We start from the raw sequence: 57,671 nt of genomic DNA on the forward strand, positions 1-57,671 counted from the left end.
GTGAAAATGAACTTGAAGAAGTTGGCCTTGAACGTGCTGCTCGCGGTGAACCATCAGATTATATAAAACTACGCCGCCTAGATTTTGGTGGTTGCCGCCTTTCTATCGCAATTGATAAAGATGCTAAGTACAACGGTCCTCAAGATTTAAACGGCAAACGTATTGCAACGACTTATCCGCAATTAGTTAAACGCTATATGGATGAACTGGGCGTTAAATTTAGCACTTGTATGCTAAACGGCTCTGTTGAAGTTGCTCCACGAGCTGGGCTTGCTGACGCCATCTGTGATTTAGTTTCGACTGGTGCCACACTTGAAGCGAATGGTCTTAAAGAAGCAGAAGTGATCCTGCGTTCAAAAGCGGTACTGATCCAATCAACGCAGACACTCGATGCAGAAAAACAAGCATTAATTGAACGCTTACTGACCCGTATGCAAGGTGTGATCCAAGCGAAAGAATCAAAATACATCATGCTACATGCGCCAACTGATCGTCTAGAGCAAATTAAACTGCTACTACCTGGCGCTGAAGATCCAACGGTACTTCCTCTTGCTGAAGACAAATCTCGTGTTGCTATCCATTTAGTGAGTTCTGAAAACCTATTCTGGGAAACAATGGAACAACTAAAAGAATTAGGCGCAAGCTCTATTCTAGTATTGCCAATCGAGAAAATGATGGAGTAATCGATGAAGACAGTTGTATGGCAATCCTTAAGTGAAAGTCAACGAGAAAATCTTCTTGCTCGACCAGCCGTTAATAATGGCGCTAATATTAGCGCTATTGTTTCTGGCATTATTAGCGATGTCCGTGAACGTGGTGATGAAGCTTTACTTGAACTGACAGAAAAATTTGATGGTATTCGTCCAGCATCCATCAAAGTCAGTGACACAGAAATCGACGATGCATGTGCTCGATTAAGTACAGAGATGAAAGAAGCGCTACAGCAAGCTTTTAACAATATCAGTACCTTCCATAAAGCACAGAAGCAACCGACACTGCGTGTAGAAACACAGCCAGGTATCATCTGTGAGCAAATGACACGCCCTGTTAATTCAGTCGGTTTGTATATTCCAGGAGGCAGTGCACCACTACCATCAACCGTATTAATGCTCGGCGTGCCCGCTAAAATAGCAGGTTGCCAAAAAGTGGTGCTGTGCTCTCCACCGCCTATTGCTGATGAAATCTTATACGTTGCCAAATTATGTGGCATCGATGATGTTTACAACGTCGGTGGTTCACAAGCGGTTGCAGCGATGGCCTACGGCAGCGAAACCGTCACTAAAGTCGATAAGATTTTTGGCCCAGGCAATGCCTTTGTAACAGAAGCTAAACGCCAAGTAAGTAATGATTTTCGCGGTGCTGCTATTGATATGCCAGCAGGCCCTTCTGAAGTATTAGTGATTGCTGATAGCAGTGCAGATCCTGACTTTATCGCAGCAGACCTACTTAGCCAAGCTGAGCATGGTCCTGACTCTCAGGTCATTTTGGTTACGCCTGATCCAGTGATTGCTGATAAAACAGCAGATGCTATTCAACGTCAACTAGCTCAATTATCACGTGCAGATATTGCTAAAGAAGCATTAGGTTCAAGCCTATTAATTGTCGCTGAAACATTACCGCAGTGTATTGCGATTTCTAACAACTATGGGCCTGAGCACTTAATTGTTCAAACCCGTACGCCACGTGATTTAGTGCCATTACTAGACAATGCTGGCTCTATTTTCTTAGGTAACTGGTCACCTGAATCTGTTGGTGATTATGCATCTGGTACTAACCACGTATTACCAACCTATGGTTATACACGGACTTATTCAAGTTTAGGCTTGGCTGACTTTTCTAAGCGTATGACAGTACAAGAGCTGTCTGCGGATGGCCTACTGGGGTTAGCAAAAACAGTAACCACGATTGCCGATGCTGAAGGTCTTGATGCCCACAAACGTGCAGTAACAATCCGTGTTGAAAAATTAACGGCTAAGCGTGAGGGATAAATCATGACGATGGCAAGACTAGCACGTAAAACAGTACGTGAATTAACCCCTTACCAATCAGCCCGTCGATTAGGCGGCAACGGAGATATTTGGTTAAACGCCAACGAATCGCCGTTTGATAACGAGTACAGCATTAGTCTTGCTCGATTAAACCGTTACAGCGAATGTCAGCCACCAGCATTAATCAATGCCTACGCAGACTATGCCAATGTAAAACCCGAGCAAGTGTTAACCTCACGTGGTGCCGATGAAGGTATCGAACTTCTGATCCGCGCTTTTTGTGAGCCAAACCAAGACAGTATTTTATATTGTCCACCGACGTATGGCATGTATGCCATCAGTGCTGAAACTTACGATGTAAATGCGAAAGTTATTCCGCTCACAAGCAAGTGGCAATTAGATTTAGAGGCCATTTCACAAAACCTTGATGGCGTAAAAATAGTTTTCGTTTGTAGCCCGAATAACCCGACAGGTAACTTGTTAGCACGTAAAGACATTGAAGCCCTGCTCGATATGACAGCAAACTCAGCCCTAGTCGTTGTTGATGAAGCCTATATCGATTTCTGCTTAGAAGAAAGCGCCAGCGATTTACTGTCAAGCTACCCTAATTTAGTCATTCTTCGTACGTTATCAAAAGCGTTTGCACTAGCGGGTTTGCGCTGTGGCTTTACCATTGCTAACAGCGATATTATCGATGTTTTGCTTAAAGTGATTGCCCCCTACCCCGTACCTGTACCTGTCACTGAAATTGCAGTCCAAGCCCTATCGGAAGCAGGTCGAGCACGAACAAAATTCCAAGTGCTTGATATCAGTGCTAACCGCGCTTACTTACAAGCGGGTTTAAGCATGTTAGATGGCGTAACCGTATTTGATGGCTACGGTAATTACCTACTGGTTGAATTCCCTAATGCAGATCAACTCTTTAAAGCATTATGGGATAACGGCATTATTTTACGCCGCTCTCCGATTGAAAACTGTATTCGAATCAGTGTAGGTAACCGCGATGAGTGTGAGAAAACTCTCGCCTTTATTCGTAGCCAATTAGAACAACAATAAGGACATTGATTGTGAGCAAGGAAAAGATTTTATTTATTGACCGTGACGGCACCTTAATTGTTGAGCCGCCAGTAGACTTTCAAGTAGACCGTTTAGACAAACTTAAATTTGAACCGAATGTGATTCCTGCCCTACTTGCTTTGCAAAACGCAGGCTACAAACTAGTGATGGTGACAAACCAAGATGGTTTAGGTACAGATAGCTACCCACAGGCGGATTTTGATGCGCCACATAACATGATGATGGAAATCTTCGAATCACAAGGTGTAGTATTTAGCGATGTGCTGATCTGTCCTCACTTTGATAACGAAGGTTGTAGCTGCCGTAAGCCTAAACTTGGACTGGTCAAAGAGTACCTTCAACAAGGTCGCGTCGACTTTGAAACCTCTGCAGTCATTGGTGATCGGATTACCGATCTACAGCTTGCTGAAAATATGGCAATTCGTGGTATACAGTACAACCCTGAAACCATGAATTGGATGCAGATATTAACGGATTTAACCACCCAACCTCGCATTGCTGAAGTAGTACGAACCACCAAAGAAACTGACATTCGCGTTAAAGTGAATTTAGATCAAACGGGCGGTAATACGATTTCAACTGGCCTTGGCTTTTTTGATCACATGTTAGATCAAATCGCCACGCACGGCGGTTTTCAAATGACCTTAACCGTTGATGGTGATTTACACATCGATGATCACCACAGTGTTGAAGATGCTGCACTTGCGTTAGGCGAAGCGTTGAAAAAAGCCTTAGGTGATAAACGTGGAATTGGCCGCTTTGGCTTTAGCCTACCGATGGATGAGTGTTTAGCACAATGCGCGTTAGATCTCTCTGGTCGCCCGTATTTAAAATTTGAAGCACAATTTAGTCGTGATCAAGTAGGTGATTTATCAACGGAAATGGTGCCGCACTTCTTCCGATCTTTAACTGATACACTCGCTTGTACTCTGCACTTATCATCATCAGGTAATAACGACCACCACATTGTTGAAAGCCTATTTAAAGCTTTCGGGCGCACATTACGCCAAGCGATTAAAGTAGAAGGTAACGAGCTACCAAGCAGTAAAGGAGTATTGTAATGACAACAACCAATACTCAGCAGCGCGTCGTCATTATTGATACCGGCTGTGCCAATGTCTCTTCTGTTCGCTTTGCTATTGAACGTCTTGGCTATCAAGTAGAAGTCAGCAAAGATCCAGCAGTTGTACTTGCTGCCGATAAACTTTTTCTTCCGGGTGTCGGTACCGCCAGTGAAGCAATGCAGAACCTACAACAGCGTGATTTAGTTGGCTTAGTCAAGCAAGTGACTAAGCCATTATTAGGTATCTGTTTAGGTATGCAATTACTGGGTAAAGCGTCGCAAGAGCACGGGCAAAATGGCAGTGAAATTATTCCCTGCTTAGATTTGTGTAATGCTTCTGTAGAGAAAATCCAAGCAGAGGGGTTACCGCTGCCACATATGGGCTGGAACACCATTACACCGGAAGATAATCACCCATTATTTAAAGGTATTCCTGCGGGAAGCTATTTTTATTTCGTTCATAGTTACGCCATGCCTGTATTTGATCATACCGCGCAGCAAGGTGGCAAAACCATCGCCAGCGCGCAATATGGTCAAAGCTTTACCGCAGCAGTGCAAAATGGCAATTACTACGGGGTGCAATTTCACCCAGAGCGTTCAAGTAAAGCTGGCGCGAAACTCATTCAAAACTTCCTCGAACTATAACGATAACAAAAGGACTTGTTATGATTATTCCTGCATTAGATCTGATTGAAGGCCAAGTCGTTCGTCTATTCCAAGGCGACTATGGTCAAGTGACAGAATACAAAGTCGATCCCGCAGAGCAATTTAATCTTTACCACCAAGCTGGCGCTAACTGGCTACATTTGGTTGATTTAACGGGCGCAAAAGATACGCAAGCGCGTCAGTTATCTTTAATTGAAAAACTACTCAAAAGCACACCAGCCAATGTACAAATTGGTGGTGGCGTACGCACCGAGCAAGACGTCGCAGATCTGTTAAACGCTGGTGCTAAACGTGTGGTAATTGGTTCTACCGCCGTTAAACAACCAGAAATGGTAAAAGGTTGGATGGAAAAATACGGTGCTGAACACATCGTATTAGCTCTGGATATCAACATTGATGACAACGGTAACCGCATTGTCGCTGTCTCTGGTTGGCAAGAAGATTCAGGCGTTACTATTGAGGCGCTATTAGAAGATTTCTTAAAAGTGGGTTTAAAGCACGTGCTGTGTACTGACATTTCTCGCGATGGCACATTGGCTGGTTCAAATGTCGAACTGTATGTCGATCTTTGTCGCCAATACCCACAAGTACAATTTCAATCATCTGGCGGCATTGGCTCGCTTGATGATATTGCAGCATTAAAAGGCTCAGGTGTGGCTGGCGTTATTGTAGGTCGCGCCCTACTTGATGGTAAGTTTACTGCCGAGCAAGCCTTTACATGCTGGAACAATTAAGGAGACCACAATGTTAGCTAAACGTATTATTCCTTGTTTAGACGTACGTGATGGTCAGGTTGTAAAAGGTGTCCAATTTCGTAACCACGAAATCATTGGCGACATTGTACCACTGGCAAAACGTTACGCTGAAGAAGGCGCAGATGAATTGGTTTTCTACGATATTACCGCATCAAGTGACGGTCGTGTTGTTGATAAAAGCTGGGTATCTCGCGTTGCAGAAGTGATTGATATTCCATTCTGTGTCGCAGGTGGGATTAAATCTGCTGACGATGCGAGCCGTATTCTTCAATTTGGTGCAGATAAAGTCTCTATCAATTCACCAGCGCTGGCAGATCCAACATTAATCACCACATTGGCGGATAAGTTCGGTGTGCAATGTATCGTTGTCGGTATTGATTCCTATTTTGACGCTGAAACAGGTCAATATCAGGTATACCAATTTACTGGTGATGAAAAGCGTACCAAAGCTACCCAATGGCAAACACGTGATTGGGTTGAAGAAGTTCAACGTCGTGGCGCGGGTGAAATCGTACTGAACATGATGAACCAAGATGGCGTACGTAATGGTTACGACTTAGAGCAACTCAACATGGTACGCAGTGTATGTGACGTGCCTTTAATTGCTTCTGGTGGTGCGGGTGAAATGCAGCACTTTAGCGATGCCTTTAAGCTTGCGAATGTAGACGGCGCCTTAGCTGCCTCTGTTTTCCATAAACAAATCATCAACATTGGTGAGTTAAAGCAATTTCTGAAAACGCAAAATGTGGAGATCCGACTATGAGTTTATTAACCAAAATCAATTGGGAAAAAGTAGCCGGACTGATCCCTGCTATTGTTCAAGATAATGCCAGTGGTCAAGTGCTAATGCTTGGCTACATGAACGAAGATGCGCTTCAAAAGACACTTGATACTAAACAAGTCACTTTCTGGTCTCGCACCAAAGAGCGGCTGTGGACGAAAGGTGAAACATCAGGCAATGTACTGCAACTTAAAAGTATTCAGCTTGATTGTGACCAAGACACCTTATTAGTACACGTCGATCCAATTGGTCCAACGTGCCACTTAAACACGACCACCTGTTTTGATTCTGATAAAAGTGATGCTCAGCCACCGTCACTGGTTTTTCTTCATCAACTTGAGCAGCTCTTGGCGAGTCGTAAAGGTGCAGATCCTGAGTCTTCCTACACAGCTAGCCTCTACGCCCGTGGCACCAAGCGTATATCGCAAAAAGTGGGCGAAGAAGGTGTTGAAGTCGCGCTTGCGGCAACGTCGGGTGACAAAGCGGAATTAGTATGTGAATCAGCGGATTTGATCTATCACCTGCTTGTCCTACTTCAAGATCAAGGTTTATCACTGTCAGATGTGACGAATAAACTGCAAGAGCGTCATAATAAGAAATAATTCAATCGTCAGTTACGATGAAAAAGCCAGCTAAATAAGCTGGCTTTTTGTTTCGCAATAATTACCTGGATAAGATAAAGAGGACTATCCCTATTATCATTAAATAATTAACGACCTAATGCCTCTTTATAATGTAATCGACATACTGATACGTAACGTGCGTTGCCACCAATTTCAACTTGTTCACCATCAGCAATAGCACGACCGGTTTCATCTTGACGGATCACCATGTTTGCTTTGCGACCACAGTGACAAATTGTTTTTAATTCAACTAACTTATCCGCCCACGATAATAAGTAACGACTCCCTTCAAAAAGTTCACCTAAGAAGTCTGTACGTAAGCCGTAACATAAAACCGGAATATCGAGTTTATCGACCACTTCCGTTAATTGATACACCTGCGCTTTAGATAAGAACTGGCATTCATCAATTAATACGCAATCAATTTTACCTTTATCTGATAACGCTTTTAATCGTTCGAATAAATCATCTTCTGCATTAAATAACTCAGCCTCTTCTTCTAAACCAATACGAGAGCTGACTTTACCCACACCAAAGCGATCATCAATCGCAGCAGTAAAAATAACGGGGGTCATTCCTCTTTCGCGATAATTAAACGAGGATTGCAATAATGTGGTCGATTTCCCTGCATTCATTGCAGAGTAATAGAAATACATTTGGGCCATGAGGATTCCCTAGTAATACGATTGGTTTAAAAAAACTGCGCCGATGCTACAGAAATTCACTCACAATGAAAAGTGATAGACTTAACAAGTACACATTAGTTACAAAAAAGCCCATACTCTTTTTCATGAAAAGTGTATGGGCTTAAAAGAACAGAGATAAAATCAGCTTTTTACTGTTGGGACATAAGTACGTCGTGATAACCAAGCAAACAACACACAAACCATAATAAAAGTAATTATAGCCGCGATGAAGGCTACGGGTAATGAATCAGTCATACCTAGCACAAGGAAGCCAATAGTAGAAACAAAGGCGACAGAAACTGCGTAAGGAAGTTGCGTTGCGACATGATCAATATGATGGCAACGTGCCCCCGTTGAAGACAATATTGTAGTATCTGAAATCGGTGAACAGTGATCACCAAATACAGAGCCTGCTAATACTCCCGCTAGCATTGGTAACATCAAGGTAATATCGGTTGCCCCAGCTAAATCACCAGCTATAGGTAACATAATGCCAAACGTGCCCCACGACGTACCTGTAGAAAATGCCATCACGCCTGATAATAAAAATAAGATCATCGGTAATAACATAGGGTTAATATTCCCTTGTACAAGGGTTGATAAATATTGACCCGTTTTCATATCACCAATAACGCTACCAATACTCCACGCGAATAATAAAATTAAAATCGCACCAAACATGGATTTAGCACCAATCCATAATGTGCGAATAACTTCATTAAATGCAATACGCTGGCGAATGACTGGAATAATCGCAGCAACTAAGCCAAATAAACCACCAAGACAAAGTGACTTACCGACATCAGTATTTTCAAACGCACCTAGCAGAGCAAAAGATTTACCATCTGCTGCTAATGCTTGATAGCCTGTAAAAACCATAAAAAAGAACGTGGCAAATATTAAAATAACAATCGGCCAAATTAAATCGCCAACTTTACCTTTCGTACTTTCAACAATTTCTAATTCGTCAGTTAAATCTTTTGCTTGTTCATCAACATCACCGCCTTCATCAAAACCACGGCCATGCATTGCTGCCATCTCATGTTTTTTCATTGGTCCAATATCCCATTGGAACCAAGACACAACAAAAACCATAGCTAAAGCAAAAATAGCATAGAAGTTCATTGGCGCTAGCGTTAAAAAGGCACTTAAAGGTGTATATTCTGTTACTCCATGCGTAACTAAAATACCGCCAATTAACGTAATTATATACGCACCCCAACTCGATGCCGGCATTAGAACGCACATTGGAGCGGCTGTTGAATCCAATATATAAGCCAATTTAGAACGAGATACATAATAGCGATCCGTTACAGGACGAGCGATAGAACCCACCGCTAAACTATTAAAGTAATCATCAACAAAAATAAACACGCCTAAAAAGGCAGCAAGCAGTTTCGCGCCCCTTTTCGTTTTAATTTTTGTTTGTGCCCATGCAGCAAATGCACGAGTACCACCAGACAATGTTAACAATGCTGTCGTCATGCCTAATATAATGAGGAATAAAACAATACTCATATTCCAGGTATTAATACCACCATCAGATATGAATAAGTTTTGTATAGTGCCTCCTAAATAAGAAGCTGAATGGTTAAATGAAAAGTCATTTAAGTAAAGTGCTCCTAATACGATACCCGCACCAAGAGAAACTAACACACGCCGAGAAAGTATCGCTAACCCTAACGCAACAATAGGAGGAATAATGGATACTAATGAATGGGAGTAATCTACTAAATTCATGATCTCAAAGACAACCGAATTAGGTTGGAGATCTACTGGATAACATGGCGGTTAACCATATTTGAAGAACGTCTTGGCTCTTCTCTTTTCACAGTAGCGCTCCATAGTGAATATGATTATATACTATGGCAGTGTTGCACTTATTCAATACAACCCCAGAAAAAGGATTTGACGTCACTCTTACTTCGGCATTAGCTCCTTTCATTAACCGTCATTGGTTTCACCCTCTTGTTAATTACTATTAGATAACGCGCCTCTACCTTACATCAAGGTTGCGATTATTCTACGTAATGTTTCATTATTTGCAACAACATCACATGAAACATTTAACAACAGAAAAAATAACATTGCTTTATAAATATAATCTTATCTAAGTATAGCTTCACTCATTAAATATTATGAACCTACGAGCAGATATGTTTCATTTTGTAACCATTTAAACATCTATTAAGCATAAATCCGATATTCGTATTTTTATAAAAATACGAATATCGCTATTATTAACAATTAACAATAAAGAATGTTTAAAGTGTTTTGACATAATGAATAAAAGCATTACTATTGTAATAAATGATTCGACACTGCTATTATTATTTACAGTTAGTTAAAAATAACAGGAAATATAAAAATGTCTGATGCAATGAAAGCACTTTTAAACCTTCGTAGTCTTCGTGCACTTTCTCGTGAATATACTTTAGAGCAACTAGAAGAAGCTTTAGAGAAATTAACTACCGTTGTTCAAGAACGTGCTGAAGCTGAAGAAGAAGAACAAGCAAAAGAAAATGAGCGTAATGAAAAACTAGCTCAATACCGTGAAATGCTATTAGCTGATGGTATCGACCCTGAAGAATTGTTAGCAAGCCTTTCAAAAGCACCAAAAGCAAAACGTGCTGCACGTCCAGCTAAATATAAATTCATCGATGAAAACGGTGAAGAAAAAACGTGGACAGGCCAAGGCCGTACACCAAGCGCGCTTAAGCAAGCACTTGAAAATGGTAAATCTTTAGAAGAATTTGAAATCTAATTTCATTTCCTACCATATATTTAGAAAGCTCAACTTAGTTGGGCTTTTTTTATACTGTCATGAACCAAGAATTATAGACATCAATCTAAACAACGCTGTTTTCGAATTGCTTAAAGATATGTCTAGGCAAATATTTATTCGCTTTTAAATATAGAAAACACATATCAAAATAAAAAGTCAGGCAGTAGTGCCTGACTTTCAATACAGATAACCTTTTATTATTGGTTATAGCTATTAGATACGATCAGCAAGATGGCTGACAGCTAAAGCAAAATAATGAGAACGATTCCATTTCATTAATGTTTGGTAATTACCATAAACAAGGTAAGCACGCCCATGTTCGTCATCAGGTTGAATTAACCATGCATCAATGTCTTCTTTGGGTAAATTCCCACCACTCATAGTACGAACACCGAGTGTTTGCCATTGTGCTAGTGTTTTGGTTTTTTCTACACCCGTACCTTTTAAATCGGGCGATAATGATGATGGGATCTTAACTTGACGTCCCCAAGTATATTTATCATTCCAACCTGATTTTTTTAGGTAATTCGCTGCAGATGCAAAAACATCCGCTTTAGTATTCCAAATATCAGCTTTACCATCATTATTACCATCAACCGCAAAGGTTAAATAAGATGTTGGCATAAATTGGCATTGACCCATCGCCCCTGCCCATGATCCTTTCATCTCATCAATCGTAATATGTCCTTCTTGAAGGATTTGTAATGCCGCCATCACTTGTTTACGAAATAATGCTTCACGACGACCTTCATAAGCCAACGTGGTTAATGCTTCAACAACATGGTAATTACCTTGTAATTTACCAAAGTTACTTTCAACCCCCCACAACGCAACAATAAAACGTGGTTGTACGCCGTATTCTTTACCTATCCGATCTAATGTTGTTTTATTCTCTTGATATAAACGACGTGCTTGTTTTACTTTCCAGTCAGGTACAGCGCGTGGAATATATTGATCTAATGTTAACTTTTTCTCAGGTTGGTTTTTATCTGCTTTTACTGCACGATGAGTAAATGTAATGCCTTTAAAAGCTGAATCGAGAATAGGCTCAGAAATACCATTACTACGCGCTTCTGCTTTTAATTTATTTATATATGCGTTAAACCCTTCATCAGCAGCAAAAGCTGTTGAGGAAATCCCTAGTCCTAAGGCCACAACGGCCGATATAAAACGCTTATGCATAATAACCTTAATTAGCTCTGCCGGCTTTCTCGGCTTTATATTGATCCAATAAATTTGTTACTGGCGGTGGAACTTGAAGATAGAAACCAACGGTCTTTAATGCTTCTTTTACTTTTTCAACATCGGCCAAGGCTAACTTTCTTCCTTCTAACTTTATCACCATAACAAATTGCGGTTTACCAAATGTATTCATTAATACTTCAGGCACATCGGAGAAATCATCTTTCTTATTTACATATAAATATGTGTTATCTTTTTTTAAGCTTTTATAGATTGCACACAACATTTCAATTCACCTATTTGTTAAAGCTTATTCTTTCAGACAGCTATTTTAACGTATCATTCCCCGTTGGTTTATTTTTCCCCCTACAGGATGAGACTTTTGTCTGAATTTCCCATGTCAAAGCAAGGATAACTTGCCCCTAACTGCTCGGGAATATACCATGCTAGTACCTTTGTGATAATCAACAAGAATGGTTAATTTAAACATTAACCATAATAAATACCATGACCAAGACGACTGAACTTAAAGGGAGCTCATTTACGCTCTCTGCGCTTCATTTAATTGATGGTGATATCAAAAAAGCGACCGATCACCTAAAAGAAAAAATTGAACTCGCACCTAATTTCTTTGCATCAGCTCCCGTTGTTATCGATATCTCTAATGCAGGCAAAGATATTAATTTTGAGCAATTAAAACGAGCAATTGTCGACGCGGGCATGATCCCTGTAGGTATCAGCGGTTGTAAAGAACAAGCGTTACAAAATCAAGCAAAATCTGCTGGATTTGCTATTATGAATGCCGCACGCACGGTGAAAGAAAAAACAACAGTAGAATCTACTGAGGCTGAGCCATCTTCTCAGCCAGTTCAAGGCCGAGAGTCCGCACTTATCATTCGCACTCCTGTTCGTTCTGGTCAACAGATTTATGCTAAAAATCGTGACCTTGTCATTCTCAACCATGTGAGTGCGGGCGCTGAAATTATTGCTGATGGTTGCATTCATATTTACGGTACGTTACGTGGTCGAGCATTAGCTGGAGCCAACGGAGACCTAGAAGCGACAATTTTCTGTCAGAACTTGCAATCTGAACTAATTTCAGTTGCAGGAAACTACTGGCTAAGTGATAACATTCAGGATGAGTTCTGGGGCAAGGGTGTTGTAATTTCAATTACTGATAATACGCTTAGCATCGAGCACCTTGCTTTATAAAAGTTTTAATAAGGAATTTAGTAAATGGCACGAATTATCGTTGTTACTTCAGGTAAAGGCGGCGTTGGTAAAACAACCTCAAGCGCAGCCATTGCATCTGGTCTAGCATTATGCGGTAAAAAAACGGCGGTTATCGATTTTGATATTGGTCTACGTAACCTTGATCTCATTATGGGTTGTGAGCGACGTGTCGTTTATGACTTTGTGAACGTTATCAACGGCGAAGCAAATCTGAACCAAGCATTAATTAAAGATAAGCGTGTTGATAACCTTTTTGTTTTACCTGCATCTCAGACTCGTGATAAAGACGCACTCTCTCGTGAAGGTGTTGAGCGTGTTTTAAATGACTTGGATAAAATGAATTTTGATTTCATTATCTGTGATTCTCCAGCAGGTATTGAAACTGGTGCTTTAATGGCACTTTACTTTGCTGATGAAGCGATTGTAACAACGAATCCTGAAGTCTCTTCTGTTCGCGACTCTGATCGTATTTTAGGTATTCTAGATTCTAAGTCTCGCCGAGCAGAAGATGGTAAAGACGCAGTTAAACAACACTTACTACTAACACGCTATAACCCGACACGTGTAACGCAAGGTGAAATGCTAAGCGTTCAAGATGTTGAAGAAATTTTACACATCCCTCTTTTAGGTGTTATTCCTGAAAGCCAAGCTGTGCTAAACGCATCTAACAAGGGTGAGCCCGTTATTTTCGATAAAGAATCTGATGCTGGCATTGCTTATGAAGATACAGTAGCACGCTTATTGGGTGAGGAACGCCCATTTAAATTCTTAGAGGAAGAGAAGAAAGGCTTCCTAAAACGCTTATTTGGAGGCTAACTTTATATGGCACTGCTCGAGTTTTTCCGCCCGAAAAAGACGAAAACAGCGAATGTAGCAAAGGAAAGGTTACAGATTATTGTCGCTGAACGTCGTAGTGCTGGACAACCGGCTCCAGCCTACCTACCCCAGCTAAAACAAGATATTTTAGATGTGATCAGTAAGTACGTTCAAATCGACCCAAATCAAGTGTCTGTGAACCTTGATCATAAAGAGGAAGATTTATCCGTACTCGAACTTAACGTGACGTTACCTGACGAAGAACGTTAATACAAAAAAACCCGCAGATGGCGGGTTTTTTCTTTTAGGACGTAGTAATCAATTAGGCTTTTTCGTCTAATAACTTTAATACACGTTGCTCAAATAAATCACAACGCCAGTTTTTCAACATTTCAGGACGTTTTTCATCTTGACGCTGATACTTCCATGCCCAAGATAATACTTGGTGGATCTGCTTTTTAGAAGCTAAGAACTCAGGCGCTAAACCTGTCTCTTTTTCAACATCTGTTACTACGTCTTTGATGGATTTTACCATCTGCTTATAATGTGGGAAATCAACCAAACGCTCTATTTTCGCGGGATAATCTTGCGCTGCAATACGATCGCAATCATGCACCATTTTCAATAAACGGTTACCGTGACGTTGGATCTCCATTGGCTCAAAATCTGCTTTCTCAAGCTCAGCTCGTGATTTAATATTAAAACGCGCTAATTTCCATAAATGTAATTCTTTGACAATGAAGTTTAATGCGATATCCCGTTTCTGCGCTTCACGTACTCGCCAAGCTGCAACTTTTTGCAAAACAGCAAGTTGCTGTGGGTTTAACTGCCATGCGTTTTTAATATCAAGATACGCTTTTTCTGGATCAACGGGCTTAATACGGCGGTGTATTACAGATAGGCATTCTTGCTGTAATGCTTCCATATAGCCCCGTTCTTCAACCTTAGCTAATAAACTTTCAAACAACGGTTTTAAGTAATAAACATCGGCAGCGGCATAATCGAGTTGTTTTGCCGTTAATGGACGTGCAAGCCAATTGGTACGCGCTTCGCCTTTATCAAGCTCAACACCAACGTATTCTTTCACTAATGCACCAAAGCCCGTTGAAATACCTTGTCCAAGGAAAGCTGCCATTAACTGAGTATCAAACATTGGTGTTGGTAAACAACCGGCATGATGCTGAAATACTTCTAGATCTTCACCACAGGCGTGAAGCACTTTCATCACCGATTGATCACGTAACAGTGCCCACAATGGCTCCATGTCTTCCACTTCTAATGGATCAATTAACGATAACTGCTCACCATCGAATAATTGAATCAAACCTAAACGCGGGTATAGCGTACGAGTACGGACAAATTCCGTATCAAGCATAACGGCAGAGTGCGTTCTGGCTGAGTCACAACGCTGTTGTAATTGCTCGGTTGTTGTAATTATCTCGAAGTTCACATGATACCTTTTCGGTGTGGGGCTAAATCATTAACCTTTTTGTAAATTATATTAAGAAAAATGCCGACGTAATGTCGGCATCTATAATATCGCGCAATAGTATGTAATAACACTTTTCAGCAAAAACTGATGGGCTTTTTTACATATTTATTATCGCAAACACTTATTGTTGTGCTTTTTTATCAGACTCTTCACGCAATACGCGACGTAGAATCTTACCTACATTGGTTTTTGGCAAGTCATCCATAAATTCAACAATTTTAGGTATCTTATAACCTGTTAAATGTTGACGACAATGCGCTATCAATTCATCTTTTGTGAGGCTTTGATCGCGTTTCACCACACATATCTTAACCACTTCTCCAGACACTTCATGAGCCTGACCGATCGCTGCGACTTCAAGCACTTTGTCATGTAGCGCAACAACATCTTCGATTTCATTAGGATAAACGTTAAAACCTGACACTAAGATCATATCTTTCTTACGATCGACAATATGCAAAAAGCCTTCATCATCAAATTTAACGATATCACCCGTCGATAGCCAACCATCTTCTGTTAATACTTCTTTAGTGGCTTCAGGACGCTGCCAGTAACCTTTCATGACTTGAGGACCACGAACTTGTAATTCACCGACTTCGTCGATACCCACAATATTACCTTCATCATCAACCATACGCACTTCAGTTGAAGGGACAGGCAGGCCAATTGAACCGTTATATTGCGTCAAATCATAAGGGTATGCTGCAACCAGTGGTGAACACTCGGTTAAACCGTACCCTTCTAATAAGTAATTACCGGTGATTTTCTGCCACTTTTCAGCAACAGCACGTTGCACCGCCATACCGCCGCCAACAGAAAGACGTAGATTACTAAAATCGAGCTCTTGGAAATCTTCATTGTTGATCAGCGCATTAAATAAGGTGTTCACACCTGTAATTGCTGTAAATTGATAACGTTGAAGCTCTTTGACAAAAGTGGGAATATCACGTGGATTCGTGATCAGTAAGTTCTGACCGCCCATTTCCATTAATAATAAGCAGTTTACTGTCAATGCAAATACATGATAAAGCGGTAAAGCGGTAACAATGAGCTCACGCCCCTCTGTTAGCACAGGACCATATGCACCTTTCGCCTGCATGACATTAGACACCATATTATGATGCGTTAATATTGCACCCTTAGCGACGCCTGTTGTACCACCTGTATATTGAAGAAATGCCATGTCATCGCCAGTAATAAATGGCTTAACATACTGCATACGACGGCCTTTACGCAGTGCGATACGCATTGAAGTCGCATGCGGCAAATGGTACTTAGGCACCATTTTCTTAATGTACTTAACAACAAAGTTAACCAAAGTACCTTTTGGACGAGACAATTGGTCGCCAAGGCTGGTTAAAATTACATTTTTAACACCTGTATTTTTAACAACAGCTTCAAGGGTATGAGCAAAGTTAGACACGATAACAATGGCTTTTGCACCAGAGTCATTTAATTGGTGCTCTAACTCACGTGGGGTGTATAACGGGTTGACGTTAACCACAACACAACCTGCACGTAAAATACCGAATAGCGCGATAGGATATTGCAGTAAGTTTGGCATCATTACAGCAACACGGTCACCTTTTTGTAGCTTCAATTCATTTTGAAGGTAAGCTGCAAAGGCACGGCTACGCTCTTCCAATTTACGGAAGGTCATAACTTGTCCCATGTTAATGAAAGCAGTTTGATCAGCATATTTACGTACTGATTGTTCAAACATATCAACTAATGATGAATATGCATCCGGATTAATTTCTGCCGGTACATCATTCGGATAGCGGCTAAGCCAAACCTTATCCACTCGCATTCTCCTTATTATTAGACTGCTTTAATACCTATACAGGAATACAGGTAAATACTGTACGTATAAATCAAACATGCGTTTACATTCAAGTACAGTATACTTAACTTATAATTAACATCTTGCCAAATTAACTGAGTAGAAACTTTGAAGCTACTCATTGAAAAGCGAAGATTAATCTCTCTCGAGGGAAATAAAAGCCCTAATACAATTCGATACTGTATCTGGCTGTTCTAAATGGCAATGATGCCCCCCGTCAATCACTACCTGTGAAAACTGTTGAAGCTTGTATTTATCCTGCGGATCATCACGCAGTTGAGGAAATCCATGACTTCCGACAATCGAATAAATGGGTGCTTCTATTGACGACATAATTGCTTGTGCTTGTTGTTGTGTCATCCGGTAGAGTGATTCACAACGCAGGCGATGGTCATGTCGCCAGTACCACAGCCCATTACGCTTAACCGTTGCCCGCTTCACAACAGGCTCTAAACATGCCATGGGTAAATCATTAACGTTGGCACGTAATTGTAAAGCTTCAGTAAAAGAGCTCATTGCTCTTGCTTTACGACGTTCACTACTTTTACGGTATTGCTGTCGACTTTTAATCCCACGCTTTAACCGCTCAACCGTTTGTTCGGCCTCTTCCACTAATGGCGACAAGCCTTCAATTAATACCAACTTATCTATTGATTGAGGATAAGCTGCGCTATAACAACTGGCAATAATCGCCCCTAATGAGTGGCCAACAAGACACACGCGAGTGGTGGGGAGCTGTGTAATGACTTGGTGTAAATCATCAATATAATCGAAAAAATGATAATAGTTATCCCCACTTCGAGATTGTGATAAACCATGTCCAGGCAAATCAATGGCAACAAGATTAAAATCGTCCTCTAGTCGTGACCAAAGTGATGAAAACGTCGCAGCATTATCTTGCCAACCATGAATAAATAACAACACGGGTTTGTTATTCTCTAACGGCGACGATAATGAGAAATTGGTCAGTCCCGCTAATTCTAATTCAGCCAGCTTAAATGTTGTTACTTCCATGACTTACATTATCACTCTATCAACCACGCGCCCTTGAATGCCAAACGGCGGCATAAAGTAATCATCGCCCCAAAATCCACAGTTAATGCCAATACAACGATTAAATCGCATTGGTGCTTCCATTTGAATTTGTTGCTGTACTTGCCAAATTTGCTCACCTGAAGCATTTACCACAGGAAAAGTATAATCGTACTCTCCAACTTTACCTTTTTGCATTTCAGTATATTGCCCGACAACTGTCAGTAAACGTCCTTTGGCATACTCGATAGGATCAAGAAAGCCAGGTACATTCGCAATAAATCTACCTTGGGGTTTACTGTTCAATATTGGTCTACCGTCAGAGGTTAACGGCAATGCGACTATTTCAACGCGTGTTTGCTTTGCTTCATTTTTAATTGAAGCAATAATGCCACCTAACCTTACTTCCTGATGTTGCATTACAGTAGGATGCTCGGTGATAACGCGTAAATCCGTGATAGGATTTTTCGTTTTGGTCTGCAAGCTGGCTGGAACACTGGCGCAGCCTACCATAAAGATTAATATCAGCCCAAGAAATAGCGTGCGAAACATATAAAACCTCAACATAACTGTTCAATATTACAGCAAAAGTAATTATTTAGGCATAGTCTACGGACACGTTAAATTAACGTGATAACGATGAGAATAATAAGGAAAGTATTCGTTGGTTTAAACAACCATATTGATACCGATAAGATCGGAAAGTTGTTCTTTTCTATCATGCAGCATGACATCCATATACATAGATAATGCTTTCTGATGTTTACCATCAGGGCGATCATACTGTAATTGACGATATTCTTGACTCGCCCACTCTGCGTGTTGTGTTGTCGATAACGATGATAAAACAGACGTTGATGAAACCGTATCACTTGAAGTGCTCGCTTTCGTACTAGAGGTCTGTGAGGTTGAACTAAATGGTTTTGATGGTAATGATATAACACCATGATTGATAGTAACCATAATCTCCTCTCATCATCCATTTAAAAAATTAGGATAAAGAAAAAGTAGCAGCGCCCGCCACTACTCTTTATTTAATTATTCGCGACCTGGCAGTTTTTTCCATGTCACAGTATCACGTAAATACACAGGACTAGCCACTTCTGCGCTAACACTTTCACCACGAGCAAAAGCAAACTTCGCTAGGTGAACCATGTCTTGTGAATCAGGATATAACACCGAGCCCTGCTGCATTTCAAAAGGTAACTTAGCTAGAGTATCAGCATACACTTCCCACGCTGTACCCGCTGTTAACCAAATACCCGTTTCGGTCTGAACAGATTCAACTAAAGCATCAGGTACAATCACCTGCTCTGCACCGATAATTTGCCAGTCACCATCTATTTTACGCTGATACTGACCCCAATATATTTCGCCCATACGAGCATCAATAGCAGATAATACATTGTCAGCTTGATGGACACGGTAAGTACCTTGCGCCATTGCAGCTAATGTTGACACGCCCACCATAGGTAAATCGGCACCAAACGCTAAACCTTGCGCAATACCAATGCCGATACGAACACCAGTAAAGCTACCAGGGCCTTGGCCGTAAGCCAATGCATCGAGTTGGTTTAGCTTGATACCAGCTTCAGCCAGAACTGTATCTACCATAGGCAAAATTTTTGTTGTGTGCTCACGTGGTGCATATTCACAACGAGAGATAACTTCATCACCCATTAATAGGGCAACAGAACAATTTTCAGTTGCAGTATCAACTGCCAAAATTTTGGTGCTCATTCAAGCCTCTGAATGTTGGTTGTCATCTTCAATAACGTTATTGTTATTAATAGTAGACAAAAAGTCACTAACCCCTTCAACACTACGTGTACGAGGGATCGGTGGTAAACTTCGTAAAAATACAGCGCCATAATGCCTTGTTACTAATCGGTTATCACAAATGATCAATGCGCCTTTGTCTTTAGTATCACGGATCAAACGCCCAACACCCTGCTTTAAGGTGATCACCGCATCAGGTACTTGGACATCGGCAAAAGGATCACCACCACGCATACGACAATCTTCAATACGTGCTTTTAATAATGGATCATCTGGTGCTGTAAACGGTAATTTATCAATGATAACACAGCTAAGGGCTTGCCCTCTAACATCAATCCCTTCCCAGAACGCCCCCGTTGCCACTAATAATGCATTACCATGAGCCAAATACTCATTAAGTAGCTTTTGTTTCGTTGTTTCACCTTGCGCTAACACGGGTAAACTCAGCTTCTCACGAAACCCTTCTGCAAGATCGCGTACCATTTGATGAGAAGTACACAAGAAAAAACAACGACCATTATTCGCTTCAATCACAGGCGCTAACATATCAACCAATTTATTAGCGAGACCATAACTATTAGGCTCAGGTAAATGGCGAGGTACACATAATAACGCCTGCTCGTTGTAATCAAACGGACTTTCAAGCGAGAATTGTTGCTTTGGCTCTAACCCTAAGCGATGACTAAAGTGGGTGAAGTTCTCATCAACGGCTAAGGTTGCTGAAGTGAAGATCCATGCCCCTTTTTGCTCAGCCATTTGCTCTTTAAATTTATCCGCAACAGAGAGCGGCGTGATATTTAAACTAAACTGGCGCGGTGTACATTCATACCAATAGGAATAGCCTGTAATTGCAGTATCTGATACTCGTTTTAGTTTGGCTTTTAGCGTTGCTGCACGTTCAAAGGCAGTATCTAGTAACTGGCTTCGACCTAACGCCAGCTTAAGTACATCGTAGGTAAGATCTAATGCATCTGACAGTCGAGTCAATTCCCGTTGAACAGCAGGGGTTTGTGATGCTTCTCGCCAATTTCCTCGATACCCAGGATCACCTAAAATAATCCGCATTTCAAACGCAGCTTGCTGTAACCTATCTGCCGTTTTTTGCAGTTGGCGCATATCACGCGCTTCTGTGCGATAACCAATATCAATATCTTTCGCGAGTTCAATTAATTGGCGACTGGTTAGGCTCTGGCCAAAGTACTGACTGGCAATATCAGGCATTTGGTGGGCTTCATCAAAGATAAATACTTCAGCTTCAGGAATTAATTCACCAAAGCCTGTTTCTTTAATGGCTAAATCGGCTAAGAATAAATGGTGATTAACAACAACTACATCGGCTTCCATTGCTTTGCGACGTGCTTTAACGACAAAACAATCATCATACGAGGGGCATTCACGGCCTAAACAGTTATCATTGGTCGAAGTAATCAATGGAATGACAGGGCTATCTTCTGCAACATCTTCACATTCACCAAAATCGCCGCTTTTCGATGATGAAGACCATTGTCGAATTTTAACCAACTGTGTTAATAACGTAGGATCAGATTCCACATCATGGCTTTCTATCACTTGGCGATTTAAACGATCTACACACAGATAATTTGCTCGCCCTTTTAATAACGCGACACGCCCCGTAAAGCCAATCGCATCAGCCATTAATGGCAAATCACGGTGAAATAATTGCTCTTGAAGGTTTTTAGAGCCTGTACTGATAATAGTTTTCTTACCACTAAGCAAAGCGGGGATCACATAAGCAAAGGTTTTACCTGTCCCCGTTCCCGCTTCAACCACCAGCTGAGATTCACTCTTGATCGCATCTGCCACAGCATTCGCCATATCAATTTGAGGTTGGCGAGCCTGAAAACCAGGGATGGCTTTATCTAATGCGCCACCAGAGGCAAAAAACTTCGTTATCATTTACTTCGCACTATTGGTTATATATACAGTATTCATTATGCCAATTATCCAACTACTCGACTAGTCTTCTATCCATCGATTACAAAAATTAACGACATCACTTTCTTATTAATAACATCACCTAACAAATAAATACTTTGACCATAAGGTTAAATCTAGGTAATAGTTAATTAAGATCTTTGTAACACGCAATGTATTATATGCGTGAATCGCAGTCAGGAAACGACATGGAAAAGAAAACACTCCTCACGGAATGCCCAGATGAAATGGGACTAATCGCCAAAATTACCAACATTTGTCATAAGCACCAACTAAATATTATCAACAATAAGGAATATGTTGATAACACCCATAATCAATTTTTCATGCGTACTGAGCTTGAAGGCTATTTTAATGATACAACCTTCCTCGCAGATATTGATCATGCTTTACCCAAAGGCAGCAAACGCCGTTTAATCAGTTCTGATCGCAAAAAAATCATCATCATGGTGACAAAAGAAGCGCACTGCCTAGGTGATATTCTTGTTAAAGCCTTCGATGGTTCATTAGATATCGATATTGCTGCGGTTGTTGGTAATTACGACACCCTACAAGGGCTAACGGAAAAGTTTGATATTCCATTCCATCATGTTTGCCATGAAGGATTAAGCCGTGAAGAGCACGAACAAAAACTATTAGAAGCGGTACAACAGTATCAACCAAATTACGTGGTACTGGCGAAATATATGCGTATTTTAACGCCTAATTTTGTTGCACAATTCCCTAATAAAATCATTAATATTCATCACAGTTTCTTACCTGCATTTATTGGCGCTAAGCCTTACCAACAAGCATTTGAACGTGGTGTAAAAATCATTGGTGCAACCGCACACTTTGTAACTAACGATCTTGATGAAGGGCCAATCATAACCCAAAACGTCATCCCTGTTGATCATAGTTTCAGTGCAGTTGAAATGGCAAAGTCTGGTCGTGATGTAGAAAAATCTGTGCTCAGTAAAGCATTAGGCCTTGCGGTAGACGATCGTATTTTTGTCTATGGTAACCGGACGGTTATTTTATAATCAGAAAAAGACAATATTGACCAAGCGAGCGTAGTAATCTTTGGGGATTACTACGCTTTTTATTATTCGTATTTACAGCAACTAGGCTTGTTCACTTTCTAATACTGCTTTTAACGAGTGTCCGTGTAATTTAATACATACCCCATCACGTTTAAACGCAAAAGTAGGATTAGCTAAACGCTCATCTTCACCGGATGGTAAACTGGCTTTTACTTTGATCCCCTTCGCATCTAACCCATCCCAATCTAATTGTGGTAATTGTTCTAGTAAATCTGCTTTTAATTCTTCAATCGTTTGTGCACTAGATGGCACCACAAACTCAATATGTTCCCACCCTTGCTTCAGATAAACTTTATCACTCGGATAAGGCAACTCTAACGCTTCGATTGTCCATCCATCTACGGCTAATGACTGTTCAAACCCAATGATCACAATGGGACGACCATTGATCATATTGTTAGACCATTCTTGGCCATAACTCAGCCAGGCTTGATGTAACTGTTGCGCCACATCTTGATCATTGACACGTAATGCAATGTGATCGGCTTGGTAATCAGCCAGTGAAATCCCTAAATCATCAATCAATGCATTAATCGCTTTCATAAACTCCGGTAACTGCGCAAGCATCTGCGTTGGATGAAGATTATATTGTTCAAGCTTGTGCATAAATTTATCCTATTATTGACAGCTATTACTATAATGAGACGAAGTGAATAATTATCCATTTTTCGTGATTTAATGAAACATGAATTTAACGCACTCTCTTTTCAATACAATAGCGTGTTACACATTATTTACTCATAACAAAAAAAGTTAAAAAAAAACGTAAACAATAGGTTTTTCCGGTTGCCAAAGTACCTCCATCTGTGGGTATTATTAGGACAATACCTACTGCGTATTCAAGACTTCGGTGCATATTTAGATATTCGCGACCCCGTCAAAAATACTCACGTTAAACACTTGATTTATTTATGTTATCATTTTGTTTTATTTCGTGATTATTTTTGACGGTGATCTTGTAATACGTAGACATTTTTGCCTCTTATTAGTAATTGGCGTTACAAATGATTTAAGGATCAGCGTGTGAACATTCAAGCACTTATTAATGATAAAGTATCTCAGGCTTTAGAAGCCGCTGGCGCACCTGCAGGCAGCCCTGCCGCAGTTCGCCAATCAGCTAAAGCGCAGTTTGGTGATTACCAAGCGAACGGTGTTATGGGCGTAGCAAAGAAGCTAGGTACTAATCCACGCGAATTCGCACAAAAAGTTATCGACTGCTTAGAACTAGATGGTATTGCTGAGAAAGTTGAAATTGCCGGCCCAGGCTTTATTAACATTTTCTTAAACAAAGCATGGTTAGCTGAGCGTGGTGAAGAAGCACTAAAAGATGAGCGTCTAGCCGTTAATACTGAAACAGCACAAAACATTGTTGTTGACTACTCTGCACCAAACGTTGCAAAAGAAATGCACGTAGGTCACTTACGTTCAACTATCATCGGTGATGCAGTTGTACGTACTCTTGAATTTTTAGGCCACAATGTTATCCGAGCTAACCACCTTGGTGACTGGGGTACACAATTCGGTATGCTTATCGCTAACATGCAGCGTAAAGAGCAAGAAGGTACTGATGTTTCTATGGACATCAGCGATCTTGAAGGTTTCTACCGTGAATCTAAAGTACTTTATGATGAAGACGAAGAATTCGGTAAAACAGCACGTAACTTTGTTGTTCGTCTACAAAGCGGTGATGAGTACTGCCTTGAGAAATGGAAGCAACTTGTTGCTATTACACTTAAGCAAAACCAACGCAACTACGATCGTCTAAGCGTGTCACTGACTGATGACAACGTAATGGGCGAATCTATGTACAACGACATGCTACCTGGCGTTGTTGCAGATCTTAAAGAAAAAGGTCTAGCTGTAGAAAGTGATGGCGCAATTGTTGTTTACCTAGACGAATACAAAAACAAAGACGGCGAGCCTATGGGTGTGATCATCCAGAAGCGTGATGGCGGTTACCTATACACAACCACTGATATCGCTTGTGCTAAATACCGTTACGAGCAACTTCATGCTGATCGCGTACTTTACTTCATCGACTCACGTCAGCACCAACACCTAATGATGGCTTGGGAAATCGTACGTAAAGCGGGTTATGTGCCAGAGAGTGTATCTCTTGAGCACCACGCATTTGGTATGATGCTAGGGAAAGATGGTCGTCCATTTAAGACTCGTGCTGGCGGTACTGTGCGTCTTGCTGATCTTCTGGATGAAGCTGTTGAGCGTGCTAACAAGCTAATTGAAGAAAAGAACCCAGAACTAAGTGCTGAAGAAAAAGCAAACATTGCACAAACTGTTGCAATGGCTGCGGTTAAGTACTCTGATCTTTCTAAGCACCGTACGACAGATTACATCTTCGACTGGGACAACATGCTAGCATTCGAAGGTAACACTGCACCATACATGCAGTACGCATACACACGTGTAGCATCTATCTTTAAGCGCGCGAATGTTGAGCTTGCAGATCTTACTCACCCAATCGTTATCACTGACGAAAAAGAGCAAGTACTGCTATCTAAACTTCTTCAATTTGAAGAAGCGGTACAATCTGTAGCACGTGAAGGTCAACCACACTTAATGTGTACTTACCTATTCGAACTTGCAGGTATGTTCTCTAGCTTCTACGAAGCATGTCCAATTCTTAATGCTGAAGAAGATGTTAAGCAAAGCCGCTTGAAGCTTGCATTGCTAACATCAAAAACTATCAAGCAAGGTCTAGACCTACTTGGTATCGAAACACTAGAGCGTATGTAATCTACATCCCTCTTAATATTAAAAAGCCTTCCATTTGGAAGGCTTTTTATTTTCTGTTTATCGCACTCTGAAATATGTTTATAAATTAGGCTCTGTAAATAAAAACATAACAAAAAAATTCAATAGTTTACTCTCTTTTATTGACCAAATCGCTGACCACCTTGGTTCAACCACATCAATTCACCTTGCGTAGAAAGTCGCCCCAGCACCGCATTGCGATATGGAAAACGTCCAAATTGCTTAATCACATCATAATGGCTTCTCGCATAATTATAAAAGCCATCAAATAGTTCACGATTATTCAAGGAAGTTGATTCTCTTAAGTGTTGAAAGCGAAACACACTCTCTTCTTGATCTTCCAAATCTTCTGCATGTTCTAAAGGTAAATAGAAAAATACGCGTTCAATTGGCGATAAATCTACATCTTGATTCAATGCTAAACCACGTTTACACAATGCTAAGGCTAATGAGTCATAACGAAATGCCGCACTTAATCCACGGTAGATGTTGCGGCTAAATTGATCGAGTAAAATTATCAGGGCCAAGCGACCTTGGGCCGTTTCACACCAGTGATTTAACTCCCCTTTGCCAGCCTTACTCACCCAAGATTGAAAATGGGTTTTAATGTAAGCATCAATTTCTTCACCACCTAGAAACCAAAGCGCATGTTTATTTTCTTTGGTTACTTCACCCTCTAACTCGCCAAACCAATAATCGAGTATAAACTGATATTCGCTTGCCATAAGTTGCCTCACAATAATTAGAACTCTTAACCAAATGTTAGAGAATACGTTAAGGATAATACCAATCGTTTTAAATTAGGCATACTATGATAAATAATGCTCTGGCTTGTGAGCCATAATGTACTGTGAAGGAATAATTACATGCGTTTCACTCTTCATCCTCGCCTACAATCTGATACCACTGTACTCGGTGATTTTCCGCTTTCTCGTGTTTTATTGTCTAAAGAAGCGCTGGGACCATGGATTATCTTAGTCCCTCGTATTGACGAGTTACGTGAGATCCACCACCTACCTGAACAAGACCAATACCAACTAATGCGTGAATCAAGTGCCGTAGCCACATTATTAGAAAACGACTATCAAGCAGAAAAGATTAACGTTGGTGCATTAGGTAACCTTGTACCACAACTTCATTTACACCACATTGCACGCTTTAGTCATGACATAGCATGGCCTGGACCAATTTGGGGAAATACGGATGGTACTCAACGCAGTGAAGCGCTACAAGCAGCACTGGCTGATGAGCTTCGCGAAGAGTTAAGTCAGGTTAAAGGCTTTACAGCTATCTCTCATTAGCATTAAAAAAGGCAGCTTAATTAAGCTGCCTTTTGCTTTTACTACCTTCTATCGCATTACCGTTATCGATAATTCGTTAACGGATAAACAACGATACCAAATCTCTTTCGCAGGTTGGCAGCAGTCTGAACTTTCACAGCCAACCAATTCTTTTCCAATCGAACCTTTACGTATCCATACATCAAGCATTGCTTCAACCCCGTCTTCCGACATTCCGAAGTGATCAGAGAGTTGCTTGCGACTGACACGTCCGTGCTGTTCAATATATTGTTTTAGCTGCTGTAGGATCATTCTACTAACAAGCCTTCAAGGTTAGTTTGTTTTTTTCCTTCTCGTTTCAATAACAAGAAGATACCGCCATTAATCAATACGAAGAAGCTAATCCAGAATGCACTCGTTACAGGATGATCAACAAAATGAGCAATTTGGTAGAACCAAGTGGCAAACGAGTAAGCCATTAACATCGTCCAACCTGCAATAAACAGAGCAAACTTCTGACCAAACTCACGTACGTAAGCACCCATTGCAGCCGCACATGGTGTGTACAACAGAATGAAAATCAAGTACGCCATTGCAGCTGCACCACTTACGAAGTGCGCTTGAATGTTACCGTATACAGATTCGTTAACACCCTGTTCTTCAGCAACGGCTTGTTTGTTTTCTAAATCACCCACTTCGATACCCAGTGGATCACTAAAGCTTAATGCTGCTAGGTTATCACCAACTGATTCAACTGCTTCTTTTAAGCTAGCAACAAGGTTGTATTCTTCATTGCTATCATCTGTTGCTGGTGCATATAAGCTGTTTAGCGTACCCACAACGGCTTCTTTTGCGAAAATACCCGTAATGATACCGACGGTTGCAGGCCAGTTATCGGCTTTCACACCAATAGGTTCTAATACTGGCGTTACAACTTGTGCGGCTTTTGAAAGTACAGATTTAGACGTATCTTCGTTACCGAATGAACCATCAGTACCTAATGAGTTAAAGAAGCTTAATACTGCCACAACGACAACGATGGTTTTACCCGCACCAAATACAAAGCGCTTTAGCTTTTGCCATGTTTTTATCACCACATTGCGAATAGTTGGTAATTCGTAGTTTGGCATTTCCATGATAAAGCTATCACTAGAGCCAGGGTAAAGCGTTGAACGTAAAATAAGCCCAGTCATCACAGCTGCCACAATACCTAATAGGTACAGTGCAAATACCACGTTCTGACCATTTTCAGGGAAAAAAGCTGCTGCAAACAGTGCATATACCGGTAAACGCGCGCCACATGACATAAAGGGTGCCATTGCGGCTGCGAGTTTACGCTCACGTTCTTGTTCAAGAGTACGAGTTGCCATGATCGCAGGTACATTACAACCAAAGCCAAGCACTAGAGGAACAAATGCTTTACCCGGTAAACCTACTTTTTGCATCACTTTATCAAGAACAAATGCGGCGCGTGCCATATAGCCCGAGCTTTCTAATACCGCAAGGAACAGGTACAAACACGCAATCACTGGAATAAAGGTTGCAACCGTTTGAATACCACCACCGATGCCGTTCGCAATAATTGTTACTAACCATACTGGCAAGTGATCATCTAAAAGATGATGACCACCATCGACTAATAGTGCGCCAAAGCTAATATCAAAGAAATCGATAAATGCACTACCAATGTTTATCGCAAACATAAACATCACGTACATTACTAAGAAGAAAAATGGGATACCAAAAAAGCGGTTCAGTAATACACGATCTATTTTATCCGTTAGGCTGTTACTTAAACGGCCTTCTTGACGACGGACTTTTTGACACAGCTGATGCAAGAAGGTGTAACGCACATCAGCGACTTGAATATCAGGATCAACCGTGCTTAATAAATCTGCACGTAAACCACATGCTGTTGTTTTATCTTCATCAGATAGCGTGTTGATCACTAAAGTATCGTTTTCTAATACACGGATACCTTGTGCACGAGCATTTAGCTTATCGTTATGTTTGAATAACGGTGCTAATTGACTCACTGCTCGCTCGAAATCTTGACCATAATCAAGCTCAAACTCGTTAACGACAACACCTTGTGTTAACATCTTGTGTAACTTGGTTTTAAATTCAGCAATACGCTCCATATTATTAGCAGATAACGCTAATACAGGACACCCTAATGCTTTTTCTAACGCTTTAATATCCAATACCTGACGCTGGCGCTTCAAAACATCCATCTTGTTGAGCACAACCACCATCGGGCGGCCTAGCTCACGCAGCTGTAGCGTCATGTATAAACTACGCTCTAAGCTCGATGCATCAACAACGTTGATAATCACGTCAGCAGGCGTTGTTAAAATTGCACGTGACGCGATTGCTTCATCAAGGCTATTCGCATCGTTTGCACTATCAAGGTTATAAATACCAGGTAGATCTGTCAGCGAAAAATCATCACCATTGTGTTGGTAGCGACCTGTTTTTTTCTCAACCGTTACACCAGCCCAGTTACCGACTTGCTGCTTAGCGCCAGTTAAGCCATTAAACAACGTTGTTTTACCACTGTTCGGGTTACCAACAGTAAGAATATTATATTGCATTACAGTGCCTCAACCTCGATGTTTTCTGCAATTTGCTTACGTAAAGCGATATCAACACCACGTACACGAACTTGAAGCGGATCACCTAACGGCGCCACACGAACAACGGTAATTTCTGTACGAGGTAGTAACCCCATAACCATCAACTTTTTTCGCGTCGCTGAGGGTAACGCAGACATATTAATGACGGTCCCACAGTTTCCGCATGACATCTCTGACAACTTCATAGTAAATCGTTACCTTAATAAGAATTATTAGCATTTCTGGTTTGAATTTTACATATTGATACATTTCATGTCTTGTCATAAATCAAAAAAACATTTGTTTTTTTGCCATTACATTGCTTAAAAACGACATGGAATCACCAAAAAGGAACAGAAATACAAATACTTAATTCCTTATAGATATAAATGGCAAGTATTGGGTTAATTTAAAAAACGTCTTTGATTAGTTAAATTCAGTGATAAAAACCATAAAAAAAGCGCACAATATGTGCGCTTTTTTACGATTAAACAACTTAGCTCGATATTACATCGTTAAACTTATCCTTATAAAAGCTAACTTGTTTCATTAAATTTTTGCGTTCTTTACCATAGAGTGGATCGGCTTGTGGCAAAGATACTTTCATTGCGTCAACAGGACGACCATTTTTTATCAACTCAAAATGTAAGTGTGGGCCTGTTGAGCGCCCAGTATTACCACTTTTAGCAATACGTTGTCCCATTTTCACTTTATCGCCCACCTTCACCTCACGTTTACTTAGGTGTAAATAACGTGTCATATATTCTCGGCCATGCTTAACGACAATATAGTTACCTGCTAATGGGTGGTAACGTGATTTTACAACGACGCCATCACCAGCAGCCAAAACAGATGTACCAATCGGAACCGCAAAATCGGTACCATTATGTGGTGATCGGCGTCCAGTGACAGGGTGGAGACGATTTGGATTAAAAGATGAGCTGATACGATAACGTTTCGATGTGGGAATACGTCTAAATGCTCGGTTTAAACTGTGTCCACTACTATCATAGAACTGATCATCATCACCTCTAATAATAAAGGTTGAATCCTTACCATTCGCTGATTTGTAGTAAAAAGCATTAACCTCACCTTTACCCACCGCCTTACCATCAATAAATTCTCGATCAATACCTACAGCAAAACGATCCCCTTTATGCGCTTCGCGTCCAAGGTTAAATTTCCATTGTAAGGCTTTTACTAATGTTTGGATCTGAGTCGGTGTTAGGCCTGCTGCTCGAGCTGAATTATAAAAACTGCCATTTACACGTCCGATGATAGTAACGGGTTTCATCTCACCTTTTTTAACTATCTTTTTATATACATAACCTTTTTTCGATAGTGTAAAGGCATCCGTCTCTTTTTTACTGCGGATAATTTTAAGTTCTGTTAATTTCCCATCATCATTGACTTCCCACTCAAGTGTTTGTCCAACACGCAAATTCTGTACTGACTTATTTGCATCAATTAAGCGGTACATATCTGAAATAGGCAAACCATACTGTGAAAAGATAATCCCTAACGTTTCACCCGATGCCACTCGATGTTTATGCTCAACTTCAACTTTAGCATCATCAAGTTGTTGCTCTATTTCATCTTTTGGTGCTTGGAATTCAGGATCATTTTGATCAAGAGACACACCTAATGGCTCACTATCTTGTTCAGATAATAAATCTAATTTAGATGGCAATGTGACATCAATACGCTTATTTACGCTTGATGATGGAAAAGTTACTTGTGGTTTTGATGGCTGCCACATTATGGCAGCCATCATAAGCACAGAGGTGGAAACTAACGCAATTTTGTGCTGACGCGGCAGCTCTTTAATAGAAGTTGCTGCCGCTTGATATAATTTCATTTTCTATTTTAAACACTTGGTAAAGCTCTGTCCGAGTTCCTTAATAAAACGGACGTATCCTCCCTTGCCCACTTCGACATTTGTCGCCATTGGATCAAGGGTTCCTATGTTTACCCCTGTGCCTTTAGTTACACTATCAACAACTGCTGGTGAAAACTGCGGCTCACTGAATACACAATAAGCTTGCTTATCTTTTAATGATTCACGAATTGCGATTAGAGTTTTAGCACCAGGCTTACGATCAGGCTCAACAGTAAAGTGCCCTAAGTTATTCAGACCAAACTGATGTTCGAAATACCCATAGCCATCATGAAAAACAAAATAGCCATTATTTGAAACAGGTTTTAATTCCGCATTAAGTTCACTTACAGCTTGATTAACTTCAGTGGTAAACGTTGAAAGATTATCGAGATAAACAGTTTTATGCAATGGATCATGTTTAATCAATGCTTCCGTGATCACATTTGCGGCTTCAATTGTCTGTTTTGGTCCCATCCAGAAATGCGGATTAAGCCCAGAGTGGTGATGACCTGCATGATCACCATGGTCATCATGAGCATCGTGACCTTCATGATCGCCATGGTCATTGTGATCATCGTGGCCGGCATGATCGCCATGGCCATCGTGAGCGTCGTGGCCAGCATGATCGCCATGGTCATCGTGATCGTCGTGACTGGCATGATCGCCATGGTCATCACTCGGTTTAGCACCATAATTTAGAAAATCGATACCAGCTTGTTTTGTCAAAGCGAAGCTATTTGGGTTTGTAGCCATAAGTTTTGTTAAAAAAGTTTCTAGTTGAGGCCCAACCCAAATTACCAGATCTGCATCATTCAATTTTTTTACATCTGATGGACGTAATGCATAATCATGTGGAGAAGCTCCTGGTGGTAAGATTGCATCTGACGTTGCTGCACCTTGAACTAACTCACTAACAATCAGGTTTAATGGTTTAATGGTTGTAACAACTTTAAAGTCATCTGCCATTGCTGAACCTGATAAAGCCAGAGCTGCTGCACAAAACAATGATGATATACGTTGCATTATTTTATTATCCTAAAAAATAAGTGTTGCACTTTTATACTGCTAATTATTTATATGATGAGCAATATATTCCCTAACGAACATGATAATGTTACAATATAACACATCAGTAATGTTATATTATAACATTACCTTTTATTTCTAAAGCCTATTAAGACAACTTCCTTTATGTCAACCCTAATCGAACTACAATCAGTCACTGTCTCATTTGGTGAACGTGATGTTTTGGATAATATTACGCTTAAGCTTGAACGCGGTGAAATTACCACCTTAATCGGTCCTAATGGTGCAGGTAAATCAACCTTAGTAAAAGTCATAACAGGACTGAGTAAAGCCACAAAAGGAAAAGTGGTTCGTAAAAAAGGAATTCGTATTGGCTATGTGCCTCAAAAGCTACGCCTAAATAATACCCTGCCTCTTTCTGTCGATCGTTTTATGCGTCTTGCTGGGCGTTATAATCAAGAACAACGTATCGAAGCTTTAAACATGGTTAATGGTCGTCACCTACTTAATAGCGATATGCATGGGCTCTCTGGTGGTGAAATGCAACGTGTCTTACTTGCACGTGCCTTATTGCAAAAACCGGATCTACTGGTACTTGATGAGCCAGTACAGGGGGTTGATGTAAATGGCCAATTAGAGCTTTATCGCCTGATCCAACAGTTACGTGATTTACTTAACTGTGCCATCTTGATGGTTTCTCACGACTTACACCTTGTCATGGCGAAAACTGATAATGTGATTTGTTTGCAACATCACATCTGTTGCTCTGGTAGTCCACTGACTGTGACGAGCCACCCTAAATACATTGCATTATTCGGTCAAACATCGACAGAGCAGCTTGCTGTCTATGAACATAAACATAACCACCAGCATGACGATTCAAATAAAACTCATAAATGCTGTAATAACCATGAGGAATCAAAAGCATGATTGAGTTTCTTCTGCCGGCCTTGATCGCTGGTATTGGTATTGCAATACTCGCCGGTCCACTGGGCTCATTTGTTGTTTGGCGAAAAATGGCTTATTTCGGCGATACATTATCTCATGCCTCTCTACTCGGTATTGCGCTAGGTTTTCTTTTTAATATCAACTTAAATCTGGCGTTAGTTATCTGTTGTTTAGTGCTTGCAGTTGTACTGGTTACGCTACAAAAACAACGTTATGTAGCCACAGATACTTTACTGGGTATCTTAGCCCATAGCGCTTTATCGCTAGGTCTGGTTGCAGTGAGCTTCCTCGACAATGTTCGTATCGATTTAATGTCATATCTATTTGGTGATTTATTGGCTGTAACCACTAACGATCTATTATGGATATATTGCGGTGGTGCTGTCGTTTTAGCTTTATTGATTTATCTATGGCGACCACTACTTTCGATGACTATTAGTGAAGAAATGGCTCAAGTAGAAGGCGTGAATGTCGATTTAATGCGCCTATTACTGATGTTAATGGTGGGTATGGTAATCGCTGTTGCGATGAAATTTGTTGGGGCATTGATCATTACATCATTACTTATCATTCCTGCCGCGACCGCTCGACGTTTTTCACACAGTCCAGAATCAATGGCAGTATTTGCGTCAATTATTGGCGCGATAGCTGTGGTTCTTGGTCTTGCAATGTCATGGCATTACGACACGCCAGCAGGCCCTTCTGTTGTTGTATCTGCCGCTGCAATGTTTATGCTTAGCCAACTAAAACGCACTGCGCGTTAACCTTATCTTCATTACTTGGGTAGCTGACAATATTATTTAAATATAAATTTCACAATAATAGATAAATTCTGTCACTACCCATTCTTACTATCTTTCCTGTTCAACTTATTAAATAAATAATAAACACAGGAAAGCAAAGCAATGAGTAAGGAAACGTTCGATCCTACCCGCTATAACACCAGTAATAACAAAGCATTTGAAGATGTACTTCAAGCTAACTTGCAACGCCGAAGCATCCTCAAGGGTGGCTTAGGTATGAGTGCAATGTCAGCTCTTGGTGCATTAGGTCTTGCTGGTTGTAACTCTTCAGGTTCAACTGAAGCAACGTCTAAGGTAGCAGATCGTTCTCAAGCTGTTTTAAATTTCGATTCTATCCCTGGTTCGTTAACTGATGCCGTTTCTATTCCTTCTGGTTACACCGCACAAGTATTAGTCCCTTGGGGTACACCATTAAATGCGACTGCAAATGCATGGAAAAATGATGGTACAAATAACAGTACTGATCAGTTAAATGCATTAGGTATGCACCATGACGGTATGCACTTTTTCCCATTAAACGAACAATCTACTGATGGATTACTTTGTATTAACCACGAGTACATTGATCAGCAAGCACTGCACTCAAACTGGGACAAAGATGCCGAAAGAGCAAAAGAAGTACGTACTGATATAGACGAAATCCGCAAAGAGATAAACGCTCATGGTATTTCTGTTGTTCGTATCCAACTTGAAAATAACCAATGGAAGTTAATCGACAGCGACCCACTTAACCGTCGCTACACCGGTGCAACTGTAATGGATTTATCCGGCCCTCTCGCACATTCTGAGTTAACCGTCACTCGCTTCTCACCTGACGGTAGTCAAGCACGGGGAACACTCAACAACTGTGGTAACGGCTATACTCCGTGGGGAACTTACCTCACCTGTGAAGAAAACTGGCCGGGCTATTTTACTAATACTGGTACACGCACTAAAGAGCAAGATCGTATTGGTATTTCGGGCACAGGTAAGTATTTACAAGGTCGCTATAAGTGGGAAACGTTAGCAGGCCATAATGAAGAACGTCTTGATGAATTTGCTCGTTTTAATTTGGCACCGACAGGTACTTCATCACTTGACGATTATCGAAATGAAGCCAATGGTCATGGCTACATTGTTGAAATTGATCCATATACAAAAAACTCTCGAGCTAAAAAACGTACCGCGTTAGGGCGTTTCCGCCACGAAGGCTGTACCTTTGGCAAACTAGAAGAAGGTAAGCCTGTTGTGTTTTATTCAGGCCATGACTCACGCTTTGAGTACCTATACAAATTTGAGTCAGCAGCATTATGGGATCCCGCTGATGCTTCACCTTCAAACCGCTTATTAACCGGTGATAAGTATATGGATGAAGGCACACTATTTGTTGCTCGATTTAATGAAGACAGTACCGGAACTTGGCTGCCGTTAACCCTTGATAGCCTCACAACTTCAGGTGATACACTGGCTTCACACTTTAACTCATTGGCTGAGATCATCATTAATACTGCAGGTGCCGCTGATTTAGTTGGAGCAACACCAATGGATCGTCCTGAATGGGCAGCAGTGGATCCATTTACGGGTTCTGTTTACCTCACCCTAACCAATAACACTAAACGTAAAGACAGCACTAACCCTGCCAACCCTCGCCTAAATAATAAATTTGGTCATATCATTCGCTGGGATGAAGGTGAAAATCCAACAGAGTTTAACTGGGATATTTTCGTTTTCGGCTCACCAAGTAATGGTGATGAAGAGACAAACCGCTCAGGTTTAACAGATCTAAATCAGTTTGCTAGCCCTGATGGATTAGCGTTTGATCAACGAGGTATTATGTGGATTCAAACCGATAATGGTGCTGATGAAGTTGAAGAGTACACCAATGATCAGATGCTTGCGGTAGTGCCATCTCAGTTACTGAATGAAGATGATAGTCAAACAGTTATTGCTAGCTCAAATCAGGTGGAGCTAAAACGCTTCTTTGTTGGTCCAAATGGTTGTGAGGTCACAGGTTTCACCATTAGCCCTGACTACAAATCTCTATTTGTTAATATTCAACATCCGGGCAATTGGCCATATAGTGATAATGCCGCCGAAGCAGCACCTAGCGGTACAGAAGTTCGACCACGTTCATCAACGGTCGTTATTCGCCGTGAAGATGGTGGTGAGATTGGTGTTTAACGCTCTGCATAACTAATCAATAAAAAAGCCCTGCAAATGCAGGGCTTTCATTTTCAATGGGTAGGTAGAGATTACCAATTAGTTACTTCACGTAACGCTTTACCGATATCTGCTAAACTTTTTACTGTCTTAACGCCAGCTTCTTCAAGTGCAGCAAATTTATCTTCAGCCGTACCTTTACCGCCAGAAATAATAGCACCTGCGTGACCCATACGCTTACCAGGAGGTGCGGTAACACCCGCAATGTAAGAAACAACAGGTTTTGTCACGTTCTCTTTAATGTAAGCTGCTGCTTCTTCTTCAGCAGTACCACCGATTTCACCAATCATTACAATCGCTTCTGTCGCTGGATCTTTTTCAAACATTTCAAGGATATCAATGAAGTTTGAACCTGGAATTGGATCACCACCGATACCTACACATGTAGATTGACCAAAGCCTTCATCTGTTGTTTGCTTAACCGCTTCGTAAGTCAATGTACCTGAACGCGATACGATACCTACTTTACCAGCCTTATGGATATGACCCGGCATGATACCAATCTTACACTCATCTGGTGTAATAACACCCGGACAGTTAGGACCAATCATACGAACGCCAGCTTCATCAAGGCGAACTTTAACATCTAGCATATCCAGTGTTGGAATGCCTTCTGTAATCGTTACGATAAGCTCGATGCCAGCATCAATTGCTTCTAAGATTGCGTCTTTACAAAACGGCGCGGGTACATAGATAACTGTCGCTGTTGCACCAGTCACTTCAACTGCTTCGCGTACCGTATTAAATACAGGTAGACCTAGGTGTGTTGTTCCGCCTTTACCTGGAGAAACACCACCCACCATTTGTGTTCCGTACTCAATCGCTTGCTCTGAGTGGAATGTACCTTGTCCGCCAGTAAAGCCCTGACAAATTACTTTGGTATCTTTATTAATTAAAACTGACATTATTTACCCTCCGCTGCAGCAACAACTTTTTCCGCCGCTTCTGTTAACGAAGTCGCAGCAATAATATTAAGACCACTATCTGCAAGTTTCGCTGCACCTACTTCTGCGTTGTTACCTTCAAGGCGAACAACAACTGGTACTTTAACGCCAACTTCTGCAATAGCGCCGATGATGCCATCAGCAATCAAATCACAACGTACAATACCACCGAAGATATTAACCAATACGGCTTTTACGTTGCTATCAGAGAGGATAATTTTAAATGCTTCAGTAACACGCTCTTTGGTTGCACCGCCACCTACATCAAGGAAGTTAGCCGGCTGTCCACCGTGCAGGTTAACGATATCCATCGTACCCATTGCAAGGCCTGCACCATTAACCATACAGCCAATGTTTCCGTCGAGTGCAACGTAATTTAATTCCCACTGTGCAGCATGTGCTTCACGCTCATCTTCTTGCGATGGATCATGCATTTCACGGAGTTTAGGCTGGCGATACATTGCGTTAGAATCGATATTAATCTTACCGTCTAGGCACAATAGGTTATTATCACCCGTGATAACTAGTGGGTTAATTTCAAGCAATGCAAGGTCATATTCAGCGAACATATTTGCTAAGCCCATAAAGATCTTAGTAAATTGTTTAATCTGATCGCCTTTAAGACCCAGTTTGAATGCAAGCTCACGTCCTTGGTATGGCTGAGGCCCAACCAATGGATCAATTGCTGCTTTATGAATAAGTTCAGGTGTCTCTTCTGCTACTTTTTCAATTTCCACACCACCTTCAGTTGATGCCATGAAAACGATACGGCGAGAGCCACGATCAACCACTGCACCTAAGTACAACTCATTGGCAATATTAGATGCTTCTTCAACTAATATTTTGGTTACTGGCTGACCATTAGCATCTGTTTGGTAAGTTACTAGATTTTTACCTAGCCAGTTTTGAGCAAACTGTTTAATACCATCTTTGGTTTCATGTAATTCCACACCGCCCGCTTTACCGCGACCACCAGCGTGAACCTGACATTTAACTACCCACTTACTACCACCAATTTTACCTGCCGCTTCTGCCGCCTGTTGTGGCGTATCGCAAGCGTAACCTTCTGGTACAGGTAAACCATATTCAGCGAATAGCTGTTTTGCCTGATATTCGTGCAAATTCATGATGTTCTATCCGTTTTCTTATCCCTTTGGGACTTGTTATATCCATACGAGGTACTCTTGGGAACCTCTTCGTGATTAGATTTGGCAATTTGACTAACTGTCATTAATAGGCTGAATAATGAGCATTTATCCAGCCTATTTACCAAATTATACGTCTAGTAGTAGACGTGTTGGATCTTCAAGTAACTCTTTAATCGTTACTAAGTAACCCACTGATTCACGACCATCAACTAAACGGTGATCGTAAGATAACGCAAGGTACATCATAGGCAAGATTTCAACTTGTCCATTCACCGCCATAGGGCGATCTTGGATTTTATGCATACCTAAAATCGCAGCTTGTGGTGGATTAATGATCGGCGTCGACATCAATGAGCCAAACACACCACCATTAGTGATCGTAAAGTTACCACCTGTTAAATCTTCAACGGTTAACTTGCCGTCACGACCTTTAATTGCAAGTTCACGAATACCCTTCTCAATTTCAGCAAGGCTTAGCTTATCGCAATCACGTAGAACAGGAGTTACCAGACCACGAGGTGTTGATACTGCAATGCTTACATCAAAGAAGTTGTGATAAACAATATCATCACCATCAATAGATGCATTTACTTCTGGGTAACGCTTTAGTGCTTCAACCACAGCTTTTACATAGAAAGACATAAAGCCAAGACGAATACCATGACGCTCTTCGAAGATATCTTTGTATTGCTTACGAAGATCCATGATTGGTTTCATGTTCACTTCGTTAAACGTTGTTAACATCGCCGTACTATTTTTAGCTTCAAGCAGGCGCTCAGCTACACGCTTACGTAAACGTGTCATAGGCACACGTTTTTCGCTGCGGTGCGCTAGTGGCGTATCAACAACAGGTGCTTTTGTCACAGCTGATGCTGATTGATTCTTTAAGTATGCTTCTACATCTTCTCGAGTAATGCGACCACCAACACCAGAGCCTTTAACAGCACCTGCATCAATACCATGCTCACTTAACAAACGACGAACGGCTGGGCTTAATGCTTCACTTGTTTCTTCTGTTAAAGAGGCGGTGTTACGCTTATTCGGTGACGCTTCAGCTTCTGTTGGTACATCTTTTGTTGGTTCACCAGCAACTGCGCCAACTTTGATTTTACCAATCAACTGTTTAGTAAGAACAGTCGTACCTTCACCTTCAAAAATAGCTTCTAACACGCCATCTTCAGGAGCTGGAACTTCAAGTACTACTTTATCTGTTTCAATATCAACCAATACCTCATCACGAGATACGGCATCGCCAGGTTGTTTGTGCCAAGTGGCAACGGTTGCGTCAGCCACAGATTCCGGGAGGTCGGGAACCAGAATTTCGATTGTCATATCGGTTTTGTCCTTTTTGTTCCAGTTCTAATTATTATTTTGCTCTTGAGGAGCAATTGTTAAAGCGTCTTCTATAAGTGCTTTTTGTTGTTTCAAATGCACCGACATGTAACCTACCGCCGGTGAGGCTGATGCTGGACGTCCGGCATAACTTAAACGCGCACCTGCTGGTAACGCAGAATAGAAGTTATGTTGACTTGAATACCACGCGCCTTGGTTTTGCGGCTCTTCTTGACACCAAACAAAATCAGTTACGTGCTTATATTCAGCAATTGCAGCTTCAACGTCTTCTTTCGGGAATGGGTACAGTTGCTCGATACGAACAATCGCCACATCCTCTTGTTCATTCTTGCGGCGTTGCTCCAGTAAATCGTAATAAACTTTACCTGAACAGAAAACCACACGTTTCACTTTATTTGGTGCTAAATCATCAACTTCAGCAATCGCAGGTAAGAAAGTACCGTTAGCTAAATCGTCTAACGTAGATGTACATAACGGATGGCGCAGCAATGATTTTGGCGACATTACAATTAATGGTCGACGCATTGGACGAACCACTTGACGACGGATCATGTGGTAAACCTGTGCAGGTGTTGATGGAACAACAACTTGCATATTTTGCTCTGCACACAATTGTAAGTAACGCTCTAAACGTGCCGATGAGTGCTCTGGGCCTTGACCTTCATAACCATGTGGTAGCAGCATGGTTAAACCACACATACGCCCCCATTTTTGCTCACCAGAACTGATGAATTGGTCAATCACAACTTGAGCACCATTAGCAAAATCACCAAATTGCGCTTCCCATACCGTCAAACCACTAGGCTCAGCCGTTGCGTAACCATATTCAAAGGCTAATACCGCTTCTTCAGATAACACTGAGTCGATCACTTCAAACGGACCTTGTCCATTGTGAAGATTAGCTAACGGCACATAAGTACTAGCATCTTCTTGGTTATGCAGTACAGCATGACGATGGAAGAAGGTACCACGACCAGAATCTTGGCCTGTAATACGAATACGATTACCTTCGTCAACTAATGTGGCATAAGCCAATGTTTCAGCCATACCCCAATCAAACGCTTTTTCACCCGCAATCATAGCGACGCGATCGTTATATAGCTTTTGAACACGGCTCTGTAAAACATGACTATCTGGATATTGGCAAAGGCGAGCACCTAACTCTTTTAAACGCTCAACAGGCACTTTATTATTCCAATCAACTGTCCAGTCATGGCCTAAGTACGGTGACCAATCAACTGTATGAAGATGCATTGGACGCCATTCTTTTACCACACACTCGCCACGATCTAACGCATCACGATATTCATTGACTAAGCTTGTTGCCGTATCTAAACCAAACACGCCAGTGTCGGTTAAGTAATCGGCATAAATCTTACGAGGCGTAGGATGCTTTTTGATCTTTTGGTACATAAGAGGCTGAGTTGCATTCGGCTCATCCGCTTCATTGTGACCATGACGACGGTAACAAACCAAATCAATAACAACATCACGCTTAAATTCATTACGGAAATCAAACGCAAGTCGAGTTACAAAAGCAACCGCTTCAGGATCATCAGCATTAACGTGGAAAATAGGTGACTGCACCATCTTAGCGATATCAGTACAGTATTCTGTCGAGCGGGTATCATTTGGATTAGAGGTCGTAAAACCAACTTGGTTATTGACGACAATACGAATAGTACCGCCAACACCATAACCACGTGCTTGAGACATATTGAACGTCTCAGCAACAACACCCTGTCCAGCAATCGCTGAATCACCATGGAGTGTAATAGGTAATACTTTAGAACCCGTATCATCACCTAAGCGATCTTGACGAGCGCGGACAGAACCCACAACAACTGGGTTTACAATTTCAAGGTGAGATGGGTTAAAGGCAAGAGCAAGGTGAACATCGCCACCTGGTGTAGCAAAATCTGCAGAAAAGCCTTGGTGATATTTTACATCACCCGTACCCCAGCTTTCGCCGTGCTTACCTGCAAACTCATCAAATAAGTCTTGTGGCTTTTTACCTAATACATTAACTAACATGTTTAGGCGACCACGGTGGGCCATGCCAATAACAACTTCGCGTACACCTTGAGAACCAGCGTGACGGATCAGCTCTTTCATCATTGGAATAAGTGCATCACCACCTTCTAATGAGAATCGCTTAGCTCCAGGGAATTTCGCGCCTAAATAACGCTCAAGACCTTCAGCTGCGGTCAATTCATCAAGAAATGAAAGTTGCTCTTCTTGTGAGAAGGAACCGTGCCCCATTACCGATTCAAGACGTTGTTGGATCCAACGCTTTTCCTCAGTATCTGTAATGTGCATGTATTCTGCACCAATAGAGCCACAGTATGTTTTCTTTAACGCAGCATAAATTTCAGAAAGCTTCATGGTCTCTTGACCAACAGCAAACGAGCCTACGTTAAATGTTTCATTAAAATCTTCATCAGTAAGATTATGGAATGCCGGATCAAGATCTGGAACTAAATCACGCTGCCATAATCCTAATGGATCAAGTTTTGCATTTTGATGCCCACGGAAGCGGTATGCATTAATCAGCTGCAATACCTTTACTTGTTTCGCATCTACATCTGGATCACTGACGGTAGCACTTAAAAAGTTGGTTTCTTTCGCTAAACGTCGGAAATAATCACGAACACGTGAGTGAGGTTGTTCTACAGCAGTCTCATTGACTACCGGTAATTCAACAAAAATATCACGCCATTGCTCGTCAACTAATTCTGGGTCGCTAAGATACAACTCGTAGAGATCTTCTACGTAAGTCGCATTGGCGCCAGCTAAATGTGAAGACTCAAGCCATGCCTTCATAACGCCGTTCTGCATTATTTTCCCTTAACCACTAGTTATCGCCGTTTACACCGATTGTTTAATCAGAGCATTAAGGCCGGATCAATTACTCATTCATTGAATTAACGTCACCGGCATATCGATATTATTTTTTTATACTGCTCGTTTAAGCAGCATTGATTTAATGTGACCAATCGCTTTTGTTGGATTTAGTCCTTTAGGACAAACATTTACACAGTTCATTATGCCATGGCAACGAAAAACACTAAATGCATCATCAAGATTTGATAATCGTTCATCTGTTGCTGTATCACGGCTATCAATTAACCATCGATATGCTGCCAATAAGCCTGCAGGCCCAATAAATTTATCAGGATTCCACCAAAATGATGGGCATGATGTCGAGCAACATGCACACATAATACATTCGTACAAACCATCTAACTGCGCGCGATCTTCAGGCGCTTGGAGGTTTTCACGAGCCGGTGGAACTGCTCCATCATCAATTAAGAAAGGTTTTACTTTTGCATAATTGGTGTAGAACTGTTCCATGTCGATAATCAGATCACGAACAACTGGTAATCCCGGTAAAGGGCGGATAACAATCGTGCTCTTATCCATTAAAGCTGATAATGGTGTAATACAAGCTAAACCATTTTTACCGTTCATATTAATGCCATCAGAACCACACACACCCTCACGACATGAACGACGGAAAGACAGCGTAGAGTCTTGCTCTTTTAACAGTATAAGTGCATCAAGCACCATCATATCTGAGCCTTCTGGCACTTCTAAGGTATACCCTTTCATGTGTGGTGCATTATCCACATCAGGGTTATAGCGATATATTGAGAAGTTGAGTTTCATCTTATCTATCCTCCCTTAGTAAGTACGTGCTTTCGGCGGGAAAGCTTCACGATGAACTGGCGACATATTTACATCACGCTTAGACATAGCTTCTGTCTCAGGGTTGTAAATAGAGTGGCATAACCAATTAGCATCATCACGTTCAGGGAAGTCGAAACGAGCATGAGCACCACGACTTTCAGTACGGTAGTTAGCCGCGACTGCCGTTGCCATTGCTGTTTCCATTAAGTTTTCAAGCTCTAAGCATTCAATACGTTGTGTATTAAACTCAGAAGAAGTGTCATCTAAACGCGCATGCTTTAAACGTTCACGAATTTCTTTTAGCTCTGTAAGACCCGTTGCCATCGCATCACCTTCACGGAAAACCGAGAAGTTGTTTTGCATACAACTTTGAAGATCTTTACGAATTTGAACAGGATCTTCACCTTTTTGCGTAGTGTTCCAACGGTTAACACGGGCTAAAGAGGCTTCTATATCAGAATCTGTGGCAGGACGAGCTTCTGTTTGTGCAGCCAACGTTTCACCTAGATGTAAACCCGTTGCACGACCGAAGACGACCAGATCAAGTAATGAGTTACCACCTAAACGGTTAGCACCATGCACAGATACAGATGCGATCTCACCACAAGCGAAAAGACCTTGTACTTCTTGATCAACACCAGATGCTGTTTGTTTAAGGGCTTGGCCTGATACCTGAGTCGGTACCCCACCCATCATGTAATGACAAGTAGGAATAACTGGAATCGGCTCTTTAACAGGATCAATATGGGCAAAGGTACGCGATAATTCACAAATACCCGGTAGACGCGATTCAAGAACATCTTTACCTAAATGATCAAGTTTCAATTTAATGTGAGGTCCCCATGGGCCATCGCAACCACGACCTTCACGGATCTCAACCATCATTGAACGTGCAACCACATCACGACCAGCCAAATCTTTAGCATTAGGTGCATAACGCTCCATGAAGCGTTCACCATCTTTATTTAAAAGATAACCACCTTCACCACGACAACCTTCCGTTACCAGTACACCCGCGCCAGCAATACCGGTTGGATGGAATTGCCACATTTCCATATCTTGCATTGGCACGCCAGCACGAAGCGCCATACCAACACCGTCACCAGTATTAATGTGCGCATTTGTTGTCGAAGCGTAAATACGGCCAGCGCCGCCTGTTGCAAGGATAGTAGCTTTAGATTTGAAGTAACAAATCTCGCCAGTTTCCATACACAAAGCAGTACAACCTAAAATTGCACCATCTTGGTTTTTTACTAAATCTAACGCATACCACTCAGAAAAAATCGTCGTTTGATGCTTAATATTTTGCTGATAAAGCGTATGAAGTAACGCGTGACCAGTACGGTCAGCAGCAGCGGCTGTACGCGCAGCTTGCTCACCACCAAACTCTTTAGACTGACCACCAAATGGGCGTTGATAGATAGTACCGTTGTCAAAACGCGAAAACGGTAGCCCCATTTTTTCTAATTCAATAACTGACTTAGGGCCATTTTGACACATGTATTCAATAGCATTCTGATCACCAATGTAATCAGAGCCTTTTACTGTGTCATACATATGCCATTGCCAATTATCTGGGTGTGAATTACCCAGCGCAACAGTAATACCGCCCTGCGCAGATACAGTATGAGAGCGCGTAGGGAACACTTTTGATAGCAAGGCACATTTTAGTCCTTGCTCTGAAATTTGTAATGCGGCACGCATACCCGCACCACCAGCACCGATAACAACGGCATCAAACTCACGAACTGCAATGCTCACTTACACACCCCACACAATAAAGAAACCCGCAAATAGGTAAACAAAAAGAATTGCTACAACAACAAACTGCAATCCCACTCTTAAAACGGCAGGTTTAATGTAGTCTGTTAACACTTGCCACAAACCAATCCAAGCATGTACAAGAATGGAAACCAAAGCCAACATAGTAAAAACTTTGGTACTGATTTGATTGAAGAATGCACTCCAAGTTTCAAACGTTAGCTCAGGGCCAAACGCAAAGAAACCAACCATATATACGGTGTAAAGGGTCAAAATGATCGCTGTAGCGCGGATCAGAATAAAATCGTGTATACCATTACGGCCGACGGAAGATACGTTATTTACCATACTAAGCCTCCTGCAAATACTGCTAGTACAGCGACAATTGCAAAACTAACTTTGGTACTTGCAATGCCTGTGTCCATTTCTTCGAAATAACCTAAATCCATCAACAAATGACGGACACCTAAAACAATGTGATAAAACAATGCGGTCAATACTCCCCACAGGATAAATTTCACAAAAAAGCTATCAGTAACACTAACAGCGGATGTAAAACCTTCAGGAGAAGATAAAGATAGGTTTAGCAGCCACAGCAAGATGGCAAGGGATACGAATGTAATCACACCTGAAACGCGGTGTAGGATTGACGCTATCGCAGTAAGCGGAAAGCGAATCGTTTGTAGGTCGAGATTGACAGGTCTTGGCTTTTTTACTTTCACGGTTTGCCCACTCAGCTCCATTGAAGCAATTTATTTTTTTATTAAATTCTCTGAGATATACGTACAAGCCAACAAACAAGTGCAACAAAAATTCAATATTAGGTTATTATTATGTTGAGCAGACGTTGTAAACGTCATTACCTAACTCTTAAAAATAAATGACACATGTTTGTAAAATCCTGGCGGGTAGTATAACCAGAGACCTTGCCTCACTATACGCCCCGTAACATTCAAAAACAATTCCAGTTACATGATGTCAAACACGATTCTCATAAATTAATACTTTTTGATTTAAAGTTATTAACAAGCGCACACAAAGAAGCACAATAATTGACAAAAGTTGCGCCTGACGGTACAACAAATGCACATCCGCATCGGATTAGGATTATAAAAATAGCAAAGGAGATTGTTATGGCAGATAAGAAAGCTACTCTTCATGTTGAAGGGAAAGCACCTATCGAACTGCCGATTATCGGGGGCTCTGAGGGCCAAGATGTAATTGATGTGCGTAAACTTGGTGCAAACGGCTTTTTTACATTTGACCCAGGTTTTCTAGCAACAGCCTCGTGTGAATCTCAAATTACATACATTGATGGCGAAGAAGGAATCTTGCTTCACAGAGGTTTCCCGATTGATCAATTAGCCAATAACGCAGACTATTTAGAAGTTTGTTTTGTCTTGTTATACGGTGAGGTCCCTACCCGAGCTGAATACGAGCAGTTTAGAACAACAGTTACACGCCATACCATGGTGCATGAACAAATCGCGAGCTTTTTCCATGGCTTCCGTCGTGATGCACACCCAATGGCTATAATGTGTGGTGTTGTTGGTGCTTTATCTGCGTTTTATCATGACTCTCTTGATATTAACAACGATACACACCGTGAGATTGCAGCATTTAGATTGTTATCTAAGATGCCGACATTAGCGGCAATGTGTCATAAGTACACCATCGGACAACCATTTATTTATCCTCGTAATGATCTTGATTACGCGGAAAATTTCCTTCACATGATGTTTGCAACACCTTGTGAAGAATATGAAGTAAGCCCTGTCGTTGCGCGTGCTATGGATAAGATCTTTACCCTACACGCAGATCACGAGCAGAATGCTTCAACGTCAACGGTTCGTCTTGCGGGCTCTTCTGGTGCTAACCCATTTGCTTGTATTGCGGCAGGTATTGCATCTCTTTGGGGGCCTGCGCATGGTGGTGCTAATGAAGCTTGTCTTAAGATGCTTGAAGAAATCGGAACTGTAGAAAACATTCCTGAGTTCATTGAGCGTGCAAAAGATAAAGATGACCCATTCCGCCTAATGGGCTTTGGTCACCGTGTTTACAAAAACTACGACCCTCGTGCAACCGTGATGCGTGAAGCTTGTCATGAAGTGCTTGAAGAGCTGAAGATTGAAGATCCATTACTAGATGTTGCAATGGAACTTGAGCGTATTGCGCTTTCTGATGAGTACTTTGTCAGTAAGAAATTATACCCTAACGTAGATTTCTACTCTGGTATTATTTTAAAAGCGATTGGTATTCCAGTATCAATGTTTACGGTGATCTTTGCGATGTCTCGTACCATTGGTTGGATTGCTCACTGGAACGAAATGCACAGTGATCCAACAAATCGTATTGGTCGACCTCGTCAGCTTTATACTGGTGAATCATTTAGAGAATTTAAGCCTCTTCATGAGCGCGAATAAATTTTCTTGAAAGTGATGATAAATAAAAAGGTTGAGTTTAAATACTCAACCTTTTTTATTTCATCTATCAAAAGACTAGCTAGCCTATACTGGGTTATCGATGTCGATAAACGCCACATCAAAGTTATATTCTTGTGCTAACCATTCACCTAATGCTTTTACACCATAACGCTCTGTGGCGTGATGACCCGCAGCAAAATAATGAATACCTAATTCGCGTGCAATATGCGTGGTTCTTTCAGATACTTCACCCGAAATAAAGGCGTCACAGCCTTGCTGAACGGCTAATTCAATATAATCTTGCCCGCCACCAGTACACCACCCCACTTTTTTTATTAAATGAGATGAACTCGGTGCGATATGTAATGGTTCGCGTTGAAGTGCCATCGCAATTCTTGCCGCAAAATCCTCACCACAGATCGCTTGATCTAACTCACCATAAATCGCAACTGAACGAGGATTGCCTAACTCTAAACCACCAGTGATGTCTAAATCTAAACGTTGGGCTAACTGTACATTATTGCCAACTTGCGTATGTACATCTAATGGCAAATGATAAGCATATAAATTAATCCCATTTTCAATCAACGCTTTAATACGTCGATATTTCATACCACGAATTTCAGCAGGCTCACCTTTCCAAAAAAAGCCATGGTGGACAACAATTGCATCGGCTTTCTCTTCAATAGCTCTATCAATCAGTGCCTGACAAGCCGTTACGCCAGTAATAATTTTTTTAACGTCGGGTTTGCCTTCAACTTGTAACCCATTAGGACAATAATCTTTGATCAAGTGAGGAGAAAGAAACTCATTAAGTACGGTTTCTAAAGCAAAATTATTCATCTAATGTTGTCCTTAATCTTATAACTAAAATCTTTTTTAATACTACGATATTAGTTTACTAAAGCTATCTTTATATTAAGAGTTTTCTCTGTATTAACAGTAAATAAATGGTATAAAAAAAGCTGCCAATGGCAGCTTTTCATATTACATGGAAATTATTTTAAGCCTTGCTCAATTTTTTTAAGCCATACAGGCTGAGCGCTAGTTTGCACCCAGTAGCGATGTAAGAAACTACCCATACGCGTACGTTTATTGACAGGTAATAAAAGTAAAACAGGTAATGAAAGCAGTCCTGCTAGTACAACAAAAACGCGACGAAAAGTAATATTGAACTTTGAATACTGAGTGTACATAACAGAATCTCTTTATGACTAAATCTGTCACCACTTTAATCGAGTTTATGAAATATTACTACAGATTTTCGTGTAACTTTTCGTCAATATTGTGTCATACGCCTATATACAAGCGAGTTATGTAAGAATGTTACAAAAAGAAATAGATAAACAATTAACGAAGGATTATCTCGCTACACTCAATATGCCAAATTTAATCTCATCATACGACTATGTCTGTGACGACACTTGGTTTGAGGTATTTAATCGCGACGCACAACTTCCCTGCATAGCGCCCTATACTGGAAATCGCCGCTTAGGGTTTTACTATCAATGGCTATGGCAGCAATTAATTATTTCTCACCCTCATTACGAATTGATGGAAGAAGAAGTCCAACTTCATTGGCATAAACAGACTGTTGGCTCTATTGATTTTCTGGTTAAAAACTTACGGACTGATGAAATTGAACATTGGGAAGTCGCCATCAAATTTTATCTCGCCTATAACAATAGCTGGCCAGGACCAAATGCTAAAGACAATCTCGATAAGAAAACCAATCGAATGATTGAACATCAACTCAGACTGAGTGAGCATGATGCATTTAAAACTACCTTTGATGAACAGCCAACCAAACGTCGACTCATCATGCAGGGGCGATTATTTCACGCTTGGCCTGAACCACAGCAAGGCTCAACTATTATTATCAACCCAAAGGCTAACACAGGATTATGGTGTTATCAGTCTGATGCTGCACATCTAGTTTTGAAAGTATTGACGAAAAAGCAGTGGATCGCGCCACCTGCTTTCGCTGAACTTGATAAATATCTCGACCTAAATCAAATTACCGTACCAACACAGGCTGTTGATAAAAAAGATAGAGTATGGTTTATCGTTCCGAATCACTGGCCAAAGCATAATAGTGAATTGAGAACATAAGCTTCATATATAAAAAAACGCCCATTATGGGCGTTTTCTTTATCCATATAACAGGTTATAAACCTGCGTCGGCAAAGACTTTACTGACAATTTCCTGTGCTTCTTGCTCAATAAGCGCTAGATGTTCTTTGCCCTTAAAGCTTTCACAATAGATTTTGTAAATATCTTCTGTACCCGATGGACGAGCAGCAAACCAACCATTTTCAGTCGTCACTTTTAAACCACCAATCGCAGCACCATTACCTGGCGCATGAGTTAGACGTGCGGTGATTGGTTCACCAGCTAGTGTTTCAGCTGAAACCATTTCGGGAGAAAGCTTACTTAATACCGCTTTCTGCTCTTTATTCGCGACAGCTTGCAAACGAGAATATTCTGAACGTCCAAACTTATCTGCTAACTCTTCGTAATATTCTTGCGGTGTTTTACCGGTTACAGCAGTGATCTCTGCAGCTAACAAACACAGTAAAATACCGTCTTTATCTGTTGACCAAGGCGTGCCGTCTTTACGTAAGAAAGATGCACCCGCACTTTCTTCACCGCCAAAACCTAACTTACCGCTAAATAAGCCATCAACAAACCATTTAAAACCGACTGGAACTTCAACAAGTTCACGGCCTAATGCTGCAACAACACGATCAATCAACGCACTAGATACTAGTGTTTTACCCACTGCAACTTGCTTAGCCCAATCGTTACGATGACGGAATAAGTAATCAATACATACGGCAAGATAATGGTTAGGATTCATTAAACCTGCAGGTGTTACGATGCCATGACGGTCGTAATCAGGATCGTTACCAAACGCTAGATCGTAATTATCTTTGTACGCCAGTAACCCAGCCATTGCATATGGTGATGAACAGTCCATACGCACTACGCCATCTTTATCTAATGACATAAAACGAAATGATGGGTCAATAGATTCATTAACAAGTGTTAGATCTAGCGCATAATATGCGGCAATTTGACGCCAGTATTCAATACCAGAACCACCAAGAGGATCTACACCCAACTTCAGCTCTGATTTTTGAATCGCGTCCATATTTATAACATTTACAAGATCTGCGACATACGGTGCAACTAAATCTTGCTCAACAACAAGTTGTGAAGCTAAAGCGTCGACAATAGATACACGCTTAACATCTACCAAACCGTTTGCAATGATTTTATTAGCACGGCGTTCAATAGCTGTTGTTAATTCACTTTCAGCGGGTCCACCATGGACAGGATTATATTTAATACCGCCATCTTGAGGTGGATTATGCGATGGCGTGATAACAATACCATCAGCTTTATCATCATGTGCTTTGTTGTAACAAAGGATAGAGTGAGAAATGCCAGGTGTCGGGGTATATCCCTTACCTTGTTGAATAACAACTTGAACATTATTAGCAACAAGTACTTCTAATGTTGAAGTAAAAGCAGGCTCTGATAATGCATGGGTATCTTTTCCTAAAAAAAGTGGCCCCATCACTCCATTTTCAGCACGCACTTCAGCAATGGCTTGTGCAATGGCCCAAATATGATGCTGATTAAATGTGCCTTTATCTGCTGTTCCTCGATGACCTGAAGTACCAAACTCTACTTGCTGAGATGCATCTTGAGCACTTGGCTCTATAAGAAAATAATTAGCGATAAGTGCTGGAATGTTATGCATATCTTCTTGCTGAGCTCGTTGCCCAGCACGAGGATGAATAGCCATAGTTTTATCCTTGTTATTTGACCTCAATATCTGACAATTAGATTTCGCCACATACCTTATCAATAATGTCTGAACCAAATCCCATCTTAGTCATCAGCTGGTCAATCATTTGACGCTTACGCTCAGTATTTGTATTTGTAATCACCCAGAATGGTGTTGATGGAATCGACTTAGGTTTCGTCGTTTTACCACTTGCTAGTAACGTTTCTTCATCATGAGCAAAGTAAACGCGGGTACGACCTTTAATTGCAGCAGCTTCAGCAAAGCCTTCTGCATCAATGCTATACAAAGAAGACAAGATCATCATAAAACGACCAATTGCTTTTTCTTGTGCGGCAAATTCATCAGAGATCAATACTGTTCGCATTTCTTTAACACGATCCATCGTTGGTACATTGCCAGCATCTTTACTAACAACGATCCCTTTCGGACGAACAGGCATTACCACAGCAGGCTGCTGTAGTAGTTGCTCTTCAGGTACCATAAGCAAGCGACGCAAAATATCAGAAGCACTTTCACCAATATGTTGAGTTTGGCTAGCAATATAACGATATAGTTCTTCGTCTACTTCAATAGTCTTCATCGTATTATTCATTATCGTTCCGTTAAAAAATCTGGCTACGATTATAGCTTGATCCGAGGTTATACTCTACGGTAAATACCACAACTAATTAGAGAAAATAGTCAGTGAATCTTCATTATCAAGTTGAAGGCGATGGAAAAACGATCATTTTGATCCATGGCTTATTCGGCAGTGCTGCTAATCTAGGGCTTTTAGCCAGATATTTGAAAAATAACTATAAAGTAATTAGCGTTGATCTTCGTAACCATGGATTGTCCCCACACAGTGATCATTTTACCTATCAGGATATGGCACAAGATGTGCTGAATGTGATCAACCAATTAGATATTGATCAATTTTCGGTAATTGGTCATTCAATGGGTGGAAAAGTAGCCATGGCATTGGCTGCATTAGCACCAAATCACTTAGAACATTTGGTTGTATTGGATATGGCTCCGGTTAGCTATCAAACACATCGGCATCAAAATGTGTTTAATGGTTTACAAGAAGTGAATAAACATACCATTACCAAGCGTAGTGAGGCCGAACAGTTTCTTGCTCAATATGTTGAAGACGCCAGTGTTAGACAATTTTTACTTAAATCTCTCGCCAAACAGGGTGAACATTACCAATGGCGATTTAATGTTGATGGGATTATTGCCAACTACAGCACCATTATGGGCTGGCAGCCTGCTGTAGAGCCATTCAAAGGCAAGACATTATTTATTAAAGGCCAAGAATCTGACTATATCATGCCAGAATATCGGGATGAAATTATGCGCCAATTCCCTCACGCCAAAGCACATATGGTGGCAAATACTGGACATTGGCTCCATGCCGAAAAACCTGAAACGGTGACCCGTATCATCACAAACTTCCTTGATAAATAAATAACATGCTTATCTCGTTGTTAGCATGCTCATTAACAACGAGATATTGCATAACCACAATGTTAAATACTTTTTTAACTATGCTATAGTCTCATCAAATGGATATACCTGAATGACTTTAAATACCAAGTATTTTGAGGTTACTTGGGTATATATCAAAAGGATTTGTTATGCTTTATGGATACATAGACTTAATTAAATCTATTGGGCTGGATCTTGTTTTTACCACTATTTTTTCTTTCTCGTTATGGCAATAAAAGATGTCTTAAAACAAGGTAATGTCCCTCCTTTTAGACAAAAAGTTGTTCGGCTAGTCTAATTTCTGGCTGTGCTGGATTTATAACCAAAGGCATTATTCAGCTAAGATGGGAAGGTACTGGGATTTAATTATTAGCGTTAATTGTGTAACTTATGATGATTATATCAACACCTAAACACTTAGTTCTTGCGGGTAATGCTACCGTTTAGACGAAAAAATATACAAAACGTCAGTAAACAGTAATTATCATTGCACCGTTTCTACTGATTTCTGTAAACTGCGATGCAGCAGTTAACTATTTATATACGGGTAATCTCTACTATGGCAAGCGTTGGACTCTTCTTTGGTAGCGACACAGGTAATACCGAAGCTGTCGCTAAAATGATTCAAAAGCAACTTGGTGACAAGCTAGTTGAAGTAAAAGATATCGCAAAAAGCAGCAAAGAAGATATCGACAACTTTGATCTATTGCTACTTGGTATTCCTACTTGGTACTACGGTGAACCACAGTGTGATTGGGATGACTTTTTCCCAGAGCTTGAGCAAGTTGATTTTTCAACTAAACTTGTGGCTATCTTCGGTTGTGGTGACCAAGAAGATTACGCAGAATATTTCTGTGATGCGATGGGTACTGTGCGTGACATCGTTGAAGGTCGCGGTGCAACTGTTGTGGGTAACTTCTCAACAGAAGGCTTTGAGTTTGAAGCTTCAAAAGCACTTGTTGATGACAACCACTTCGTAGGTTTATGTATTGATGAAGATCGCCAACCAGAGCTTACAGCACAGCGTGTTAAGCAATGGGTTGAGCAAATTTATGATGAAATGTGCTTAGCAGAACTTGCTGATTAATCGCATTGAGATCATCAAAAAAACGCGCTTATCAAGCGCGTTTTTTTATACATCTTTTTAGCGATATTTTCACTCAAGATATCGCATTCGATTCCGTTCGATATTCTGGTTTTTTCCTTACATATAAGGTTCGCTCAACTTGAGAAACTAACTCCCCTCGACTATTTAATACATTGACCGTAAAAGAGGGAAAATACTTATCACCAGATTTTGTTACTTGCTTTATCTCTTCAATACACTGTTCAGAAATCACAAAATCAGCGGTTAAATCACTATCGCCCGGTTGAATAAAGTTGATATTTGCTTGTTTATCCCAGACATAATACTCACGTCCAAGTATGCCCATTAACATCAAAGAATAAACAGGATCTGTAAGTGAAAAAATACTTCCACCATACTGTGTACGGTTTGCATTCTTATTCCACCAGCGCAGCTTCAATTTTATACGAACATATCGAAAATCATCACTGATCGTCATAATCTTAATACCCGCCCCCCAAAAGGGTGGCCATAGATTCAGCGCACATTTCACAACACTTGGCTTATAAACGTTAAACAATATGAAAGCCCCCATCTGGTACGATGAGTTTATATTTACATAAATTTTACATACATTCAAACACTAGAAATTATACATATCTCCTAGTTTCCTCTGCTTTTAAGGTTTATTGTTATCGTTGCGTCACTTATAATAGTTAGAAATGAAAAAGACTACTGCAACACCTTTGCGGATAGCCAATAGGAAATTTTGATGTCAGATAATAATCATGCGCTAAAACAAGCAGGCTTAAAAGTTACTCTTCCACGCCTTAAAATTTTGGAAGTACTGCAAGAACCTGATTGCCAACACATCAGTGCTGAAGACTTGTACAAAAAACTTATCGATATTGGCGAAGAAATTGGCCTAGCTACAGTCTATCGCGTACTCAACCAGTTTGATGATGCAGGCATTGTCACACGACATCATTTTGAAGGTGGTAAATCTGTTTTCGAACTATCAACTCAACACCACCATGATCATCTAGTTTGTTTAGATTGTGGTAAAGTTATCGAGTTTTCAGATGACATCATCGAAGATCGTCAAAAACAAATTGCAGAAAGCTTCAATGTTCGCTTAACAAATCATAGCCTATATCTATATGGTCATTGCATGAAAGGCAATTGCGCCGAAGATGAAACTCTTCACGACCCAAAGTAATACTTTAAAAGAGCCAGTGTATTTCCACTGGCTTTTTTATTTGATACTTAGTTCACCTTTCAAACATTGTTACAAATAACCACATTACAAAATGGTGTTTTTTACTATATATCTATGCCAACTATTTTATATGGATGTTATAGATGAAAGTAAAACCATTAGTACTCGCATTAATCACCACCCTATCTCTTTCAAGCCTAATATCTAACGCAAATGCTTGTACTCGTATCCTTTGGCAAACAGAAGATCATGGTGTCTTTGTTTCTCGTACTATGGATTGGTCTGAATCCACAAACCCTTACTTAGCAAACTTTCCTCAAGGTTCAGAATACACAACGCACCTGAGTAATAAGAACCTTGTTACATCCAAATTTGCTGTCACGGGGATCACTGCTTACGGCATTCTAATGGATGGTATTAACTCACAAGGGCTCAGTGGTAATATTCTTTATGATGGTGGAATGGATCTCGGCAAAGGGAATAATAAACAAACCGATGGCGCAATTACCTACCTTCGCCATATGTTGTCGCAACATAAAACAGTGAATGATGTTGTAAAAGCAGCCACCGCACTTGCCCCTAACGAAGAATTTATTGAAGGAATTCCTGTTCGCATTGCTCTGCATTTATCTTTCCAAGATCCAACGGGCGACAGCGCTATTATTGAATGGCGTGAGGGCAAACCTCAAATTTGGCATGGAAAACAATATACCGTCATGACAAATCAGCCTGGTTATGCCCAACACCTTGCGAATATTAAACGTTCTGCACGTGGATGGGGCGAACAAGATCAACAATGGAGCCAAACAAATTTAGGCACTGGCGGTAACACTAATCCTGAAGATCGTTTCGTTCATGCCACCTATTTTTCAGAGCACTTAAAAGAACCAACGAGCATCATCAATGGCATTTTAAAGCTCGAGTCAACGATGTTTCGTATTCCTCATGATGCGCCAAACCGCCCTATTAACGGTAAAATGACAGGTTACGCAACAGAGTATTCGGTAAATAGGCATTTACAATCAGGTGAGACTTTCGTTCGCTATCAATGGGGAGATATATTTAGTCAATTTAAATACAACACCCAAGATATTCAAAAATCAGGCAAAATGATTTTCTTCAAATTAAGCAATGCTGAGCTTGCGGGGAATATTACAGAGCAAGTCATTAACTCTGGACATTAATAGCCATGTTATATCATCGATTTAGATAGCTATTAATAAAAAACCGCATCACAAGAGCGATGCGGTTTTTATTAGCTGAAATCAGAGACTGAATTAGTCGCCAATTTTCGCCCAAGTATCACGAAGGCCGACTGTGCGGTTGAAGACTAAATGCTCAGGGCTTGAGTCTTTGTTATCTGCACAGAAGTAACCCATACGCTCAAATTGGTAAGCTTTTTCAGCTTCAGCAGCAACCAATGATGGTTCAACGAAACCGTTAACTACTGTTAGAGAGTCAGGGTTGATCACTGATACAAAATCATCTGCCGCACCAGGGTTTGGTACTGTAAATAGGCGATCGTATAAACGAATTTCTGCTGGAATACCCGCTTCTGCTGATACCCAGTGAATAACACCTTTTACTTTACGACCATCTGCTGGGTTCTTACCTAATGTATCTTTATCGTAAGAACAGAAAATTGTGGTGATATTACCTTCCGCATCCTTTTCGATGCGATCCGCTTGAATCACATAGGCGCCACGTAAGCGAACTTCTTTACCTAATACTAAACGCTTGTATTTCTTATTCGCTTCTTCGCGGAAATCTTCACGCTCAATGTATAGCTCGCGGCTAAATGGCACTTCACGCGAACCCATTTCAGGTTGATTCGGATGATTAGCGACAGTAAGCATTTCTGTCTCACCATCAAAGTTTTCAATCACAACTTTAACAGGATCAAGAACCGCCATTGCACGTGGTGCGTTTTCGTTTAGATCGTCACGAATACAAGATTCTAGTGAGCTGATCTCGATAGTGTTGTCTTGCTTAGTCACACCGATACGCTTACAGAACTCACGCATAGATGCCGGTGTGAAACCACGGCGACGCAGACCAGAAATAGTTGGCATACGTGGATCATCCCAACCATTAACCAATTTATCAGTCACAAGTTGGTTCAGCTTACGCTTCGACATCACCGTGTATTCAAGGTTTAGACGGCTAAACTCATACTGATGCGGTGTACAATCGATAGTGATGTTTTCAAGAACCCAATCGTATAGACGACGGTTGTCCATGAACTCAAGGGTACAAATAGAGTGCGTAATGCCCTCTAGCGCATCAGAAATACAGTGTGTGAAGTCGTACATTGGGTAAATGCACCACTTATCACCCGTTTGATGGTGAGTCGCAAAACGTACACGGTAGATCACTGGATCGCGCATAACCATAAATGGTGATGCCATGTCGATCTTCG

Annotated in this window: 56 protein-coding genes, 1 pseudogene and 1 riboswitch (2 of these 58 cut by a window edge); of the genes and pseudogenes, 25 read left to right on the forward strand and 32 right to left on the reverse strand. The window is 41.0% G+C overall.

The features are described from left to right. The 8 genes in view from hisG to hisIE are tightly spaced (at most 20 nt apart) and all read left to right on the forward strand, a layout consistent with a single transcriptional unit that may run on beyond the window. Nucleotides 1–683, forward strand: the 3' portion of a protein-coding gene (gene hisG, locus C9J40_RS01980) for an ATP phosphoribosyltransferase (protein ID WP_107205604.1). 214 nt of this gene lie to the left of the window's left edge; only the last 683 of its 897 coding nucleotides appear in the window; its start codon lies beyond the left edge, outside the window; it ends in the stop codon at nucleotides 681–683. A gap of 3 nt (nucleotides 684–686) precedes the next feature. Continuing rightward, on the forward strand, nucleotides 687–1,988 hold the full coding sequence (hisD, locus tag C9J40_RS01985; RefSeq protein ID WP_107205603.1) for a histidinol dehydrogenase: 1,302 nt from the start codon (nucleotides 687–689) through the stop codon (nucleotides 1,986–1,988). 9 nt (nucleotides 1,989–1,997) lie between these two features. After that, complete coding sequence (hisC, locus tag C9J40_RS01990; protein ID WP_107245700.1) at nucleotides 1,998–3,044, forward strand: histidinol-phosphate transaminase; 1,047 nt, start codon at nucleotides 1,998–2,000, stop codon at nucleotides 3,042–3,044. 11 nt (nucleotides 3,045–3,055) lie between these two features. Next, complete coding sequence (gene hisB / locus C9J40_RS01995; protein ID WP_369917432.1) at nucleotides 3,056–4,126, forward strand: bifunctional histidinol-phosphatase/imidazoleglycerol-phosphate dehydratase HisB; 1,071 nt, start codon at nucleotides 3,056–3,058, stop codon at nucleotides 4,124–4,126. Then, entirely contained in the window at nucleotides 4,126–4,773 is a 648-nt protein-coding gene (gene hisH, locus C9J40_RS02000) for an imidazole glycerol phosphate synthase subunit HisH (RefSeq protein ID WP_107245566.1), read from the forward strand. The genes hisB and hisH overlap by 1 nt, the downstream gene beginning before the upstream one ends. A 20-nt stretch (nucleotides 4,774–4,793) precedes the next feature. Then, the gene (hisA, locus tag C9J40_RS02005) at nucleotides 4,794–5,528 is read left to right on the forward strand and encodes a 1-(5-phosphoribosyl)-5-[(5-phosphoribosylamino)methylideneamino]imidazole-4-carboxamide isomerase (RefSeq protein ID WP_005370613.1); all 735 of its coding nucleotides are present in this window, start codon (nucleotides 4,794–4,796) and stop codon (nucleotides 5,526–5,528) included. Nucleotides 5,529–5,538: 10 nt separating this feature from the next. Continuing rightward, nucleotides 5,539–6,312 (forward strand): imidazole glycerol phosphate synthase subunit HisF, encoded by a 774-nt coding sequence (gene hisF, locus C9J40_RS02010; RefSeq protein ID WP_005370612.1) that lies wholly within the window; start codon nucleotides 5,539–5,541, stop codon nucleotides 6,310–6,312. After that, nucleotides 6,309–6,932 (forward strand): bifunctional phosphoribosyl-AMP cyclohydrolase/phosphoribosyl-ATP diphosphatase HisIE, encoded by a 624-nt coding sequence (hisIE, locus tag C9J40_RS02015; protein WP_107245568.1) that lies wholly within the window; start codon nucleotides 6,309–6,311, stop codon nucleotides 6,930–6,932. The genes hisF and hisIE overlap by 4 nt, the downstream gene beginning before the upstream one ends. Nucleotides 6,933–7,039: 107 nt before the next feature. Here the strand turns inward: hisIE and C9J40_RS02020 are convergent, their stop codons facing one another. Then, nucleotides 7,040–7,618, reverse strand: coding sequence for a thymidine kinase (locus tag C9J40_RS02020; protein WP_005370610.1), 579 nt, complete (start codon nucleotides 7,616–7,618; stop codon nucleotides 7,040–7,042). A 162-nt stretch (nucleotides 7,619–7,780) separates the two neighbouring features. Further along, entirely contained in the window at nucleotides 7,781–9,379 is a 1,599-nt protein-coding gene (locus C9J40_RS02025) for a Na+/H+ antiporter NhaC family protein (RefSeq protein WP_107205599.1), read from the reverse strand. Between the two features lie 86 nt (nucleotides 9,380–9,465). Beyond that, nucleotides 9,466–9,646: riboswitch (Lysine riboswitch) on the reverse strand. Nucleotides 9,647–10,007: 361 nt separating this feature from the next. Here C9J40_RS02025 and C9J40_RS02030 point away from each other — a divergent pair. After that, complete coding sequence (locus tag C9J40_RS02030) at nucleotides 10,008–10,403, forward strand: H-NS family nucleoid-associated regulatory protein (RefSeq protein ID WP_045183993.1); 396 nt, start codon at nucleotides 10,008–10,010, stop codon at nucleotides 10,401–10,403. Nucleotides 10,404–10,637: 234 nt separating this feature from the next. Here C9J40_RS02030 and C9J40_RS02035 read toward each other — a convergent pair whose 3' ends face one another. After that, the gene (locus C9J40_RS02035; protein WP_107245569.1) at nucleotides 10,638–11,606 is read right to left on the reverse strand and encodes a lytic transglycosylase domain-containing protein; all 969 of its coding nucleotides are present in this window, start codon (nucleotides 11,604–11,606) and stop codon (nucleotides 10,638–10,640) included. Nucleotides 11,607–11,613: 7 nt separating this feature from the next. Then, complete coding sequence (locus tag C9J40_RS02040) at nucleotides 11,614–11,892, reverse strand: YcgL domain-containing protein (RefSeq protein ID WP_005370601.1); 279 nt, start codon at nucleotides 11,890–11,892, stop codon at nucleotides 11,614–11,616. A gap of 221 nt (nucleotides 11,893–12,113) precedes the next feature. Between C9J40_RS02040 and minC the strand changes: the two genes are divergently transcribed. Genes minC through minE form a run of 3 tightly spaced genes read left to right on the forward strand, consistent with a single transcriptional unit; the run spans nucleotide 12,114 to nucleotide 13,925 of the window. Continuing rightward, nucleotides 12,114–12,818, forward strand: a complete 705-nt coding sequence (minC, locus tag C9J40_RS02045; protein WP_107205598.1) for a septum site-determining protein MinC — start codon at nucleotides 12,114–12,116, stop codon at nucleotides 12,816–12,818. A 24-nt stretch (nucleotides 12,819–12,842) separates the two neighbouring features. Then, nucleotides 12,843–13,655, forward strand: a complete 813-nt coding sequence (gene minD / locus C9J40_RS02050) for a septum site-determining protein MinD (protein WP_107205597.1) — start codon at nucleotides 12,843–12,845, stop codon at nucleotides 13,653–13,655. A 6-nt stretch (nucleotides 13,656–13,661) separates the two neighbouring features. Beyond that, nucleotides 13,662–13,925 (forward strand): cell division topological specificity factor MinE, encoded by a 264-nt coding sequence (gene minE, locus C9J40_RS02055; RefSeq protein ID WP_005370595.1) that lies wholly within the window; start codon nucleotides 13,662–13,664, stop codon nucleotides 13,923–13,925. A gap of 52 nt (nucleotides 13,926–13,977) precedes the next feature. On the opposite strand, the gene rnd is transcribed toward minE, so the two are convergent. The 7 genes from rnd to C9J40_RS02090 form a co-directional block, all read right to left on the reverse strand. After that, nucleotides 13,978–15,105 (reverse strand): ribonuclease D, encoded by a 1,128-nt coding sequence (rnd, locus tag C9J40_RS02060; RefSeq protein WP_107245571.1) that lies wholly within the window; start codon nucleotides 15,103–15,105, stop codon nucleotides 13,978–13,980. Nucleotides 15,106–15,268: 163 nt separating this feature from the next. Continuing rightward, complete coding sequence (gene fadD, locus C9J40_RS02065; RefSeq protein WP_105060617.1) at nucleotides 15,269–16,951, reverse strand: long-chain-fatty-acid--CoA ligase FadD; 1,683 nt, start codon at nucleotides 16,949–16,951, stop codon at nucleotides 15,269–15,271. A gap of 174 nt (nucleotides 16,952–17,125) precedes the next feature. Then, the gene (locus C9J40_RS02070) at nucleotides 17,126–18,004 is read right to left on the reverse strand and encodes an alpha/beta fold hydrolase (protein WP_107245572.1); all 879 of its coding nucleotides are present in this window, start codon (nucleotides 18,002–18,004) and stop codon (nucleotides 17,126–17,128) included. A gap of 3 nt (nucleotides 18,005–18,007) precedes the next feature. Beyond that, on the reverse strand, nucleotides 18,008–18,574 hold the full coding sequence (locus C9J40_RS02075) for a Slp family lipoprotein (protein WP_107245574.1): 567 nt from the start codon (nucleotides 18,572–18,574) through the stop codon (nucleotides 18,008–18,010). Nucleotides 18,575–18,691: 117 nt separating this feature from the next. Next, nucleotides 18,692–18,985: a hypothetical protein gene (locus tag C9J40_RS02080; protein ID WP_107205593.1), complete on the reverse strand. Its 294-nt coding sequence runs from the start codon at nucleotides 18,983–18,985 to the stop codon at nucleotides 18,692–18,694. A 75-nt stretch (nucleotides 18,986–19,060) separates the two neighbouring features. Further along, the gene (tsaB, locus tag C9J40_RS02085) at nucleotides 19,061–19,762 is read right to left on the reverse strand and encodes a tRNA (adenosine(37)-N6)-threonylcarbamoyltransferase complex dimerization subunit type 1 TsaB (RefSeq protein ID WP_107205592.1); all 702 of its coding nucleotides are present in this window, start codon (nucleotides 19,760–19,762) and stop codon (nucleotides 19,061–19,063) included. After that, a complete protein-coding gene (locus tag C9J40_RS02090; protein ID WP_107245576.1) occupies nucleotides 19,763–21,718 on the reverse strand; it encodes an ATP-dependent DNA helicase in 1,956 nt (651 codons plus the stop codon). Nucleotides 21,719–21,945: 227 nt separating this feature from the next. On the opposite strand from C9J40_RS02090, the gene purU reads away from it, so the two are divergent. After that, complete coding sequence (gene purU, locus C9J40_RS02095; protein WP_107245577.1) at nucleotides 21,946–22,779, forward strand: formyltetrahydrofolate deformylase; 834 nt, start codon at nucleotides 21,946–21,948, stop codon at nucleotides 22,777–22,779. Between the two features lie 81 nt (nucleotides 22,780–22,860). Here the strand turns inward: purU and C9J40_RS02100 are convergent, their stop codons facing one another. Continuing rightward, nucleotides 22,861–23,445, reverse strand: coding sequence for a VOC family protein (locus C9J40_RS02100; RefSeq protein ID WP_107245579.1), 585 nt, complete (start codon nucleotides 23,443–23,445; stop codon nucleotides 22,861–22,863). 417 nt (nucleotides 23,446–23,862) lie between these two features. On the opposite strand from C9J40_RS02100, the gene argS reads away from it, so the two are divergent. Continuing rightward, complete coding sequence (gene argS / locus C9J40_RS02105) at nucleotides 23,863–25,593, forward strand: arginine--tRNA ligase (protein ID WP_105060625.1); 1,731 nt, start codon at nucleotides 23,863–23,865, stop codon at nucleotides 25,591–25,593. A gap of 137 nt (nucleotides 25,594–25,730) precedes the next feature. Here the strand turns inward: argS and C9J40_RS02110 are convergent, their stop codons facing one another. Continuing rightward, the gene (locus C9J40_RS02110) at nucleotides 25,731–26,336 is read right to left on the reverse strand and encodes a DUF924 family protein (protein WP_107205589.1); all 606 of its coding nucleotides are present in this window, start codon (nucleotides 26,334–26,336) and stop codon (nucleotides 25,731–25,733) included. A 141-nt stretch (nucleotides 26,337–26,477) separates the two neighbouring features. On the opposite strand from C9J40_RS02110, the gene C9J40_RS02115 reads away from it, so the two are divergent. Beyond that, nucleotides 26,478–26,912: an HIT domain-containing protein gene (locus C9J40_RS02115; protein ID WP_107205588.1), complete on the forward strand. Its 435-nt coding sequence runs from the start codon at nucleotides 26,478–26,480 to the stop codon at nucleotides 26,910–26,912. 48 nt (nucleotides 26,913–26,960) lie between these two features. Here the strand turns inward: C9J40_RS02115 and C9J40_RS02120 are convergent, their stop codons facing one another. From C9J40_RS02120 to C9J40_RS02140, 5 genes are all read right to left on the reverse strand, one after another. After that, a complete protein-coding gene (locus C9J40_RS02120; protein ID WP_107245581.1) occupies nucleotides 26,961–27,203 on the reverse strand; it encodes a FeoC-like transcriptional regulator in 243 nt (80 codons plus the stop codon). Further along, a complete protein-coding gene (gene feoB / locus C9J40_RS02125) occupies nucleotides 27,200–29,485 on the reverse strand; it encodes a Fe(2+) transporter permease subunit FeoB (protein WP_107205586.1) in 2,286 nt (761 codons plus the stop codon). Before feoB ends, C9J40_RS02120 begins: the two co-directional genes overlap by 4 nt. Continuing rightward, entirely contained in the window at nucleotides 29,485–29,712 is a 228-nt protein-coding gene (locus C9J40_RS02130; protein ID WP_105060630.1) for a FeoA family protein, read from the reverse strand. Before C9J40_RS02130 ends, feoB begins: the two co-directional genes overlap by 1 nt. A 290-nt stretch (nucleotides 29,713–30,002) precedes the next feature. After that, nucleotides 30,003–31,364: a murein DD-endopeptidase MepM gene (gene mepM / locus C9J40_RS02135; protein WP_107205585.1), complete on the reverse strand. Its 1,362-nt coding sequence runs from the start codon at nucleotides 31,362–31,364 to the stop codon at nucleotides 30,003–30,005. 3 nt (nucleotides 31,365–31,367) lie between these two features. Then, on the reverse strand, nucleotides 31,368–32,408 hold the full coding sequence (locus C9J40_RS02140) for a zinc ABC transporter substrate-binding protein (RefSeq protein WP_107245582.1): 1,041 nt from the start codon (nucleotides 32,406–32,408) through the stop codon (nucleotides 31,368–31,370). A gap of 168 nt (nucleotides 32,409–32,576) precedes the next feature. Here C9J40_RS02140 and znuC point away from each other — a divergent pair, with 168 nt between their 5' ends. The 3 genes from znuC to C9J40_RS02155 all read left to right on the forward strand — a co-directional run bounded on the left by znuC (nucleotide 32,577) and on the right by C9J40_RS02155 (nucleotide 36,322). After that, nucleotides 32,577–33,341: a zinc ABC transporter ATP-binding protein ZnuC gene (gene znuC, locus C9J40_RS02145; protein WP_107205583.1), complete on the forward strand. Its 765-nt coding sequence runs from the start codon at nucleotides 32,577–32,579 to the stop codon at nucleotides 33,339–33,341. Beyond that, nucleotides 33,338–34,123 carry a zinc ABC transporter permease subunit ZnuB gene (gene znuB, locus C9J40_RS02150; protein ID WP_105060634.1) on the forward strand — a complete coding sequence of 262 codons (786 nt, stop codon included), beginning with the start codon at nucleotides 33,338–33,340 and terminating at the stop codon, nucleotides 34,121–34,123. The genes znuC and znuB overlap by 4 nt, the downstream gene beginning before the upstream one ends. 141 nt (nucleotides 34,124–34,264) lie before the next feature. Then, the gene (locus C9J40_RS02155) at nucleotides 34,265–36,322 is read left to right on the forward strand and encodes a PhoX family phosphatase (protein WP_107245584.1); all 2,058 of its coding nucleotides are present in this window, start codon (nucleotides 34,265–34,267) and stop codon (nucleotides 36,320–36,322) included. A 71-nt stretch (nucleotides 36,323–36,393) separates the two neighbouring features. On the opposite strand, the gene sucD is transcribed toward C9J40_RS02155, so the two are convergent. The 8 genes from sucD to sdhC all read right to left on the reverse strand — a co-directional run bounded on the left by sucD (nucleotide 36,394) and on the right by sdhC (nucleotide 46,000). Next, entirely contained in the window at nucleotides 36,394–37,266 is an 873-nt protein-coding gene (sucD, locus tag C9J40_RS02160; RefSeq protein WP_005370551.1) for a succinate--CoA ligase subunit alpha, read from the reverse strand. Further along, entirely contained in the window at nucleotides 37,266–38,432 is a 1,167-nt protein-coding gene (gene sucC, locus C9J40_RS02165) for an ADP-forming succinate--CoA ligase subunit beta (RefSeq protein ID WP_005370549.1), read from the reverse strand. The genes sucD and sucC overlap by 1 nt, the downstream gene beginning before the upstream one ends. A gap of 147 nt (nucleotides 38,433–38,579) precedes the next feature. Then, nucleotides 38,580–39,785 carry a 2-oxoglutarate dehydrogenase complex dihydrolipoyllysine-residue succinyltransferase gene (gene odhB / locus C9J40_RS02170; protein WP_107205581.1) on the reverse strand — a complete coding sequence of 402 codons (1,206 nt, stop codon included), beginning with the start codon at nucleotides 39,783–39,785 and terminating at the stop codon, nucleotides 38,580–38,582. A 27-nt stretch (nucleotides 39,786–39,812) separates the two neighbouring features. After that, nucleotides 39,813–42,644 carry a 2-oxoglutarate dehydrogenase E1 component gene (gene sucA, locus C9J40_RS02175; RefSeq protein WP_107205580.1) on the reverse strand — a complete coding sequence of 944 codons (2,832 nt, stop codon included), beginning with the start codon at nucleotides 42,642–42,644 and terminating at the stop codon, nucleotides 39,813–39,815. Between the two features lie 117 nt (nucleotides 42,645–42,761). Then, on the reverse strand, nucleotides 42,762–43,475 hold the full coding sequence (locus C9J40_RS02180; protein ID WP_005370542.1) for a succinate dehydrogenase iron-sulfur subunit: 714 nt from the start codon (nucleotides 43,473–43,475) through the stop codon (nucleotides 42,762–42,764). A 15-nt stretch (nucleotides 43,476–43,490) separates the two neighbouring features. Further along, on the reverse strand, nucleotides 43,491–45,257 hold the full coding sequence (gene sdhA / locus C9J40_RS02185; protein ID WP_107205579.1) for a succinate dehydrogenase flavoprotein subunit: 1,767 nt from the start codon (nucleotides 45,255–45,257) through the stop codon (nucleotides 43,491–43,493). Next, the gene (sdhD, locus tag C9J40_RS02190; RefSeq protein ID WP_045148138.1) at nucleotides 45,258–45,605 is read right to left on the reverse strand and encodes a succinate dehydrogenase, hydrophobic membrane anchor protein; all 348 of its coding nucleotides are present in this window, start codon (nucleotides 45,603–45,605) and stop codon (nucleotides 45,258–45,260) included. It lies immediately after the preceding gene. Beyond that, a complete protein-coding gene (gene sdhC / locus C9J40_RS02195) occupies nucleotides 45,599–46,000 on the reverse strand; it encodes a succinate dehydrogenase cytochrome b556 subunit (RefSeq protein ID WP_107205578.1) in 402 nt (133 codons plus the stop codon). The genes sdhD and sdhC overlap by 7 nt, the downstream gene beginning before the upstream one ends. Nucleotides 46,001–46,390: 390 nt before the next feature. Here sdhC and C9J40_RS02200 point away from each other — a divergent pair, with 390 nt between their 5' ends. Beyond that, a complete protein-coding gene (locus C9J40_RS02200) occupies nucleotides 46,391–47,680 on the forward strand; it encodes a citrate synthase (RefSeq protein ID WP_107205577.1) in 1,290 nt (429 codons plus the stop codon). Nucleotides 47,681–47,764: 84 nt separating this feature from the next. Here the strand turns inward: C9J40_RS02200 and C9J40_RS02205 are convergent, their stop codons facing one another. Together C9J40_RS02205 and C9J40_RS02210 are read right to left on the reverse strand one after the other, a co-directional pair. Next, nucleotides 47,765–48,523 carry a Nif3-like dinuclear metal center hexameric protein gene (locus C9J40_RS02205; protein ID WP_107205576.1) on the reverse strand — a complete coding sequence of 253 codons (759 nt, stop codon included), beginning with the start codon at nucleotides 48,521–48,523 and terminating at the stop codon, nucleotides 47,765–47,767. 155 nt (nucleotides 48,524–48,678) lie between these two features. Next, nucleotides 48,679–48,876 (reverse strand): DUF2517 family protein, encoded by a 198-nt coding sequence (locus C9J40_RS02210; protein WP_107205575.1) that lies wholly within the window; start codon nucleotides 48,874–48,876, stop codon nucleotides 48,679–48,681. Between the two features lie 127 nt (nucleotides 48,877–49,003). Here C9J40_RS02210 and C9J40_RS02215 point away from each other — a divergent pair, with 127 nt between their 5' ends. Further along, nucleotides 49,004–49,792: a DUF1853 family protein gene (locus C9J40_RS02215; RefSeq protein ID WP_107245586.1), complete on the forward strand. Its 789-nt coding sequence runs from the start codon at nucleotides 49,004–49,006 to the stop codon at nucleotides 49,790–49,792. Between the two features lie 55 nt (nucleotides 49,793–49,847). Here the strand turns inward: C9J40_RS02215 and pgm are convergent, their stop codons facing one another. Together pgm and seqA are read right to left on the reverse strand one after the other, a co-directional pair. Next, complete coding sequence (pgm, locus tag C9J40_RS02220) at nucleotides 49,848–51,494, reverse strand: phosphoglucomutase (alpha-D-glucose-1,6-bisphosphate-dependent) (RefSeq protein WP_107245588.1); 1,647 nt, start codon at nucleotides 51,492–51,494, stop codon at nucleotides 49,848–49,850. A 37-nt stretch (nucleotides 51,495–51,531) separates the two neighbouring features. Then, nucleotides 51,532–52,077, reverse strand: a complete 546-nt coding sequence (gene seqA, locus C9J40_RS02225; protein ID WP_107245703.1) for a replication initiation negative regulator SeqA — start codon at nucleotides 52,075–52,077, stop codon at nucleotides 51,532–51,534. A 104-nt stretch (nucleotides 52,078–52,181) separates the two neighbouring features. Between seqA and C9J40_RS02230 the strand changes: the two genes are divergently transcribed. From C9J40_RS02230 to fldA, 3 genes and pseudogenes are all read left to right on the forward strand, one after another. Next, entirely contained in the window at nucleotides 52,182–52,946 is a 765-nt protein-coding gene (locus tag C9J40_RS02230) for an alpha/beta fold hydrolase (protein ID WP_107245590.1), read from the forward strand. Between the two features lie 170 nt (nucleotides 52,947–53,116). Next, nucleotides 53,117–53,333, forward strand: a pseudogene (locus tag C9J40_RS22085) (DUF2788 domain-containing protein). 193 nt (nucleotides 53,334–53,526) lie between these two features. Next, nucleotides 53,527–54,054, forward strand: coding sequence for a flavodoxin FldA (gene fldA / locus C9J40_RS02240; protein ID WP_107205571.1), 528 nt, complete (start codon nucleotides 53,527–53,529; stop codon nucleotides 54,052–54,054). A 73-nt stretch (nucleotides 54,055–54,127) separates the two neighbouring features. Here fldA and C9J40_RS02245 read toward each other — a convergent pair whose 3' ends face one another. Continuing rightward, a complete protein-coding gene (locus tag C9J40_RS02245; RefSeq protein ID WP_107245705.1) occupies nucleotides 54,128–54,613 on the reverse strand; it encodes a DUF4442 domain-containing protein in 486 nt (161 codons plus the stop codon). Between the two features lie 192 nt (nucleotides 54,614–54,805). Here C9J40_RS02245 and fur point away from each other — a divergent pair, with 192 nt between their 5' ends. After that, complete coding sequence (gene fur / locus C9J40_RS02250; protein WP_107205569.1) at nucleotides 54,806–55,252, forward strand: ferric iron uptake transcriptional regulator; 447 nt, start codon at nucleotides 54,806–54,808, stop codon at nucleotides 55,250–55,252. A 143-nt stretch (nucleotides 55,253–55,395) separates the two neighbouring features. Further along, the gene (locus tag C9J40_RS02255) at nucleotides 55,396–56,436 is read left to right on the forward strand and encodes a linear amide C-N hydrolase (RefSeq protein ID WP_107245591.1); all 1,041 of its coding nucleotides are present in this window, start codon (nucleotides 55,396–55,398) and stop codon (nucleotides 56,434–56,436) included. A 93-nt stretch (nucleotides 56,437–56,529) separates the two neighbouring features. On the opposite strand, the gene glnS is transcribed toward C9J40_RS02255, so the two are convergent. Continuing rightward, a protein-coding gene (gene glnS / locus C9J40_RS02260) for a glutamine--tRNA ligase (protein WP_107205567.1) crosses the window boundary here: on the reverse strand, nucleotides 56,530–57,671 show its 3' portion. The gene runs 523 nt beyond the window's last position; the window shows 1,142 of its 1,665 coding nt (coding positions 524–1,665); its start codon lies off the right edge, out of view; its stop codon occupies nucleotides 56,530–56,532.

The organism is Photobacterium sp. GB-72 (assembly GCF_003026095.1).
Classification (GTDB): Bacteria; Pseudomonadota; Gammaproteobacteria; order Enterobacterales; family Vibrionaceae; genus Photobacterium.

Excerpts from the sequence above, each read along its gene's own strand:
- fur (WP_107205569.1), top strand. The coding sequence starts at position 54,806 with ATGTCAGATAATAATCATGCGCTAAAACAAGCAGGCTTAAAAGTTACT.
- hisA (WP_005370613.1), top strand. The coding sequence starts at position 4,794 with ATGATTATTCCTGCATTAGATCTGATTGAAGGCCAAGTCGTTCGTCTA.
- odhB (WP_107205581.1), bottom strand. The coding sequence starts at position 39,785 with ATGACAATCGAAATTCTGGTTCCCGACCTCCCGGAATCTGTGGCTGAC.
- hisIE (WP_107245568.1), top strand. The coding sequence starts at position 6,309 with ATGAGTTTATTAACCAAAATCAATTGGGAAAAAGTAGCCGGACTGATC.
- C9J40_RS02120 (WP_107245581.1), bottom strand. The coding sequence starts at position 27,203 with ATGATCCTACAGCAGCTAAAACAATATATTGAACAGCACGGACGTGTC.
- C9J40_RS02155 (WP_107245584.1), top strand. The coding sequence starts at position 34,265 with ATGAGTAAGGAAACGTTCGATCCTACCCGCTATAACACCAGTAATAAC.
- sucC (WP_005370549.1), bottom strand. The coding sequence starts at position 38,432 with ATGAATTTGCACGAATATCAGGCAAAACAGCTATTCGCTGAATATGGT.
- sucA (WP_107205580.1), bottom strand. The coding sequence starts at position 42,644 with ATGCAGAACGGCGTTATGAAGGCATGGCTTGAGTCTTCACATTTAGCT.
- C9J40_RS02255 (WP_107245591.1), top strand. The coding sequence starts at position 55,396 with ATGAAAGTAAAACCATTAGTACTCGCATTAATCACCACCCTATCTCTT.
- C9J40_RS02030 (WP_045183993.1), top strand. The coding sequence starts at position 10,008 with ATGTCTGATGCAATGAAAGCACTTTTAAACCTTCGTAGTCTTCGTGCA.
- C9J40_RS02210 (WP_107205575.1), bottom strand. The coding sequence starts at position 48,876 with ATGTACACTCAGTATTCAAAGTTCAATATTACTTTTCGTCGCGTTTTT.
- feoB (WP_107205586.1), bottom strand. The coding sequence starts at position 29,485 with ATGCAATATAATATTCTTACTGTTGGTAACCCGAACAGTGGTAAAACA.
- sdhD (WP_045148138.1), bottom strand. The coding sequence starts at position 45,605 with ATGGTAAATAACGTATCTTCCGTCGGCCGTAATGGTATACACGATTTT.
- znuB (WP_105060634.1), top strand. The coding sequence starts at position 33,338 with ATGATTGAGTTTCTTCTGCCGGCCTTGATCGCTGGTATTGGTATTGCA.
- C9J40_RS02080 (WP_107205593.1), bottom strand. The coding sequence starts at position 18,985 with ATGGTTACTATCAATCATGGTGTTATATCATTACCATCAAAACCATTT.
- hisC (WP_107245700.1), top strand. The coding sequence starts at position 1,998 with ATGGCAAGACTAGCACGTAAAACAGTACGTGAATTAACCCCTTACCAA.
- C9J40_RS02070 (WP_107245572.1), bottom strand. The coding sequence starts at position 18,004 with ATGGAAGTAACAACATTTAAGCTGGCTGAATTAGAATTAGCGGGACTG.
- fldA (WP_107205571.1), top strand. The coding sequence starts at position 53,527 with ATGGCAAGCGTTGGACTCTTCTTTGGTAGCGACACAGGTAATACCGAA.
- pgm (WP_107245588.1), bottom strand. The coding sequence starts at position 51,494 with ATGGCTATTCATCCTCGTGCTGGGCAACGAGCTCAGCAAGAAGATATG.
- hisD (WP_107205603.1), top strand. The coding sequence starts at position 687 with ATGAAGACAGTTGTATGGCAATCCTTAAGTGAAAGTCAACGAGAAAAT.
- C9J40_RS02115 (WP_107205588.1), top strand. The coding sequence starts at position 26,478 with ATGCGTTTCACTCTTCATCCTCGCCTACAATCTGATACCACTGTACTC.
- purU (WP_107245577.1), top strand. The coding sequence starts at position 21,946 with ATGGAAAAGAAAACACTCCTCACGGAATGCCCAGATGAAATGGGACTA.
- C9J40_RS02110 (WP_107205589.1), bottom strand. The coding sequence starts at position 26,336 with ATGGCAAGCGAATATCAGTTTATACTCGATTATTGGTTTGGCGAGTTA.
- C9J40_RS02140 (WP_107245582.1), bottom strand. The coding sequence starts at position 32,408 with ATGCAACGTATATCATCATTGTTTTGTGCAGCAGCTCTGGCTTTATCA.
- minC (WP_107205598.1), top strand. The coding sequence starts at position 12,114 with ATGACCAAGACGACTGAACTTAAAGGGAGCTCATTTACGCTCTCTGCG.
- C9J40_RS02130 (WP_105060630.1), bottom strand. The coding sequence starts at position 29,712 with ATGAAGTTGTCAGAGATGTCATGCGGAAACTGTGGGACCGTCATTAAT.
- minD (WP_107205597.1), top strand. The coding sequence starts at position 12,843 with ATGGCACGAATTATCGTTGTTACTTCAGGTAAAGGCGGCGTTGGTAAA.
- minE (WP_005370595.1), top strand. The coding sequence starts at position 13,662 with ATGGCACTGCTCGAGTTTTTCCGCCCGAAAAAGACGAAAACAGCGAAT.
- mepM (WP_107205585.1), bottom strand. The coding sequence starts at position 31,364 with ATGAAATTATATCAAGCGGCAGCAACTTCTATTAAAGAGCTGCCGCGT.
- hisH (WP_107245566.1), top strand. The coding sequence starts at position 4,126 with ATGACAACAACCAATACTCAGCAGCGCGTCGTCATTATTGATACCGGC.
- sdhC (WP_107205578.1), bottom strand. The coding sequence starts at position 46,000 with ATGGAGCTGAGTGGGCAAACCGTGAAAGTAAAAAAGCCAAGACCTGTC.
- sucD (WP_005370551.1), bottom strand. The coding sequence starts at position 37,266 with ATGTCAGTTTTAATTAATAAAGATACCAAAGTAATTTGTCAGGGCTTT.
- znuC (WP_107205583.1), top strand. The coding sequence starts at position 32,577 with ATGTCAACCCTAATCGAACTACAATCAGTCACTGTCTCATTTGGTGAA.
- C9J40_RS02200 (WP_107205577.1), top strand. The coding sequence starts at position 46,391 with ATGGCAGATAAGAAAGCTACTCTTCATGTTGAAGGGAAAGCACCTATC.
- C9J40_RS02090 (WP_107245576.1), bottom strand. The coding sequence starts at position 21,718 with ATGATAACGAAGTTTTTTGCCTCTGGTGGCGCATTAGATAAAGCCATC.
- C9J40_RS02020 (WP_005370610.1), bottom strand. The coding sequence starts at position 7,618 with ATGGCCCAAATGTATTTCTATTACTCTGCAATGAATGCAGGGAAATCG.
- C9J40_RS02215 (WP_107245586.1), top strand. The coding sequence starts at position 49,004 with ATGTTACAAAAAGAAATAGATAAACAATTAACGAAGGATTATCTCGCT.
- C9J40_RS02040 (WP_005370601.1), bottom strand. The coding sequence starts at position 11,892 with ATGTTGTGTGCAATCTATAAAAGCTTAAAAAAAGATAACACATATTTA.
- C9J40_RS02205 (WP_107205576.1), bottom strand. The coding sequence starts at position 48,523 with ATGAATAATTTTGCTTTAGAAACCGTACTTAATGAGTTTCTTTCTCCT.
- C9J40_RS02025 (WP_107205599.1), bottom strand. The coding sequence starts at position 9,379 with ATGAATTTAGTAGATTACTCCCATTCATTAGTATCCATTATTCCTCCT.
- hisF (WP_005370612.1), top strand. The coding sequence starts at position 5,539 with ATGTTAGCTAAACGTATTATTCCTTGTTTAGACGTACGTGATGGTCAG.
- C9J40_RS02035 (WP_107245569.1), bottom strand. The coding sequence starts at position 11,606 with ATGCATAAGCGTTTTATATCGGCCGTTGTGGCCTTAGGACTAGGGATT.
- C9J40_RS02180 (WP_005370542.1), bottom strand. The coding sequence starts at position 43,475 with ATGAAACTCAACTTCTCAATATATCGCTATAACCCTGATGTGGATAAT.
- C9J40_RS02075 (WP_107245574.1), bottom strand. The coding sequence starts at position 18,574 with ATGTTTCGCACGCTATTTCTTGGGCTGATATTAATCTTTATGGTAGGC.
- seqA (WP_107245703.1), bottom strand. The coding sequence starts at position 52,077 with ATGAAGACTATTGAAGTAGACGAAGAACTATATCGTTATATTGCTAGC.
- tsaB (WP_107205592.1), bottom strand. The coding sequence starts at position 19,762 with ATGAGCACCAAAATTTTGGCAGTTGATACTGCAACTGAAAATTGTTCT.
- C9J40_RS02100 (WP_107245579.1), bottom strand. The coding sequence starts at position 23,445 with ATGCACAAGCTTGAACAATATAATCTTCATCCAACGCAGATGCTTGCG.